Annotated in this window: 60 protein-coding genes (2 of these 60 running past the window's edge); 11 read left to right on the forward strand and 49 right to left on the reverse strand. The window is 59.0% G+C overall.

Translation table 11 applies throughout. The features are described 5' to 3' along the window. The 14 genes from ACFOFO_RS03215 to urtA all read right to left on the reverse strand — a co-directional run. Positions 1-397 carry the 5' portion of a sulfate ABC transporter substrate-binding protein gene (locus ACFOFO_RS03215; protein WP_390326193.1) on the reverse strand. 632 nt of this gene lie to the left of the window's left edge, so only the first 397 of its 1,029 coding nucleotides appear in the window; its start codon is at positions 395-397; its stop codon lies beyond the left edge, outside the window. A gap of 218 nt (positions 398-615) precedes the next feature. Beyond that, complete coding sequence (locus ACFOFO_RS03220; protein ID WP_390330839.1) at positions 616-1,230, reverse strand: HupE/UreJ family protein; 615 nt, start codon at positions 1,228-1,230, stop codon at positions 616-618. A 298-nt stretch (positions 1,231-1,528) separates the two neighbouring features. Then, positions 1,529-2,158, reverse strand: a complete 630-nt coding sequence (ureG, locus tag ACFOFO_RS03225; protein ID WP_390330841.1) for an urease accessory protein UreG — start codon at positions 2,156-2,158, stop codon at positions 1,529-1,531. 103 nt (positions 2,159-2,261) lie between these two features. Beyond that, positions 2,262-2,942 (reverse strand): urease accessory protein UreF, encoded by a 681-nt coding sequence (locus tag ACFOFO_RS03230; protein WP_390326195.1) that lies wholly within the window; start codon positions 2,940-2,942, stop codon positions 2,262-2,264. Between the two features lie 14 nt (positions 2,943-2,956). Continuing rightward, positions 2,957-3,493 (reverse strand): urease accessory protein UreE, encoded by a 537-nt coding sequence (ureE, locus tag ACFOFO_RS03235; RefSeq protein ID WP_390330843.1) that lies wholly within the window; start codon positions 3,491-3,493, stop codon positions 2,957-2,959. A 345-nt stretch (positions 3,494-3,838) separates the two neighbouring features. Beyond that, the gene (gene ureC, locus ACFOFO_RS03240) at positions 3,839-5,572 is read right to left on the reverse strand and encodes an urease subunit alpha (RefSeq protein WP_390326196.1); all 1,734 of its coding nucleotides are present in this window, start codon (positions 5,570-5,572) and stop codon (positions 3,839-3,841) included. Then, positions 5,569-5,901 (reverse strand): urease subunit beta, encoded by a 333-nt coding sequence (locus tag ACFOFO_RS03245; RefSeq protein ID WP_390326198.1) that lies wholly within the window; start codon positions 5,899-5,901, stop codon positions 5,569-5,571. Before ACFOFO_RS03245 ends, ureC begins: the two co-directional genes overlap by 4 nt. 24 nt (positions 5,902-5,925) lie before the next feature. Beyond that, positions 5,926-6,228, reverse strand: a complete 303-nt coding sequence (gene ureA / locus ACFOFO_RS03250; protein WP_390326200.1) for an urease subunit gamma — start codon at positions 6,226-6,228, stop codon at positions 5,926-5,928. Positions 6,229-6,358: 130 nt separating this feature from the next. Further along, the gene (locus ACFOFO_RS03255) at positions 6,359-7,264 is read right to left on the reverse strand and encodes an urease accessory protein UreD (protein ID WP_390326202.1); all 906 of its coding nucleotides are present in this window, start codon (positions 7,262-7,264) and stop codon (positions 6,359-6,361) included. Positions 7,265-7,271: 7 nt separating this feature from the next. Further along, complete coding sequence (urtE, locus tag ACFOFO_RS03260) at positions 7,272-7,970, reverse strand: urea ABC transporter ATP-binding subunit UrtE (protein WP_390326203.1); 699 nt, start codon at positions 7,968-7,970, stop codon at positions 7,272-7,274. A gap of 11 nt (positions 7,971-7,981) precedes the next feature. Beyond that, on the reverse strand, positions 7,982-8,854 hold the full coding sequence (urtD, locus tag ACFOFO_RS03265; protein ID WP_390326206.1) for an urea ABC transporter ATP-binding protein UrtD: 873 nt from the start codon (positions 8,852-8,854) through the stop codon (positions 7,982-7,984). After that, positions 8,851-9,966, reverse strand: a complete 1,116-nt coding sequence (urtC, locus tag ACFOFO_RS03270; RefSeq protein WP_390330953.1) for an urea ABC transporter permease subunit UrtC — start codon at positions 9,964-9,966, stop codon at positions 8,851-8,853. The genes urtD and urtC overlap by 4 nt, the downstream gene beginning before the upstream one ends. Positions 9,967-9,992: 26 nt before the next feature. After that, positions 9,993-11,603, reverse strand: coding sequence for an urea ABC transporter permease subunit UrtB (gene urtB / locus ACFOFO_RS03275; protein ID WP_390326208.1), 1,611 nt, complete (start codon positions 11,601-11,603; stop codon positions 9,993-9,995). Between the two features lie 247 nt (positions 11,604-11,850). Next, a complete protein-coding gene (gene urtA, locus ACFOFO_RS03280; protein ID WP_390330845.1) occupies positions 11,851-13,104 on the reverse strand; it encodes an urea ABC transporter substrate-binding protein in 1,254 nt (417 codons plus the stop codon). On the opposite strand from urtA, the gene ACFOFO_RS03285 reads away from it, so the two are divergent. Further along, the gene (locus ACFOFO_RS03285; protein WP_390330846.1) at positions 13,103-13,336 is read left to right on the forward strand and encodes a hypothetical protein; all 234 of its coding nucleotides are present in this window, start codon (positions 13,103-13,105) and stop codon (positions 13,334-13,336) included. The two genes, urtA and ACFOFO_RS03285, sit on opposite strands and share 2 nt — an antisense overlap. Positions 13,337-13,632: 296 nt before the next feature. On the opposite strand, the gene ACFOFO_RS03290 is transcribed toward ACFOFO_RS03285, so the two are convergent. The 3 genes from ACFOFO_RS03290 to ACFOFO_RS03300 all read right to left on the reverse strand — a co-directional run bounded on the left by ACFOFO_RS03290 (position 13,633) and on the right by ACFOFO_RS03300 (position 16,583). Next, entirely contained in the window at positions 13,633-14,028 is a 396-nt protein-coding gene (locus ACFOFO_RS03290) for a diacylglycerol kinase (RefSeq protein ID WP_390326210.1), read from the reverse strand. Between the two features lie 377 nt (positions 14,029-14,405). Then, on the reverse strand, positions 14,406-15,836 hold the full coding sequence (locus tag ACFOFO_RS03295) for a LutB/LldF family L-lactate oxidation iron-sulfur protein (RefSeq protein ID WP_390326212.1): 1,431 nt from the start codon (positions 15,834-15,836) through the stop codon (positions 14,406-14,408). 9 nt (positions 15,837-15,845) lie between these two features. Further along, complete coding sequence (locus tag ACFOFO_RS03300) at positions 15,846-16,583, reverse strand: (Fe-S)-binding protein (RefSeq protein WP_390326214.1); 738 nt, start codon at positions 16,581-16,583, stop codon at positions 15,846-15,848. Positions 16,584-16,796: 213 nt separating this feature from the next. On the opposite strand from ACFOFO_RS03300, the gene ACFOFO_RS03305 reads away from it, so the two are divergent. Next, positions 16,797-17,588, forward strand: coding sequence for an IclR family transcriptional regulator (locus tag ACFOFO_RS03305; protein ID WP_390326215.1), 792 nt, complete (start codon positions 16,797-16,799; stop codon positions 17,586-17,588). 306 nt (positions 17,589-17,894) lie between these two features. Here ACFOFO_RS03305 and pbpG read toward each other — a convergent pair whose 3' ends face one another. From pbpG to ACFOFO_RS03320, 3 genes are all read right to left on the reverse strand, one after another. Continuing rightward, the gene (gene pbpG / locus ACFOFO_RS03310) at positions 17,895-19,004 is read right to left on the reverse strand and encodes a D-alanyl-D-alanine endopeptidase (RefSeq protein ID WP_390326218.1); all 1,110 of its coding nucleotides are present in this window, start codon (positions 19,002-19,004) and stop codon (positions 17,895-17,897) included. A 243-nt stretch (positions 19,005-19,247) separates the two neighbouring features. Continuing rightward, on the reverse strand, positions 19,248-19,991 hold the full coding sequence (locus ACFOFO_RS03315; protein WP_390326221.1) for a nitroreductase: 744 nt from the start codon (positions 19,989-19,991) through the stop codon (positions 19,248-19,250). Then, a complete protein-coding gene (locus ACFOFO_RS03320) occupies positions 19,975-20,427 on the reverse strand; it encodes an acyl-CoA thioesterase (protein ID WP_390326224.1) in 453 nt (150 codons plus the stop codon). Before ACFOFO_RS03320 ends, ACFOFO_RS03315 begins: the two co-directional genes overlap by 17 nt. A 460-nt stretch (positions 20,428-20,887) precedes the next feature. On the opposite strand from ACFOFO_RS03320, the gene ACFOFO_RS03325 reads away from it, so the two are divergent. Together ACFOFO_RS03325 and ACFOFO_RS03330 are read left to right on the forward strand one after the other, a co-directional pair. Further along, positions 20,888-21,457 (forward strand): phasin family protein, encoded by a 570-nt coding sequence (locus tag ACFOFO_RS03325; protein ID WP_390330847.1) that lies wholly within the window; start codon positions 20,888-20,890, stop codon positions 21,455-21,457. 217 nt (positions 21,458-21,674) lie between these two features. Then, complete coding sequence (locus tag ACFOFO_RS03330; RefSeq protein WP_390326225.1) at positions 21,675-21,986, forward strand: YkvA family protein; 312 nt, start codon at positions 21,675-21,677, stop codon at positions 21,984-21,986. A 127-nt stretch (positions 21,987-22,113) separates the two neighbouring features. On the opposite strand, the gene ACFOFO_RS03335 is transcribed toward ACFOFO_RS03330, so the two are convergent. From ACFOFO_RS03335 to ACFOFO_RS03360, 6 genes are all read right to left on the reverse strand, one after another. Beyond that, entirely contained in the window at positions 22,114-22,836 is a 723-nt protein-coding gene (locus ACFOFO_RS03335; RefSeq protein WP_390326228.1) for an ABC transporter ATP-binding protein, read from the reverse strand. Next, complete coding sequence (locus tag ACFOFO_RS03340) at positions 22,836-23,606, reverse strand: ABC transporter ATP-binding protein (protein WP_390326230.1); 771 nt, start codon at positions 23,604-23,606, stop codon at positions 22,836-22,838. Before ACFOFO_RS03340 ends, ACFOFO_RS03335 begins: the two co-directional genes overlap by 1 nt. Before the next feature lie 9 nt (positions 23,607-23,615). Continuing rightward, complete coding sequence (locus tag ACFOFO_RS03345; RefSeq protein ID WP_390330848.1) at positions 23,616-24,824, reverse strand: ABC transporter permease subunit; 1,209 nt, start codon at positions 24,822-24,824, stop codon at positions 23,616-23,618. Positions 24,825-24,835: 11 nt separating this feature from the next. Continuing rightward, positions 24,836-25,765, reverse strand: a complete 930-nt coding sequence (locus tag ACFOFO_RS03350) for a branched-chain amino acid ABC transporter permease (RefSeq protein WP_390326234.1) — start codon at positions 25,763-25,765, stop codon at positions 24,836-24,838. A 699-nt stretch (positions 25,766-26,464) separates the two neighbouring features. Beyond that, entirely contained in the window at positions 26,465-27,430 is a 966-nt protein-coding gene (ispH, locus tag ACFOFO_RS03355; RefSeq protein WP_390326236.1) for a 4-hydroxy-3-methylbut-2-enyl diphosphate reductase, read from the reverse strand. A gap of 102 nt (positions 27,431-27,532) precedes the next feature. Further along, complete coding sequence (locus ACFOFO_RS03360) at positions 27,533-27,988, reverse strand: FKBP-type peptidyl-prolyl cis-trans isomerase (protein ID WP_390326239.1); 456 nt, start codon at positions 27,986-27,988, stop codon at positions 27,533-27,535. Positions 27,989-28,107: 119 nt separating this feature from the next. Here ACFOFO_RS03360 and radC point away from each other — a divergent pair, with 119 nt between their 5' ends. From radC to ACFOFO_RS03380, 4 genes are all read left to right on the forward strand, one after another. Beyond that, entirely contained in the window at positions 28,108-28,782 is a 675-nt protein-coding gene (radC, locus tag ACFOFO_RS03365) for a RadC family protein (RefSeq protein WP_390330849.1), read from the forward strand. A 280-nt stretch (positions 28,783-29,062) separates the two neighbouring features. Beyond that, complete coding sequence (gene rpmB / locus ACFOFO_RS03370; RefSeq protein WP_390326241.1) at positions 29,063-29,299, forward strand: 50S ribosomal protein L28; 237 nt, start codon at positions 29,063-29,065, stop codon at positions 29,297-29,299. Between the two features lie 30 nt (positions 29,300-29,329). Beyond that, positions 29,330-29,497, forward strand: a complete 168-nt coding sequence (rpmG, locus tag ACFOFO_RS03375) for a 50S ribosomal protein L33 (protein WP_009667251.1) — start codon at positions 29,330-29,332, stop codon at positions 29,495-29,497. A gap of 493 nt (positions 29,498-29,990) precedes the next feature. After that, the gene (locus tag ACFOFO_RS03380) at positions 29,991-30,722 is read left to right on the forward strand and encodes a carbonic anhydrase (RefSeq protein WP_390326243.1); all 732 of its coding nucleotides are present in this window, start codon (positions 29,991-29,993) and stop codon (positions 30,720-30,722) included. Positions 30,723-30,842: 120 nt separating this feature from the next. Here ACFOFO_RS03380 and ACFOFO_RS03385 read toward each other — a convergent pair whose 3' ends face one another. From ACFOFO_RS03385 to ACFOFO_RS03395, 3 genes are all read right to left on the reverse strand, one after another. Then, positions 30,843-31,898 carry a porin gene (locus tag ACFOFO_RS03385; RefSeq protein ID WP_390326245.1) on the reverse strand — a complete coding sequence of 352 codons (1,056 nt, stop codon included), beginning with the start codon at positions 31,896-31,898 and terminating at the stop codon, positions 30,843-30,845. Positions 31,899-32,205: 307 nt separating this feature from the next. Beyond that, the gene (locus ACFOFO_RS03390; RefSeq protein WP_390326246.1) at positions 32,206-33,525 is read right to left on the reverse strand and encodes an MFS transporter; all 1,320 of its coding nucleotides are present in this window, start codon (positions 33,523-33,525) and stop codon (positions 32,206-32,208) included. Between the two features lie 39 nt (positions 33,526-33,564). Continuing rightward, positions 33,565-34,107: a gluconokinase gene (locus ACFOFO_RS03395; protein WP_390330850.1), complete on the reverse strand. Its 543-nt coding sequence runs from the start codon at positions 34,105-34,107 to the stop codon at positions 33,565-33,567. Between the two features lie 260 nt (positions 34,108-34,367). Between ACFOFO_RS03395 and gntR the strand changes: the two genes are divergently transcribed. Further along, positions 34,368-35,390 (forward strand): HTH-type transcriptional regulator GntR, encoded by a 1,023-nt coding sequence (gene gntR, locus ACFOFO_RS03400; protein WP_390326249.1) that lies wholly within the window; start codon positions 34,368-34,370, stop codon positions 35,388-35,390. A gap of 93 nt (positions 35,391-35,483) precedes the next feature. Continuing rightward, the gene (locus tag ACFOFO_RS03405; RefSeq protein WP_390326252.1) at positions 35,484-35,696 is read left to right on the forward strand and encodes a DUF3820 family protein; all 213 of its coding nucleotides are present in this window, start codon (positions 35,484-35,486) and stop codon (positions 35,694-35,696) included. Between the two features lie 94 nt (positions 35,697-35,790). On the opposite strand, the gene ACFOFO_RS03410 is transcribed toward ACFOFO_RS03405, so the two are convergent. From ACFOFO_RS03410 to ACFOFO_RS03460, 11 genes are all read right to left on the reverse strand, one after another. Beyond that, positions 35,791-36,993, reverse strand: coding sequence for a DesA family fatty acid desaturase (locus ACFOFO_RS03410; protein ID WP_390330852.1), 1,203 nt, complete (start codon positions 36,991-36,993; stop codon positions 35,791-35,793). A gap of 135 nt (positions 36,994-37,128) precedes the next feature. Next, the gene (locus ACFOFO_RS03415) at positions 37,129-38,424 is read right to left on the reverse strand and encodes a mechanosensitive ion channel family protein (protein WP_390326253.1); all 1,296 of its coding nucleotides are present in this window, start codon (positions 38,422-38,424) and stop codon (positions 37,129-37,131) included. Positions 38,425-38,609: 185 nt separating this feature from the next. Continuing rightward, complete coding sequence (locus tag ACFOFO_RS03420; RefSeq protein WP_390326255.1) at positions 38,610-39,197, reverse strand: phospholipase D family nuclease; 588 nt, start codon at positions 39,195-39,197, stop codon at positions 38,610-38,612. Beyond that, a complete protein-coding gene (locus tag ACFOFO_RS03425; RefSeq protein WP_390326258.1) occupies positions 39,194-40,549 on the reverse strand; it encodes an RsmB/NOP family class I SAM-dependent RNA methyltransferase in 1,356 nt (451 codons plus the stop codon). Before ACFOFO_RS03425 ends, ACFOFO_RS03420 begins: the two co-directional genes overlap by 4 nt. Continuing rightward, a complete protein-coding gene (gene purN / locus ACFOFO_RS03430; protein ID WP_390326261.1) occupies positions 40,524-41,204 on the reverse strand; it encodes a phosphoribosylglycinamide formyltransferase in 681 nt (226 codons plus the stop codon). The genes ACFOFO_RS03425 and purN overlap by 26 nt, the downstream gene beginning before the upstream one ends. A gap of 114 nt (positions 41,205-41,318) precedes the next feature. Continuing rightward, positions 41,319-41,843: a barstar family protein gene (locus tag ACFOFO_RS03435; RefSeq protein WP_390326263.1), complete on the reverse strand. Its 525-nt coding sequence runs from the start codon at positions 41,841-41,843 to the stop codon at positions 41,319-41,321. Further along, entirely contained in the window at positions 41,782-42,153 is a 372-nt protein-coding gene (locus tag ACFOFO_RS03440) for a guanyl-specific ribonuclease (RefSeq protein WP_390330853.1), read from the reverse strand. The genes ACFOFO_RS03435 and ACFOFO_RS03440 overlap by 62 nt, the downstream gene beginning before the upstream one ends. Positions 42,154-42,243: 90 nt before the next feature. Next, positions 42,244-42,501, reverse strand: a complete 258-nt coding sequence (locus tag ACFOFO_RS03445; protein ID WP_390326267.1) for a hypothetical protein — start codon at positions 42,499-42,501, stop codon at positions 42,244-42,246. After that, on the reverse strand, positions 42,498-43,682 hold the full coding sequence (locus ACFOFO_RS03450) for a patatin-like phospholipase family protein (protein ID WP_390326269.1): 1,185 nt from the start codon (positions 43,680-43,682) through the stop codon (positions 42,498-42,500). Before ACFOFO_RS03450 ends, ACFOFO_RS03445 begins: the two co-directional genes overlap by 4 nt. Before the next feature lie 107 nt (positions 43,683-43,789). Beyond that, positions 43,790-45,598 (reverse strand): gamma-glutamyltransferase, encoded by a 1,809-nt coding sequence (ggt, locus tag ACFOFO_RS03455; protein ID WP_390330854.1) that lies wholly within the window; start codon positions 45,596-45,598, stop codon positions 43,790-43,792. A gap of 222 nt (positions 45,599-45,820) precedes the next feature. Beyond that, a complete protein-coding gene (locus ACFOFO_RS03460) occupies positions 45,821-46,018 on the reverse strand; it encodes a hypothetical protein (RefSeq protein ID WP_390330856.1) in 198 nt (65 codons plus the stop codon). A gap of 133 nt (positions 46,019-46,151) precedes the next feature. Between ACFOFO_RS03460 and ACFOFO_RS03465 the strand changes: the two genes are divergently transcribed. Continuing rightward, entirely contained in the window at positions 46,152-46,400 is a 249-nt protein-coding gene (locus tag ACFOFO_RS03465; protein WP_390326273.1) for a hypothetical protein, read from the forward strand. A 33-nt stretch (positions 46,401-46,433) separates the two neighbouring features. On the opposite strand, the gene ACFOFO_RS03470 is transcribed toward ACFOFO_RS03465, so the two are convergent. The 9 genes from ACFOFO_RS03470 to ACFOFO_RS03510 all read right to left on the reverse strand — a co-directional run. Beyond that, positions 46,434-46,799 carry a hypothetical protein gene (locus ACFOFO_RS03470; RefSeq protein ID WP_390326275.1) on the reverse strand — a complete coding sequence of 122 codons (366 nt, stop codon included), beginning with the start codon at positions 46,797-46,799 and terminating at the stop codon, positions 46,434-46,436. Between the two features lie 527 nt (positions 46,800-47,326). Next, positions 47,327-48,085 carry a 3-hydroxyacyl-CoA dehydrogenase gene (locus ACFOFO_RS03475; RefSeq protein ID WP_390326277.1) on the reverse strand — a complete coding sequence of 253 codons (759 nt, stop codon included), beginning with the start codon at positions 48,083-48,085 and terminating at the stop codon, positions 47,327-47,329. A gap of 196 nt (positions 48,086-48,281) precedes the next feature. Next, the gene (locus ACFOFO_RS03480; protein ID WP_390326278.1) at positions 48,282-50,828 is read right to left on the reverse strand and encodes a sodium-translocating pyrophosphatase; all 2,547 of its coding nucleotides are present in this window, start codon (positions 50,826-50,828) and stop codon (positions 48,282-48,284) included. 244 nt (positions 50,829-51,072) lie between these two features. Beyond that, on the reverse strand, positions 51,073-51,729 hold the full coding sequence (gene adk / locus ACFOFO_RS03485) for an adenylate kinase (RefSeq protein ID WP_390330858.1): 657 nt from the start codon (positions 51,727-51,729) through the stop codon (positions 51,073-51,075). A gap of 228 nt (positions 51,730-51,957) precedes the next feature. Beyond that, complete coding sequence (gene kdsB / locus ACFOFO_RS03490; protein ID WP_390328216.1) at positions 51,958-52,740, reverse strand: 3-deoxy-manno-octulosonate cytidylyltransferase; 783 nt, start codon at positions 52,738-52,740, stop codon at positions 51,958-51,960. Positions 52,741-52,769: 29 nt separating this feature from the next. Beyond that, positions 52,770-52,946 (reverse strand): Trm112 family protein, encoded by a 177-nt coding sequence (locus tag ACFOFO_RS03495; protein WP_390326279.1) that lies wholly within the window; start codon positions 52,944-52,946, stop codon positions 52,770-52,772. Beyond that, a complete protein-coding gene (lpxK, locus tag ACFOFO_RS03500; RefSeq protein ID WP_390326280.1) occupies positions 52,927-53,979 on the reverse strand; it encodes a tetraacyldisaccharide 4'-kinase in 1,053 nt (350 codons plus the stop codon). The genes ACFOFO_RS03495 and lpxK overlap by 20 nt, the downstream gene beginning before the upstream one ends. A 453-nt stretch (positions 53,980-54,432) precedes the next feature. Next, positions 54,433-54,864 (reverse strand): ExbD/TolR family protein, encoded by a 432-nt coding sequence (locus ACFOFO_RS03505; protein ID WP_390326281.1) that lies wholly within the window; start codon positions 54,862-54,864, stop codon positions 54,433-54,435. 8 nt (positions 54,865-54,872) lie between these two features. Continuing rightward, positions 54,873-55,317 carry the 3' portion of a MotA/TolQ/ExbB proton channel family protein gene (locus ACFOFO_RS03510; protein ID WP_390326284.1) on the reverse strand. The gene runs 164 nt beyond the window's last position, so 445 of the gene's 609 nt are visible here — the last part of the coding sequence; its start codon lies off the right edge, out of view; it ends in the stop codon at positions 54,873-54,875.

The raw sequence follows: 55,317 nt of genomic DNA on the forward strand, positions 1-55,317 counted from the left end.
CCTTGCGGACCAGGAACACGATGGTGGACGCATACGGCGTGCTGTTGTGCGGCAACCGCGCCTGCCAGTCCTTCGCCAGCAGCCCGCGCTCAGCGATTGCATCGACGTCATACGCCAGTGCCAGCGTGACCACGTCGGCATCGAGGCCGTCGATCACCGAACGCGCCTGTTTGCCGGAGCCGCCATGCGATTGCTTGACCTTCAGATCGTCGCCGGTTTTCGCCTTCCATTGCTTGGCGAAGGCTTGATTGAAATCCTGATACAACTCGCGGGTCGGATCGTAGGAGACATTCAGCAGCGAGGTGTCGGCCGCCCGCGAACGCGGGGCCGCTAGCAGACCGACTGCAGTCACGGTGGCGGCCAGCACGGCCAATTGGATCAGTTTCTTGGACAGCATCTACATTTCCCCTTGATTCATTGCGAGTTCGGAATATGTAGGGTACGGAGGTGGGAGCCGCAAGAGAACGAATGCTTTCGTGGTTTGATATGCGGAATGTGTATATCGAGGGGGCGAAATCCTATGCGGCATATCCCCGGGCTAAAATGCGCCGGGACCGGCTCTTGGCTGAAAGAAGTTACCGAACACGAAATACCCCACTACGTCGGGTTTCGTTTTCACACCGCGCCGGCCATCAAATAGACGCCACAAGCAGCGATTCCGCCACCGAGCAGACGCAATGCGTTCGATGCCAGTCTGCTGTTACCAAATGCGCTGGCAGACAAACCAATCAAATGCAGCAAAGCGGTCGCCACAATGAATCCGGCACCGTAAAAACCTGCCGCGGCCTGACGCGGCAATTCCGCGCCGTGGGCATAACCATGCACCACTGCGAATGCGGCAACCAGCGCAGCGGCCAGCCGGGTCGGCACACGTACCGCACAGGCGATCAACACGCCGAGCACGGTGACCGATGTGGCGATGCCGATTTCAAAACCCGGCAAGTCGACGCCCATGAAACCCGGCACAGCACCCGCGACCATGATCAGTGGAAATGTTAGCGGCAACACCCATTTGGCATTGCCCTTCATCTGTGCGGCCCAGATACCTACCGCAATCATCGCCAGCAAATGATCGAGGCCGGAAAATGGATGCGCAAATCCAGCACGCAAACCGATTGCGTCATGCGCACCGATGTGGGCAAAGGCCGGGCTGGCGCCAAGACATAGCAGGCCAAACGTGGTCAGACGGACGCCAACTTTGGCAACATTATTTTGTGAACGATGCGACATATTGTTCTCCTTAAAGCGCAATCAAAGATGGTTTTTTGGTAACTGTCCAGCTCGCAACCAGCACTGATTTTAACGATCCCAATATGCCGTTCTTCCTGAGTAGCCGGTCGGGCGTATCGAAGGCTGTGCAGCCTTCGATACGCTCCCTTCGATACGCTTCGCTACTCAGGGCGAACGGACCTACTCAGGGCAAACGGATCTACTCAGGGCGAACGGACTTTGTGTACCAATCATTCACCCCTTCAGCACAGGCTGAATAATTACGTTTTTGTTGATCAAGCAAATACGAATGGGATTTCTACACGCCGTGTGCCTGGTCCAGCAAACCCTGTTTGCGGATGAATTCGATCACTGTTTGGACGCCATCGCCGGTCCGCAAATTGGTGAATACAAACGGCCGCTCACCACGCATGCGTTTCGCGTCAGTCGCCATCACGCCCAGATCCGCGCCGACATAGGGCGCCAGATCGGTCTTGTTGATGATCAGCAGATCGGATCGCGTAATGCCGGGCCCGCCCTTGCGCGGGATCTTCTCGCCACCGGCGACGTCGATCACATAAATGGTCAGGTCCGACAACTCGGGACTGAACGTCGCGGCCAGATTGTCGCCGCCGGATTCGATCAGAATCAAATCGAGGTTGGGAAAATCGGCGCACATGCGGGCAATCGCCTCCAGGTTGATCGACGCGTCTTCACGGATCGCCGTGTGGGGGCAACCACCGGTCTCGACACCCATCAAGCGTTCCGCCGGCAGCGCATCGGCGCGCAGCAGGATTTCCATGTCTTCCTTGGTGTAGATATCGTTGGTGATGACAGCCATATCGTATTGGTCGCGCATCGCTTTGCACAGCATTTCGCACAAAGCGGTCTTGCCGGAACCGACTGGGCCGCCGATGCCGACGCGTAGGGGATTGGATGGGTTGTTCATGGGCCTGTGGATTGAAAATTGAAAAAATAAGAGTGGGCAGCGGCGTACTGGTCCGGGTGATTTATGGGTGAGGACTCATGACCAATGATTCATGACCAACGATTCATGACCGATATAGCCGGCTGTATTGCACTTCATGCTGCATCGACAGCAACGACAGGCCGGGTGACCAGTTCGATAATTCGTCATCGGTCAGTTGTTGCGCCTGCTGCGCGCAAGCTTCCAGTTCTGGCCGCAGCGATAACAATAAGCGCTGGCCGGCTACCTGGCCTAGCGGCACCGATTTGACGCAGACCAGCACCTGATTTTCAGCCAACGAAAAGAGCATCCCGAGCAGCGCCGCATCGTGCGGCACATCGAGCGCAACGGCGGCGCAGGCCAGTGCGGTCGGCAGCGGGATCTCGGCCTGACTTTGTAAAATTCCCAGCAAGCTCGCATCGGCGATCTGCAAATCCGCCACCAGCTTAGCCAGCGAATAACCCATCTGAATCGTTTCTGCGCGAAATTCAAAGGTGTCGCGGGCAGCGACAAAACGTTCGGTCCAGTCGCTCACCGCCTGTTGATCGCGTGCAGCAAAGGCCCGCAACAAGCGCCATAAAATTGGCGCGTCGAAAACCGCGACCACATGCCGCAGTTGATCGACAATCCAGCGCCGCGCCGAACCATCGTTGTTGACCATGCCGTTTTCGATCGCCACTTCCAGACCTTGGGAGTAACTGTACGCACCGATCGGCAGCGATGGGCTGGCGAGTTGAAGCAGATGAATGAGAGCGGCCGATTGCATGCGATTTAGGCTGCTTACTTGGGGTCGGACGGTCGGTGGATTTTTTGCCGCAGCGGGATCGGGGCCAGTGGGTTGTTCGGATGGCCGTCGCCAGCTTCGCCGTGGTGGTGATGGCCGCCGCCCTGATAAGCGCCAGATTCCGGTTCGAAGGCGGCGCTCTCCTCGGTCACGCTTGCGCCCAGTCCTTCCAGCATCTCCTTGAGGACGCTGTCCTTGCGGATGCGCAGAAATCCGCTGGTGGCATCGCCGCCGACTTGCGCTTGGGTGTGTCGATTGCCGAGGTGAAACGCGCAACGCAGCAGGTCGCGTGGCGTCGGGCAGTCGACCCGATATGTAGGCTCGTGGGCAGCGACGATCTGCACCACGCGGCCGTCATCGCCCTTGAGCAGATCGCCATCACGCAATACCGTGCCGCGCACGGTGAACACTGCGACCTCCTCGCCCGAAGTCAAGGTGGCGCGCTGGCGGCTTTTTTCACGCAGATCGTAGGGCAAGACGAGCTGGCCGCTGATGGATTCTGCCTGTTCAATTTTGGTGTGGAGTGTCAGCATTTTGATGTGGTTATTTGCTCGATATAAAACAGTTTATTTTGATAGCTATTCAGGCTGCTATGTATGCGCATTCAATTACGTTTGATTTTCCCTCCTCTCCTTCGACAAGCTCAGGACATGCTTGCAGGGGGAGGGTTAGGTGGGGTACAAAGCTTGATCGAGCGCATCGATATTTCGACCGTTCGACCCCCATCCCAGCCTTCCCCCTGCCAGGGGGAAGGAGCGTTCGTAGCGAGCTGAATAATTACTTATTTTTATAAAAACATGGGAGTATATGCATATTTACTACATTTTCCGCACGTATTTATTGACATAAATAAATATACATACCGTAGTATATTTTCCTCAAAAAAGGAAATAGCGCTGCGCCATCGGCAACACCTGGGCCGGTTCGCACACCAGCAATTCTCCATCGGCACGCACTTCATAGGTTTCCGGATCGACTTCCATCTGCGGCGCCAGATCATTGTGAATCATGTCGCTCTTGCGCAAGTGCCGCGTATTCTTGACCGCGATCAGCGACTTGTTCAGCTTCAATTGCTCGCCGATACCACGGTCGAGGGCGGCTTGCGAGACAAAGGTAAATGATTTTTTCAAGCCGCCGCCAAAGGCACCGAACATCATGCGGTAATGCACCGGCTGCGGTGTCGGGATCGAGGCATTGGGGTCACCCATTTGCGCGGCGGCGATCATGCCACCTTTCAAGATCATCGATGGCTTGACGCCGAAAAATGCCGGTTTCCACAACACGATGTCGGCGATCTTGCCCACTTCGAGCGAACCGACCACGTGCGAAATGCCATGGGTGATCGCCGGGTTGATGGTGTACTTGGCGATGTAACGCTTGGCGCGGAAGTTGTCATTCCTGGAATTTTCCTGCGCAGCAGAACCGGACTTCGCGTGGGAAGGTGGCCTGAGCCAGCCTCTTTGGGTTTTCATCTTGTGCGCGGTTTGCCAGGTGCGCATGATGACTTCGCCGACCCGCCCCATGGCTTGCGAATCGGACGACATCATGCTGATTGCACCGAGGTCATGCAGGATGTCTTCGGCCGCGATGGTTTCGCGCCGGATGCGCGATTCGGCAAAGGCAATGTCTTCCGCAATCGCCGGATCGAGGTGATGACACACCATCAGCATGTCCAGATGTTCGTCCAGCGTGTTAACGGTGTAAGGCCGGGTCGGGTTGGTCGAGGATGGCAGCACATTGCCCTGCCCCACGGCTGCGATGATGTCGGGCGCATGGCCGCCGCCGGCGCCTTCGGTGTGGAAGGTATGAATGGTGCGATCCTTGAACGCGGCCAGCGTGTGTTCCAGGAAGCCGCCTTCGTTGAGCGTGTCGGAATGGATCGCCACTTGCACGTCCATCCGGTCCGCCACCGACAGGCAATTATCAATCGCGGCGGGTGTCGTGCCCCAGTCTTCGTGCAGCTTCAGGCCAATCGCGCCGGCATTGACTTGCTCGACCAAAGGCGTGGGCAGGCTGACATTGCCTTTGCCAAGAAACCCGAGATTCATCGGGAAGGCGTCGGCTGCCATCAGCATCGAATGCAAATGCCACGGCCCCGGCGTGCACGTCGTGGCGGCAGTGCCGACGGCGGGCCCGGTACCGCCGCCCAGCATGGTGGTCACGCCCGACATCAGCGCTTCTTCGATCTGCTGCGGGCAGATGAAGTGGATATGCGAATCGATCCCGCCAGCGGTGACGATCATGCCTTCGCCGGCGATGATTTCGGTCGCGCCGCCGATGGCCATCGTGACGTTGGATTGAATGTCGGGATTGCCTGCCTTGCCGATGGCGGCGAGCAAGCCATTCTTCAGGCCGATATCGGCTTTGACGATGCCCCAATGGTCGAGGATCACGGCGTTGGTAATGACCGTATCCATCACGTCGGCATGGTTGCGCTGCGACTGGCCCATGCCGTCGCGGATCACTTTTCCACCGCCGAATTTGACTTCCTCGCCGTAGGTGGCGAAGTCCTTTTCAATCTCGATGAAGAGTTCGGTATCGGCCAGGCGGATGCGGTCGCCTGTGGTGGGGCCGAACATCTCGGCATAGGCTTGGCGAGAAATTTTGCTCAAGATTTTGCTCCCTTCAGGTCCTTGTCGAGTGCGCCCATCACCTTGGCGTTGAAGCCGTAGACCACGCGATCGCCACCCAGGTCGACCAGTTCGATGGTGCGTTGCTGGCCGGGCTCAAACCTGACTGCCGTACCGGCGGCGATGTTGAGCCGCATGCCGTAAGCAAGCGCGCGCTCAAACTGCAAAGCTGGATTGGTTTCGAAAAAATGGAAGTGCGAGCCCACCTGAATCGGCCGGTCGCCGCTATTGGCCACCGTCACCGTGGTCGTCCGCATTCCGACATTGAGTTCGATGTCGCCGGGTTCAAGCAGCATTTCACCTGGGATCATGGGATGCCTTTTATGGAAGACCGTTCATGGGATCGGATGGTGGACGGTGACGAGCTTGCTGCCGTCAGGGAAAGTCGCTTCGATTTGTATGTCCGGGATCATCTCGGCGATGCCGTCCATCACGTCGGCACGCGTCAGGATTTTGGTGCCGTCCGACATCAGTTCGGCCACCGTCTTGCCGTCGCGTGCGCCTTCCATGATGGCGGCGGAAATCAGCGCGATTGCTTCAGGATAATTGAGTTTCAGGCCACGTGCCTTGCGCCGTTCTGCCAGCAAGCCGGCAGTGAAGATCAGGAGCTTGTCTTTTTCTCTTGGGGTCAGATCCATCTTGTCTCCATCAGCTTTGTAGCCTTGTAGGTTGGGCTAACGCTCTATCAGCCCAACATTGCGCGCAGAATTTTGGGCTTCGCAAGCTCAGCGCCAACCTACGCCTACGTAATCCGGCGCATTAGGTATGTTAGGTATTCCAGATGCGCGGCACCACCGCCGCACAAGCCATCAAGTCCGGTCGAACATGCTGCCACACGCACAGCATCGCACGGCGCGCAATCTCGCTGGAATCGCCCAGATAGCGCGCCACCAGCACGGATTTCAACTGGCTGATGCCGAAAGCACCGTCGTTACCGCTGAGCATGTCGACCTCTTGCCGAATCGTGTTCAGTAAAGATGCCGGCAGCGGCTTGCCGACCGCAATCAGCGTCGCGCACACGGTCTTCCCAGATAAGCCCAATGGGCTGAGCATGGATCCGCTGCCCCCCGCCAGCACTCCCTGCTCCCACCAGATCAGCTTGCTCTCGCGCCGAATGCTGGTGCGTTGTGACACTTTGCCGCTGGTAAACGACTCGCCCGACGCGGTGCGGCCAAAGCACAATATTTCGCAACCGATGTAGCTGGCGTCCTTGCCGAGCGCGACTGACTGCGTCAATTGAACCTGCGCTGCATCAAAAAATATGGTTTCTTGCGGCAGCCATTCCAGCTTGGCGCCTGCAGCAATTTCCAGCCTGATATCCTGACGCGACGTGCGGCCATTCGCCTTGTACCATTTGGCGGCACCGGGCGTGGTGATGAAAGCATGCGCCGCTTGGTCCACCTTCGCAACCAGCGCCAATTCATCGCCGCCGACCACGCCGCCGGGCGGATGCACCACGATCGCGTGGCATACCCGCGCACCTTCCGGGTACAGCGGTTTTTGCACCCGCAGCGGGCCGAAGTGGGTCCGTTCGACCAACCGTGTGGTGCCTGCGTCGTCGGCAAAACCCAATACAAGGCGCGCCTGCCAAGTCGACGCGCGCGGCAAATCAGCCTGCCTATCGGTGCCTGGCAGACCGGTATTTGCAAAATCAGCTGCTTCCTTGAGTTTCATTCCGAAACTATACCGCCAAGTGCCGCTTCACGTCCTCACATTCCATCTGGTCATGCGTGCCACTGGCGACTACCTCGCCGCGCGAGAGCACCACAAATTTATCGGCTAGTGCACGCGCAAAATCGAAGTACTGTTCACACAGCAGAATGCCGATATCGCCGCGTTGTCGCAACAGCCGGATCACGCGCTCGATATCCTTGATGATGGATGGTTGAATCCCTTCGGTCGGCTCGTCGAGAATGATCAGTTGCGGTTCTGCCAGCAATGCCCGGGCAATCGCCAGCTGTTGCTGTTGGCCACCGGACAGATCGCCGCCACGGCGTTGCAGCATTTCTTTCAGTACCGGGAACAGTTCATACACTTCGCCCTTGATGGCCGATGCCTTTTTTCCGGACCTGGTCGCCATGCCCATCAAGAGATTTTCCTCGACCGTCAGGCGGGCAAAAATTTCACGGCCCTGCGGTACGTACGCAATACCCGAGGCAGCGCGTTCGTGTGGTTTGAGTTTGGTGATGTTGCGCCCGTTCAACGTCACGCTGCCTTTGGCAACCGGCAACACGCCCATCAGGCATTTGAGCAAAGTCGTTTTGCCGACGCCATTGCGACCCAGCAGAGTCAGGCATTGGCCTTTTTCGACCGCGAGCGAAACGCCGCGCAGCGTATGCGACGAGCCGTAATACTGGTTTAATTGTTCCACTTGCAGCATGGTAATTTGCCTTAGCGCCCCAGATAGACTTCGATCACGCGTTCGTCCGCTTGCACCTGTTGCATCGTGCCGTGCGCCAGCACCGAACCTTCATGCAGCACGGTAACCTTGCCCTGTTGCGCGATCTCGGTGACGAAGCCCATATCGTGTTCCACCACCATGATCGAATGTTTCCCGCGCAACTCGTTAAGCAACTCGGCAGTGCGCGCGGTCTCGGCGTCGGACATGCCGGCCACCGGCTCATCGAGCAAAATCAGTTGCGGCTCCTGCATCAGCAACATGCCGATTTCCAGCCATTGCTTTTGCCCGTGCGATAGCAGACCGGCCAGGCGAATTTCCTGTCCATTCAGCCGAATCAGTTTCAGTATCTCGTCGATCTTGCCCTTTTGTTCCGACGACAGCCGCGAGAAAAGCGTCGGTTTGACGCGCTTGTCCACCTTCATCGCCAGCTCCAGATTTTCGAACACGGTATGTTGTTCGAATACCGTCGGACGCTGAAACTTGCGACCGATGCCAGCATGCGCGATGTCGTATTCGGTCATCCTGGACAAGTCCATGGTTTGACCGAAATAGGCAGTACCCGCACTGGGCCGCGTCTTGCCGGTGATGACATCCATCATCGTGGTTTTGCCCGCACCATTGGGGCCGATGATGCAGCGCAGTTCGCCGACCGAAATATCCAGACTCAAATTATTGAGCGCCTTAAATCCATCGAACGAAACAGTGATCTCTTCCAGGTACAAAATCGCACCATGGGTGGTATCAACACCTTGACCCTTGATACGGCCATACGATACGCCTTGGTCACCATGCTCGTCAGGTTCGTCGTCACTACGGCATTTCTGGCCGGGCGCCAATACATCCACATTTGCGTGCCGGCTCATACCGTCTCCTCGCTGACGGTGCTGACGTCGCCGATTTGACGTCTGGCATTCAGTTGTTGCACCAGACCCAAAATGCCCTTCTGCATGAACAGTGTCACCAAAATGAATAACAATCCCAATGCGAATAACCACAGGTCCGGGAAGGCTGCGGTGAACCAGCTCTTTAACCCGTTCACCGTAAAAGCGCCAATGATCGGGCCGATCAGGCTACCGCGTCCGCCGACTGCTGCCCAGATCACCATTTCGATCGAATTGGCAGGCGACATTTCGGATGGATTGATGATACCCACCTGCGGCACATACAAGGCGCCGGCGATCCCGCACAGCACTGCCGACAGGGTCCAGACAAACAGCTTGAACCAGAGCGGGTTATAACCGATGAACATCAAACGGGATTCAGAATCGCGTACCGCTTGCAGCACGCGGCCCAGCTTGGACTTGACGATCGAACGGCACAGCACCAATGCACCAATCAGGAACGCCAGCGTAACCAAATACAACACCGCTTTGGTCGATGGCGCGGTCACGCTATAGCCGAGAATGCGCTTGAAATCGGTAAAGCCGTTATTGCCGCCAAAGCCCGTGTTATTGCGGAAAAACAGCAGCATGAACGCAAAGGTCATCGCTTGCGTGATGATCGAAAAGTACACACCCTTGATACGCGAACGGAAGGCGAAGAAGCCGAACACAAATGCCAGCACGCCCGGCACCAAAACGACTAGCGCCATGCAATACCAGAAATTGTCGGTCATCGACCAGTACCACGGATAAGTCTTCCAATCGAGGAAAACCATGAAGTCCGGCAAATTGCTTTGATACACGCCATCCCGGCCAATCGCACGCATCAAGTACATGCCGTGCGCATAACCGCCCAGCGCAAAAAACACGCCGTGGCCGAGCGACAATATCCCGGTGTAACCCCACACCAGATCAAGGGCCAAGGCGGCCAACGCATAACACATGAACTTGCCGACCAGCGAAACGGCGTAGCTCGAAATGTGTAGCACATGACCATCGGGAAAACCCAAATTGAGGATGGGCAGCAGCGCGGCGAGCAGTGCGCATACCGCAATGCCAATCCAGGCAGAACGAGAAAACAAACGGGCTTGCATTGGGGCAGCAGACGGCGAGTTGATCATTATTCGACGCTCCGGCCCTTCAGCGCAAACAGCCCTTGCGGACGGCGCTGGATGAAGATGATGATGAATACCAGGATGCAGATTTTTGCCATCACCGCGCCGGCGACGGGTTCGAGAAATTTATTCACCTCGCCCAAGCCGATTGCAGCGATCACGGTGCCGGCCAATTGCCCGACGCCGCCCAATACCACCACCATGAATGAATCGACGATATAACTTTGTCCGAGGTCGGGACCCACATTGCCGAGTTGCGACAAGGCGACTCCGCCCAAACCTGCGATGCCGGAGCCGAGACCGAACGTCATCATGTCGATCTTGCCGGTCGAGACACCGACGCAATCAGCCATGCGGCGATTCTGCGTCACCGCCCGCACGAACAAGCCGAGCCGGGTTTTGTTGAGGATGAGCCACACCGCGATTACCACAAACAAGGCAAAGAAAATGATGACAATGCGGTTGTAAGACAGCACCAGCGAACCCAATACCGTGATACCGCCCGACATCCAGGATGGATTGGCGACCTCGACGTTTTGCGCACCGAAAATCGTGCGTACCAATTGCATCAGCATCAGGCTGATGCCCCAGGTGGCCAGCAGGGTTTCCAGCGGCCGACCATACAACCAGCGAATCACCGTGCGTTCCAATGCGACACCGACTGCCGCGGCGACGATGAAGGCGGCTGGCAAGGCCACGATCAAATAAGCGTCAACTGCGCCGGGAAGGAATTTCCTGAACAAGAGCTGACACACGTAGGTGGTGTACGCGCCAATCATCAGCAGTTCGCCATGCGCCATATTGATGATGCCCATCAGGCCGAAGGTAATCGCCAAACCGAGCGCCGCCAGCAGCAGCACGCTGCCGAGCGATATGCCGTAAAACAGATTGCCGACAAACTCGGTACGCTGCAAACGACTATCGATTTCGCCCAGCGTGGCCACCACGGCGACCCGCACCGACTCGTCCGGTTCGATATTGCTGCCATCGGGGTTTTTGCCGAGCATTCTTTGCAGCAGCGGCTTCAGGTTAGCGTTGGTACTCCCGGCCAGGCCGATGGCGGCAGCTTTGCGCAACGCAGGGTCCGGCGCCTGCAAGTTGGCGGTCGAGATGAGCAACTGCAAGACCGCTTTAATGCTGGCGTCATTTTCTTTGTCAAATGCCTTGCGGATCAACGGCACTTGCGCCGGATCAATGGTCTTTTGAAGGTCGAGTGCAGCCGCCATGCGCAGCTTGCTGTCGTGCGAGAACAGTTTTAGCCCGGAAAGCGCACCTTCAACCGCACCGCGCAAACGGTTATTGACGGTGATGCCATCGGCACCCTCGGGTACTGCGCCGGTCCGCCCGGTTACGGGATCGAAGGCTTGGTCGCCTTCGACAATAAAAATCTTGCCATCCGGGAGCGCGAACAGCGTGTCATTCTTGAGCGCCTGCAGCACTTTGACGGCATCTTCATTGGCCAGCGCGGCGATCTTGCCGACCGCTTCGATACGCGCATCGGGATCATCGCCGGCCAGTGGTTTTAGCATGGCAGCGTCGATCGCGGCGTGGGCGACGAGCGATTGCACGCATAAACAGCCGACCACGAGCAAGGTTCTTATCAGCCTTATTTTCATTATTTGAATTGGTCTGTCCGACATCTAAATGCAGGCGAAAAGCCGCTACGCGAAAAAACTCCAGCACGTACAATCAGCCCCCTGGAAAACAAATAAGCAGGACTTCCGCAAATAGGTATTTTGTAGGGTGCGCCATGCGCGCAAATACGGTCAATGGCTATATCGGCGCGCATCACGCACCCTACGTTGTGATTTTGTGTAAGTCCTGATAAGGCGTTCTAATCAGACAGATACAAAGTTGAACCAACTACATTTTTTGCTTGCCTTCGTTGCCCTCGATGTATGGGCTCCAAGGTTGGGCGCGGATCGGGCCTTTGGTCTTCCAAACCACGCTGAACTGACCGTCACCCTTGATTTCGCCGATCATGACTGGCTTGTGCAAATGATGGTTGGTCGGGTCCATGGTCAAGGTAAAGCCGGACGGTGCCTTGAAGGTCTGTCCGCCCATTGCGGCGATCACTTTGTCGGTGTCGGTTGATTTTGCTTTCTCAACGGCTTGTTTCCACATATGGATGCCGACGTAGGTCGCCTCCATCGGATCATTGGTCACCACGGTGCTGGCGTTAGGCAATTTTTTGGCAACTGCATAAGCCTTCCACTGCTTAATGAAAGCGCTATTCACTGGCCCCTTGACGGACTCAAAGTAATTCCATGCAGCTAGGTGGCCCAGCAATGGCTTGGTATCCACACCACGCAATTCTTCCTCGCCGACCGAGAACGCCACGACAGGCACATCGGTAGCCTTCAAACCGGCATTACCGAGTTCCTTGTAAAACGGCACGTTGGAATCGCCATTGATGGTCGAGATCACTGCAGTCTTGCCGCCCGCTGAAAACTTCTTGATATTGGCGACAATGGTTTGATAATCGGAGTGACCAAACGGTGTGTAGACTTCGTCGATATCGGTGTCTTTCACGCCTTTGCTATGGAGGAAAGCGCGCAGAATCTTGTTGGTGGTGCGCGGATAGACATAGTCAGTACCGAGCAACACAAAACGCTTGGCGCCACCGCCCTCTTTACTCATCAAATATTCGGTCGCCGGGATCGCTTGCTGATTGGGTGCAGCACCGGTGTAAAACACATTTTTTTCCAGCTCTTCACCTTCGTATTGCACCGGATAGAACAGCAGGCTGTTGAGTTCTTTAAATACTGGCAAAGTCGATTTTCGCGAGACCGAAGTCCAGCAGCCAAATACGACAGCCACCTTGTCTTGTGAAATCAGCTGTCGCGCTTTTTCCGCAAACAGCGGCCAGTTGGAAGCAGGGTCAACGATGACCGCTTCCAGTTGCTTGCCCATCACGCCGCCATGGGCGTTGATGTCTTCGATCGTCATGAGTGCGACGTCTTTCAGCGACGTCTCGGAGATTGCCATCGTGCCCGACAAGGAATGCAAAATGCCGACCTTGATGGTGTCGGCGGAGAATGCCGATGTCACGAAGGACGATGTAGCTAAGGTCAAAGCGCCGACTGCGGTTGCTTTCAGAATAGTACGACGGGACATGGTTGCTCCTGGACTGGTTGAAATGAAAGGGGCTGCAGAAGAAGCAGCTGCAAAAATATTGGGACGCACAGATTCCTTAGCAGAATGCGTGCCAACCGTATTTAGTGCATCGCCAAATTTTGGGCGGCAAGAGGCATCTCATTTTGGTGCGTTGTTTGCTTATTTTGGTGATCTTTCCGCTGCATCGGATGCCCTATACATTGGAACGGCGCGAAAACGGTGCGAGGCATAAAAAAGTCCTGAAACACAATTCCTCTAGCACGATTTCAGGGGATTGAGAATGTCCGCAGAAGATGGGATCAACGCGCATGGCTGCAAGCAATGCATGGGATGGCCGCGGCGGCCTACGACGAACTGCGGTGTGCCCGCGCCCCTAAGCTGAGGGTATAGCTGCGGTTGGGAACAACGCCAGCCGATGCAAGCGAGAGCAAGCGGACGGCCAACACCTGCTTCTGGTCCAGACTGCGATGTTTCAAAAGCCGCTTGGTTGCGCCTGGACCGAGCAATCGTGCCAGATCAAATCTAATTTCATGCGAACAAAGGCCACAAAATTACCACCCAAGCCGCAGCAGCCAACGCAAAGGTCAGGAACACCGCCGCGCTGCCGAAGTCCTTCGCGTTCTTGGACAACGAATGGCGTTCCAGCGATACCCGGTCGACCACTGCCTCGATCGCCGAATTGAGCAGTTCGACGATCAGCACCAGCACCAGAACGCCGATCAGGATCAGTTTTTCGAACGGCGACACATGCAGTAGCAGCGCGACGATGCTGCCGGTGATTACCAGCGCCAGTTCCTGGCGGAATGCGTGTTCGTTCTTCCAGGCCGATTTGAAGCCGTCGATCGAATAGAAAAAGGCGGCGAAGATGCGCTTGAGGCCGCTTTTGCTTTTGAATTCGCTGGTGGGTTGTTCTTGTTCGGTCATGCGGTCTTTGTATTTGGTTGAAATTGTCTACAGCGAAGGCTACGCGGAGCTTGCGGCACTGTTCGATCTACGTCATTTGGGCAGTTGCTGGTTCCTGGAGACGGTGGTGGGTGGCTACGGACGACGCTGGGTCGCCCCCCTGCAGGGCGCATCTGTGCTTGCAAGCGCAGACCGTTACGCAGGCGGACAGCATGCTGTCCGAATTCCCTGCTTCACCGTTCGCAGGGACGACGTTTGTCGGGTTCTGTCGCTGATCGAAAGTACGGCTTCCGGTGCGTTCGCAGGGACGATGTTGTTCGGGTTCTGTCGCTGATCGAACGTACGACTTCCGGCTGCCGACTTCGGCCTGGCTCTTTATCGGCTCATCCTTCGCATCGTCATTTCGCCGATCCGCGCGGCTGTGACCCACGTTCCCGATACAACTCACGGAAGGTCTTGCCGGACGGCGCCGGCATCTCGCGCTGAGCGCTCCAGCCACCGCCGAACGGTATGCTGGAAATCGATTTCTTGCTGCCACCCATGATCCGCAGCGCACGCACGCCGATCCTGGTGGCGACGTGGTACAACGCCGGTCGCTTGGCGAAATAGGCCCATAACCGCAGCCCGAAGCGCTCGTAGCGCGGACGCAGATCGCGCTCGAACTGTTTTTCACGCAGCTTGCGCAACAGGTCGGGCAGCGGAATCTTCACCGGGCAGACTACGTGGCACTCGCCGCACAGGGTCGACGCCTGCGGCAGATCGAGCGTCTGTTCCAAGCCGACATAGGCCGGCGTCAGCACGCTGCCCATCGGTCCCGGATAGACCCAGCCATAGCTGTGGCCGCCGATTTTCTGGTACACCGGACAGTGGTTCATGCAGGCACCGCAGCGGATGCAGCGCAGCATGTCCTGGAACTCGCCGCCGATCAGGCCGGTGCGGCCGCCGTCGACCAGCACGAAATACATGTGTTCCGGTCCGTCCTGCTCGCCCGCGGCACGTGGCCCGGTCAGCAGTGAAAAATAATTCGAGATCGATTGCCCGGTGGCCGAACGCGGCAGCAGGCGCATCACGGTCGCCAGGTCTTCCAGCGTCGGCAGCACTTTCTCGATGCCGGTCACGACCACGTGCACCTTGGGCGGCAGGATGGTGCACATGCCCTCGTTGCCTTCGTTGGTGACGATCGCGACCGAGCCAGTTTCGGCGATGATGAAATTGCCGCCGGTAATGCCCATGTCGGCCGACAGGAACTGTGGTCGCAATACCTCGCGCGCCTCGCGCGTCATCTGGGCGATGTCGGTCAGGCGCGGCTTGTGATGAACCCGCGCGAACAGGTCGGAAATCTCTTCCTTGTCCTTGTGCACCACCGGCGCGATGATGTGCGATGGCGGCTCGTTGTCGTTGATCTGCAGGATATATTCACCGAGATCGGTCTCGATCGGGGTGATGCCGGCCGCTTCCAACGCGTGGTTCAGCGCCATTTCTTCCGACACCATCGACTTCGATTTGATGGCTTTCTTGACATCGTGTTTCTTGGCGATCTCGACCACCAGCTTCGATGCATCTTCCGCGCTTTCGGCATACAGCACGGTAGCGCCGCGGCGCGTCGCTTCGGTTTCAAAGATCGCCAGCCAGACGTCGAGATTCTCGATCGCGCGCATGCGGCGTTCGATGGCGGCGTCGCGCGTGCCTTCGAAGTCGTCCAGCTCCAGAATCGCGGAGGCGCGGCCGGTGACGAATTTCGTCGATAGCTTTTTCAGATTGGTTTGCAGCCGCTGATCGGCCAGGCGTTCGCCGGCGCGGGCCTTGAAGTGCATGCTTTGTACTTGCATTGTTATCCTCTAGCAGTCGCCGGCCAGCACCTGTGCCACATGCAGCACGCGAGTCTTGTCGTCGCCGCTGCGGCGCAGGCGGCCTTCGATATTGAGCATGCAGCCGAGATCGCCGAGCACCACCGCATCGGTGCCGCAGGCGCGAATCTGCGCGCATTTTTCATCGACGATGGCGCTCGAAATAGCGCCGTACTTGATCGCAAACGTGCCGCCGAAACCGCAGCAGGCGCGGCTGTCGGCCATCTCGGTCAGCGTGACGCCAGACCGCTTGGCCAGCAGCGCGCGCGGCTGCGCGGCAACGCCCAGTTCGCGCAGGCCGCAGCAGGAGTCGTGATAGGTGATGCTGCCCTGGAACGCGCTGTCCGCGGCCGGTGGCAACTGCGCGATCTTCAGGACGGTGTGCAGGAAATCGGTCAGTTCAAACACGCGCGGCGCCAGCCTCTGCAGGCGACCGCGCAAGGCCGGGTCGTCGGCGAACAGATCGGCATAATGGGTCTTGATCATGCCGCCGCAGGAACCGGACGGCACCACGACGTAGTCGAAGCCGTCGAATTCGTTCAGAAATTTTTCGGCCAGGTCGCGCGCCGACTGGCGGTCGCCGGAGTTGTAGCCGGGTTGGCCGCAGCAGGTTTGCTGGGTCGGCACCACGACTTCGCAGCCGGCCGCTTCCAGCAGTTTTAAGGCGGAAAATCCGATTTCCGGCCGCATCATATCGATCAGGCAGGTGACAAACAGTCCGACGCGCATCGTGTCCTCGTCTGGTGGGGTTATCGCATAGGCCGAGGATAGTCAGGCAGGCGCCCGTTTTGCCTCGGCAACAGGGCCATTATGCCCGTTCACGGCGCTTTCTAGGCGTGCGCCCAGCGCCATCGCATAATTTGATGCGATTAGAATGAGCGTACAATCACAAACTTTTCACATTGTGGTATAACCTCACTATTGCATTGCACCAACGGTATTATGACAACCGACTACAAGCCAGACTCAAACAAGACTTCGATTCAGGTGATCGAACGCATGGTATCGCTGCTGGACGCGCTCGCGACCTATACCGACCCGGTCAGCCTGAAGGAGCTGTCGAAGGTATCGGGCCTGCATCCGTCGACTGCGCATCGCATCCTGAACGACATGGTCACCACCCGCTTCGTCGACCGGGTGGAACCGGGCACCTACCGGCTCGGCATGCGCCTGCTGGAACTGGGTAACATCGTCAAGAGCCGGCTCAGCGTGCGCGAAGCGGCGATCGATTTCATGCGCGCGCTGCACAAGAAAACCAATCAGACCATCAATCTGTCGGTGCGCCAGGGCGACGAGATCGTCTACATCGACCGCGCGTTTTCCGAGCGCTCCGGCATGCAGGTGGTACGCGCGATCGGCGGCCGCGGCCCGCTGCACCTGACCTCGACCGGCAAACTGTTCCTGTCGGTGGACGACCCCAAAGCGGTACGCGCCTATGCCACCCGCACCGGCCTGGCCGGCCACAACAAGAATTCGATCACCGACCTGGCCAAGCTGGAACGTGACCTCAGCCTGGTCCGATCGCGCGGCTACGCGCGCGACAATGAGGAGCTGGAACTGGGCGTGCGCTGCATGGCCGCCGGCATCCGCGACGACAGCGGCAAACTGATCGCCGGCCTATCGATCTCGGCCCCGGCCGACCGCCTGCAGGATGAGTGGATCGAGGACCTGATCAAGACTGCGAACCAGATTTCCGCCACCATGGGGTATGCGCCCGAGACCGCCGAAGAATAGGTTTTGGTGGGAGTATGGGCGAAATTTATTCTAGCGCCCATGATTTCATTGCGGATTCAAATATACACACCCCAGTATTACATTGCGTTGGGAGGCGCTTGAGGCGTCGGAAACGCTCGCGGGGTGCGCTTGCGCAGCTGGCGGCAACCGACCACAGCGTGCCGGCGATGATTCGTCGGTCGTCACGACGCAGCAATCGACGCGCGCAAAAATCAAGCGATCCAAAAAAAATGGCGAACCGCGGTTCGCCATTTTTTTAATCGTATCGACCGCAATCAGCCGGCCTGATCCGCCGACCTGCACGAATCAGCTCTGCGGCACCTCAGCCACATTGCGCACCACCGCCTGCGGGGTGGCGCCGACCAGCCATTTGCGGATACGACCGGCATCGGCCAGGCGCGATTGCTTGCCCTTCGAATCGAGGAAAATCATCACGATGGCGCGCCCTTCGATCATCGCCTGCATCACCAGGCAGCGCCCGGCTTCGTTGATGTAGCCGGTTTTTTGCAGACCGATCTCCCAGCCCGGACTGGCGACCAGGTGGTTGGTGTTGGCGTATTGCAGCGCGTGGCCACCGGCACCGGTCTCGACCACGTATTTCGGGTCGGTCGAATACTGGCAGATGATCGGATATTTTTGCGCGGCGATGACCAGCTTGGCCAAGTCGCGCGCACTGGCGACGTTGTGGCTCGAGAGGCCGTTGGAATCGACGTAGTGGGTGTCAAGCATGCCGAGCGCCTTGGCTTTCGCATTCATCGCGACCACGAACGCCGGCAGGCCGCCCGGATAGCTGCGGCCGAGCGCAGACGCGGCACGATTTTCGGAACTCATCAGTGCGATATGCAGCATGTTGGCGCGCGTCAGCTGCGAGCCGACACGTAGCCGGGAGCCGCTGTTCTTTTCGTGATCGACGTCTTCTTCCGTGATCTCCAGCAGTTCGTCCATGTTCTGATTCGCCTCGACCACGATCACGCTGGTCATCAGCTTGGTGATCGATGCGATCGGCAGCGCAACGCTGGAATTCTTCTCGAACAGGACCTTGGAGCTGGACTGGTCCAGGACCAGCGCGACGCTCGATTTCAGATCGAGCGGATCGCGCGTCAGATTCAGGCCAGCAATGTCGCCCGCAGTCAATACCGGCGGCACCGCTGGAATGACGGGGCCGAGCGCGACACGTTGATAGATCAGCTTGCGCTTGCCGTGTACGTAGACCACCTTGCGCACGAGTTTCTCATGTGCGTCGAGCGATACCCCGGCGCCTTGCGGCGCAGCGGCGTGATGCCGGCCTTTATGTTTGGCGTGGCCGGAGCTTTTCGCGCTCTCCTGTGTGCTGGTCGCAGCCGCGGCATCGATAGCCGGTATGGTGCCCAAAGCAAACAAAAGCGATAAGGCCACGCCAAAGGCGGATTTGAACATCAGTGACTCCCTGATTCTTGCGGAGGGTTAAAATTGCAGTTTAGCAAAACGCCTAAAAATCGCAAGGGAATTAAGCACTTAGCGCCGATAACTCAACAACTTTCTGCGCGTTGTTAAGCTATTTACACTTTAATTTCCATATAGATAATTTCAATCCATTAATGTATTTTTGCAAGAAAATTACATGGAAATCTTGACGGGGATCAATCTTCGGCAGGGAACCCAGCTGTGGCGCTAATTGCGCTAATCCATGAACTTGACAAAGCCGGGCACCGATTCGCGCTCGGTGATCAGTGAATTTTCGATGCGCTCCAGATCGGCGTAACCCAGCGACATGCCGCACACCACCATCTCGTTGTCGGGCAACTGCAGTACCTGGCCGATGATCTTGTGATACTGGGTGAATGCCGCCTGCGGACAGGTGTCGAGTCCACGGCCGCGTGCGGCGACCATGATGTTTTGCAGGAACATGCCGTAATCGAGCCACGAGCCCTGTTCCATCACACGATCGATGGTAAATATCAGGCCGACCGGCGCATCGAAAAAGCGGTAGTTGCGGCCATGCTGGGCGTGCATGCCGCTCTTGTTGTCGCGCGTCAGTTCGAGCAGCGCGTACAGATCCCAGCCGACTTTGCGGCGGCGGTCAATATATGGCGACGACCATTGCCGCGGATAGTAGTGATAGTGCTCGGTGTGCTGGCTGGCCAGCGCCGGATCATTGTGCGTCTTTATGATCTCGTCGGATAACTGCTGTTTGACCTGGCCAGTCAGCACATAGACTTTCCACGGCTGGGTATTGGTGCCCGATGGCGCGCGCGCGGCGACTTCCAGAATCTTCTCAATTTCTTCACGCGGCACCGGCGTCGGCAGAAAGGCGCGGATCGAGCGGCGCGACGTGATTGCAGCGTCGACGATTTTTTGTTCGGCGGTCGCAATCAGCGTTGGCGCGGCATGTGGGTGCTGCGGATGTTCAGCGCTTGTCGTCATGTGGTTCCCCCTGAATGGATTGCAATAGTTCCCGCATGCTTGCGGGAATCGGTACCGGCCGGCGGCTGGTGCGATCGACATATACGTGCACAAAATGCCCTTGCACCGCTGCCATGTCATCGTTGGCCCGGAAGATGGCGATCTCGTAGCGCACGCTTGAATTGCCAAGCCGGCCGACGCAGATGCCGACGCTGACCGGATCGGGAAATGCGAACGATGAAAAATAATTGCACTGGGTCTCGATCACCAGTCCAATCAGCGCGCCATGTTCGATGTCGAGCGCGTGATTGACGATCAGGAACTGGTTTACGGCCGTGTCGAACCAGCTGTAATACACGACATTGTTGACGTGACCGTAGGCGTCGTTATCGCTCCAGCGCGTCGTGATCGGATGAAAGTGCTTGAATGCACTGCGATTTTTAATCAATGTCCGCATCAATTCATCTCCCTCGATGGCACCGGCAGCGCGCCTTATGGCTGATCAGACCGCCAAGGATATTGTGCAGTAAATCATTACCCTTTGCATCACTCACGGTAGCTCCGATCGCCTTCGGGCCAATTGGTGTGCGCCGGGCACCAGGCGGTTAGCCAGGCGCCCCCGGATAAAAATACTCCCATAACACGACCAGTATTCAGCCTTACTGTTATTTGATGGTGACAATATACCCCATGGCATATCAAAAAAATATGTCATCTGAGAATTGGTTAATGACGATGAAAATTAACCAGCGCCAATCTTGCTTGTTACTCATTTGGTGCAGCGCACAAAAAACCTTGACATTATAAATCGCGCCACTACAATAGGACTTGTTGCAACGCACCAAAACAGTGCTGACCCAGTGCAAGCACATCCAGACCGATTTTGCGGTACTTGTTGACCCTTAAAGGAGAACTCTATGTTTACCATCCCAGAACAATTTTCTGCAGCCACCAAAGCCAATTTTGAAGCCCAGCTCGCGTTGCTGACTTCGTTGACCAACAAGACTTTCGAAAGCGTCGAAAAACTGGTCGATCTGAACATCAACGCTGCCAAGACTTCGCTGGAAGAGTCGACCATTGCCGCCAAGCAGATCCTGGCCGCCAAAGATCCACAAGAATTTTTCTCGCTGACCACTGCGCACGCCCAGCCGAATGCCGAAAAGGCGCTGGCTTACGGCCGCCATCTGGCAAGCATCGCTTCGAGCGCACAAGCCGAGTTCACCAAGGCTGCCGAAGAGCAGATTTCCGAGACCAACCGCAAGGTGCTGTCGCTGATCGAAGACGTGACCAAGAACGCGCCAGCAGGTTCGGAAAATGCCGTCGCCATCCTGAAGTCGACTATCGGCAACGCTAGCGCCGGCTACGAACAACTGACCAAGACCACCAAGCAAGCGGTCGAGGCGCTGGAAGCCAACTTCAACACCGCCGTGAACCAGTTCTCGCAAGCGGCTGAAAAAGCAACGCCACGCGCCGCTGCCAAGAAATAATGCTGTAGCGCAGGGTGCGGTTGCCGAGCGACCGAACCCTGCCAGTCGTCGGTACTGTTGTCATGCCCCGGATGAATCGGGGCATTTTTTTTGCGCGTGGCGAACGTCCGGCCTCAGAATTGGTCCATCAATTTAGGCGATGCATGGATGCTACGCGCCTGCCCTCTTGCGGCAGACCCGATCTTGCATTGTCGTCTGATGCCACCAGGAGCTTGCCATGCTGTCACGCTTGCGTCGTATTTTGAAAGTCGTCGGTCGCGACCTGTTGCTGCTGTGGTATTGCTGTCGCGATCCTGCCACGCCCTGGTTCGTCAAGTTCGGCGCGGTGTTGCTGGCGCTGTATGCGATCAGCCCGATCGATCTGGTGCCGGACACGATCCCGCTGCTGGGCTGGATCGACGATGTGGTGATCCTGAGCTTTGGTATTCCGGCGCTACTGAAGCTGGTGCCACCACCGGTGCTGGCGCATGCCGAGCCAACGGTCGGGCGTTTGCTGTCGAAATGGAAATTCTGGCGCGCCGGCACCTGATACCGGCGGATCATCGCCGGTGTGACTATTCACTGCTTGAATGACAAAACGCCATGCCGGTTGCCCGTGCATGGCGTTTTTTTGAACCAGGCACCGGTCCGTGATCGGAGCGGTGCCTGCTGTCCGCTTACTCTCCCAGATACGCCGCCTTGACGCGTGGATCGTCCAGCATGTCTTTCGCGTTGCCGCTCATGGTTACCAGACCGGAATCCATCACATAGCCGCGATGCGCCGCCTGCAACGCCAGTTTCGCATTCTGTTCGACCAGCAGGACGGTCACGCCCTGGGCCGACACGTTACGCACCACTTCGAAGATTTTCTCGACCATGATCGGTGACAGGCCCATCGACGGCTCGTCCAGCAGCAGCAGCTCCGGATGGCTCATCAGCGCGCGCGCCATCGCCAGCATCTGCTGCTCGCCACCGGACAGGGTACCGGCCATCTGCGCCGCACGCTCTTTCAGACGCGGGAACACGCCGAACCATTTCTCGATATCGGCTTCGACGCCGGCCTTGTCGTCACGGACGTAGGCGCCCATCAGCAGGTTCTCGTAGATGCTCATGCGCGTGAATACGCCACGGCCTTCCGGCACCATCGCAAGGTTCTGCTTGACCAGCTGGAACGAGGTCGTGCCCTTGATCGGCTTCCCCAAATAATGGATGTCGCCGTCGACCTTGCAGTCAGGCAGGGTGCCGGTGATCGCTTTCAGCGTGGTGGTCTTGCCGGCGCCATTGGCGCCGATCAGGGTGACCAGTTCGCCCTTGTTGACTTCGAGGTCGATGCCCTTGACCGCCTGGATGCCGCCGTACGCGACCTTCAGGCCGCTGATTTTCAGTACGCTTTGAGTCATTAGTGCGATCCTCCCAAATATGCCTCGATGACTGCCTGGTTTTTTTGCACGTCTGCCGGTACGCCTTCCGCGATCGGCTTGCCGTAATCGAGTACGGTGATGCGGTCGCACAGGCCCATCACCAGTTTGACGTCGTGTTCAATCAGCAGAATCGTCTTGCCTTCTGCCTTGATCTTGACCAGCAATTCACGCAACGCCATCTTCTCGGTCGCGTTCATGCCGGCGGCCGGCTCATCCAGCGCCAGCAGCTGCGGGTCGGTCGCCAATGCGCGCGCGATTTCGAGACGGCGCTGATCGCCGTACGACAGGTGCCGCGCGGTACGCTCGGCGAATTTTGCGATGCCGACGAAATCGAGCAGCTCCATCGCACGTTGGCGAATCTCCTGCTCTTCCTTGCGCGCGGCCTTGTGGTGGAACACGGCGCCGAACACGCCCTGTTGGGTGCGCACGTGGCGTCCGACCATCACGTTTTCGACCGCGCTCATCTCGCTGAACAGGCGGATGTTCTGGAACGTGCGGGCAATGCCGGCCTTGGCCACCTCGTGCGGTGCCGATGGTGAATACGGCTTGCCGGCCAGCTCGAAGGAGCCGGTGTCAGGCTGGTACAGACCGGTGATCACGTTGAAGAACGTGGTCTTGCCGGCACCGTTCGGGCCGATCAGGCCGTAGATCTGGCCCTTGGTGATCTTGACGCTGACATTGGACAGCGCCTGCAAACCGCCGAACCGCTTGTTGACGCCGGCGATATTAAGAATGATTTGTTCGCTCATGAAGAATCCTTAAATCGAAGCGGTGACAGTAGTCGTGGCCTTGATTGCGGCCTCGGGTCGGTCCTCATGCTTGGGCGCAGGCCACAAGCCAGCCGGGCGATTCAGCATGATCAGCACCATCGCCAGACCGTACAACAGCTGGCGCAGCACTTCGGCGTCGATCAGCACGTGGCCGAAGATCGCCATCTGTACCGGCTCCACCGTGTGACGCAGCACCTCAGGCAACGAGGCCAGAATCAGGCCGCCCAGCACCACGCCAGGGATATGCCCGATACCGCCCAGCACCACCATCGTCAACACCGCGATCGATTCGGTCAGCGCGAACGATTCCGGCGACACGAAGCCTTGGAACGATGCGAACATCGCGCCCGAGATACCGCCAAACGATGCACCCATCGCAAATGCCAGCAGTTTGACGTTGCGGGTATTGATGCCCATCGCCTTGGCGGCGATTTCGTCTTCGCGAATGGCGACCCAGGCGCGGCCGAGTCGCGAATGCTGCAGACGCACCGTCACGAAGATGATCGCGAGACACAACAACAGGAACAGGAAGTAATACGCAGTCACCGACGGCATCGAAAAATTGCCGATCACGACCGTCGCGTGCGAACCCTGCTTGCCGGCCAGCGACACGCCAAAAATACGGATCGGATCGATCAGGTTCACCCCTTGCGGGCCATTGGTGATGTTGACCGGCGCATTCAGATTGTTCATGAAGATACGGATGATCTCGCCGAAGCCGAGGGTCACGATCGCCAGATAATCGCCGCGCAGTTTCAGGGTCGGCGCACCGAGCAGCGCGCCGAACATACCGGCAAACGCGGCCGCGAGGGGCACGATGAACCAGACCGACAGATGGATACCGGTTTGCGCAATTTCAGCACCGAACACCCACAACAGGAAGTTGCCGACGACCGGATATTGATTGACGAACGATTCCAGCACCACCGCAAATTGCGGCGACGCCAGCAACGCCGTCATGTAGGCACCGAGCGCATAGAATGCGATGTAACCGAGATCGAGCAAGCCGCAGAAACCGACCACGACGTTCAGTCCCAGCGCCAGCATGATGTACAGTAGCGCGAAGTCGATGATGCGGACCCATGAGTTACCGAACTGGCCGGCGAAGAACGGGAACACGATCAGCAGGATGCCGAACACGGCCATACTGGCATAGGCCTTGGCGGGATTTTGTTTGGTATCGAATAGTTTAATCATAGTGATTTCCTTTACGCGCGATCAGCTACGCGTTCGCCCATGATGCCGGACGGACGCAGCGTCAAAACGATGATCAGCACGATGAATGCAAAAATATCCTGATAGTTACTGCCGAAGAAACCGCCAGTCAGGTCGCCGATATAACCGGCGCCGAGGCTCTCGATCAGGCCGAGCACAATGCCTCCCAGCATCGCGCCATAGATGTTGCCGATACCGCCCAGCACCGCAGCGGAAAACGCTTTCAGGCCGGGCTGGAAGCCCATCGCAAACTGAGCCGACGCATAGTTGGCACCCCACATCACACCGGCCACGGCAGCCAGCGCGGCGCCGATCGCAAAGGTGGCGACGATCACCTTGTTCGAATCGACGCCCATCAGGCCAGCCACCCGCGGGTTCTCGGCGGTGGCGCGCATGGCGCGGCCCATCTTGGTCTTTTCAACCAGCAACACCAGACCGACCATCGAGACGGTGGCCAGTACCAGCAGCATTACCTGGGTCTGCGAGATCAGCGCACCGCCGATATGCAGCGATTCGGACGGCATCAGTTGCGGGAACGGCAGCGGGCTGCGGCCCCATATCATCATCGCGAAAGTCTGCAGCAAGAGCGAGACACCGATTGCGGTGATCAGCGGCGCCAGCCGCGGCGCATTGCGCAGCGGCCGGTAGGCGACGCGTTCGATGATCACATTGACGATGACGCAGACCGGGATCGCGCCGATGATCGCAATGGCCAGTTTGACGATACCGGGCAAATCGGGCGCTACGTTCTGCACCACTTTCAGTATCGTCAGGCCGGCCATTGCGCCGATCATCAGCACATCGCCGTGCGCAAAGTTAATCAAGTTCAGTACCCCGTACACCATCGTGTAACCGAGCGCGACCAGCGCATACATGCTGCCCAGCACCACTCCGTTAATCATTTGTTGGATAAATGTATCCATATTTTCGCCCTCTGTTTAAGTCATCTCGTGTCGTTGCGCGACGTCACTGCAGCGCAAAAACATTTTTTATACTAAAACGGCACCCTGGCCAGATGGATGGGGGTGCCGTTCGTTTGAAAAGCTGATTATCCGACCAGAACGGTCATGACTAATTGAGTGGCAAAATTGAGTTTGCAGTGCAACATGTTACGTCTCCTGATTAATTTTTTTAAACATTTAGATGTTAGATAAATGTCTTTGTTAGTTGCGCGCACGTAACCATTAAAAACTGCCGGGGATTTTCCCGAAGTTGATTCAGCGCACAAATCTTGTGGACTTGGCGAACCTAGTGGTTCTCAGAGCATAGTACTCTGCTGATTATGATTCGTACAACCACATTCATCGAACGCGGACACCTGTCTTTGCTATGGGTCAAGCCCCGCAAAATTTGGCGCCGCCTATCATAACGAAGAAGTCGAAAAACTATGAATGGAAATTGCCGCAATATTCTGAATATAATTTTTTGCGCACGCAACGCGGCCCCACGAGGGAGTCTGTCGGCGCGATGGCTATTGGCCGGCGGGAAGGCGAACTGCGGCGCATCGGCGCGCACCGCGCGGCCGTGCTGACCGAACGAGCGTGGGAAGCGCGCCCGCCGCACGCCCGGGGGACGGGTCAGCAGCAGCGGCGATGGTGGGTAGAAAGGCGGGCCGCGCCCGATCAGCTGGCGGACGCGCCGTGCAGGCCCTTCGGCATCGGGAAAGTGACGTGTTCTTCGACGCCCTCCAGCGTGCGCACGCTTTTCGCGCCGCATTCCTTGAGGCGGTCGATCACCGCCTGCACCAGGATTTCCGGCGCCGACGCGCCGGCGGTGACGCCGATCCGGGATTTTCCCTGCAGCCAGGCAGGATCAATTTGCGCGGCATTGTCGACCATATAGGCGCTGGTGCCCTTCTTCTCGGCCACTTCACGCAAGCGGTTCGAGTTGGAGCTGTTCGGGCTACCGACCACGATCACCACGTCCACCTGCGGCGCCATGAACTTGACGGCCTCCTGACGGTTGGTGGTGGCATAGCAGATATCGGCCTTCTTGGGTTCGGCGATATTCGGGAACTTGCGCTTTAAGGCCGCGATCACGTCGATGGTATCGTCGACCGACAAGGTGGTCTGCGACACAAAGGCCAGCATCGCGGGATTGCGTACCTGCAGCCGCGCGACATCGTCGACCGTTTCGACCAGATGCATGCCTTCGTCGGTCTGGCCCATCGTGCCTTCGACCTCGGGATGACCGTCATGGCCGATCATGACGATTTCGCGCCCTTCGCGCCGCATCTTGGCCACTTCCATGTGCACCTTGGTCACCAGCGGACAGGTGGCGTCGAACACTTTGAGGCCACGCGCGTCGGCCTCGATCCGCACCGCTTTCGATACGCCGTGCGCCGAAAACACCACGGTATTGCCGGCCGGGACATCGGCCAGTTCTTCGATGAAAATCGCGCCCTTGTTGCGCAGGTCATTGACCACATAGGCGTTATGCACGATTTCGTGGCGCACATAGATCGGCGCGCCGAACTGCGTCAGCGCGCGTTCGACGATCTCGATCGCGCGATCAACGCCGGCGCAAAAGCCGCGCGGTTGCGCCAGCACGATTTCCTTGGCTATGGATTCCTGAGTTGTTTGTTGCATGGTTATTCCTTACATCCTTCCATTGCCGCCCGGCCCGCCGGTGCGCCGGTCGCCGGTGCGGCCCGATTCATACACAGGCGGTCTGTGGCGCGTCGCAGCCGATCAGAGCACGCCGATAATTTTCACTTCGAACGTCAGCGATTGTCCGGCCAATGGATGGTTAAAGTCGAACAAGGCGTCGCCGTCATTGATCTCGCGCAGGATGCCGGCGAAGCGACCGCCGCCTGGCGCCGCAAAGTCGACCAGATCACCGATCTTGTACTCGGCGTCGCGTGCGGAGTTTTCGTCCAGCGTGGCGCGCGTGACGCGCTGCAACAGCTCTGGGTTGCGCGGGCCGAAGGCCTGCTCCGGCGTCAGCACGAAACTCTGGTGGGCGCCTTCCGGCAGGCCGATCAGACAGGTTTCGAGGAATGGCGCCAACTGGCCGTTGCCGAGCTGCAGCGTGGCCGGGCTGGCCTGAAAAGTTGTAATAATATTATCGCCGGCCATCGACGCCAGCCGGTAATGCAAAGTAAGATAGGCGCCTTCGGAGACGACCGGAACAGTGGATGGTGACATGAACGGACTGGATTAATGAGGCCAACCGCTATTGTAAGCCACCTGTGGCCGGGCCATCCGACCTCTGCTTGTCCCGCGCAGCCGCCAGCGGCCCGATTTTCCCTTTCTACGGAATAAACATGGCAATCACCGACTGGCCGCAAGACCAACGTCCGCGCGAACGACTGATCAAGCACGGCGCCCAGGCGCTGTCCGATCCTGAACTATTGGCGGTATTTTTGCGCATTGGCGTCAAGGGCAAATCGGCAGTCGACCTCGGGCGCGACATGGTGGGCCATTTTGGCTCGTTGAATGGTCTGTTCTCGGCTGGCTTGAACGATTTTTCCGCCATCAACGGGCTCGGCCCGGCCAAATATGCACAGATGCAGGCGGTGCTGGAACTGGCGCGCCGCGCGCTGGCCGAACAATTGCAGGCCGGCGTCACGCTCAGTTCGCCACAGGCGGTCAAGCAATATCTACAACTGCTGCTGGCCGGCAAGCAGTACGAATCGTTCGCGGTGCTGTTCCTGGACGTCAAAAACCGCCTGATCGCGAGCGAGGAGTTATTTCGCGGCACTCTGACCCACACCAGCGTCTATCCGCGCGAAGTGGTGAAAGCCGCGCTTGGCCATAATGCGGCCAGCCTCATGCTGGCGCACAACCATCCGTCCGGGACGCCGGAACCGAGCGCCGCCGACCACTCGCTAACGCAGGCATTGAAGCAGGCCTTGAGCCTGGTCGACGTGCGGGTGCTCGACCATTTCATTATCGCCGGGCCAACCGTGTATTCCTTCGCCGAGCATGGACAAATCTGACGCAGATGGTGTTTTCCCGGGAGTATCGATCAAAAACAGTCCGATCCCCTTATTTTATATGCGGCGCCAAAATATACTGGATCCAGTATATTTTTTACGGCGGGACCGCACAGTGTGCGGCGCAGACCGCGTGAAAGCCGAATGTGACGACCGACAATCAAATTGTTAAATTAATTCAGATGCGCAAGACACAATTAATTTTCACAAGTCATTGATAAAGCAAGGTTTTTTGGCTATACTCGCTTCTTTTCCAATTTCGGAAATTTTTAAGGAGTGAGCCATGGCACGTGTTTGCCAAGTCACCGGGAAGAAGCCGATGGTCGGCAACAATGTTTCCCATGCAAATAACAAAACCAAGCGTCGCTTTTTGCCTAACCTGCAAAATCGCCGCATTTTTGTTGAATCCGAAAACCGCTGGGTGTCGCTGCGCCTATCCAACGCCGGTTTGCGCGTGATCGACAAAATCGGCATTGACGCCGTGCTCGTAGACATGCGCGCCCGTGGCGAAAAAGTCTAACCCGCGCTCTAGCGAAATATAGGAGAAATCATGGCGAAATCAGGCCGCGACAAAATCAAGCTGGAATCGACCGCAGGTACCGGTCATTTCTATACCACCACCAAAAACAAGCGTACGACGCCGGAAAAAATGTCGATCATGAAGTTCGACCCGAAAGTCCGCAAGCACGTTGAATACAAGGAAACCAAGATCAAGTAATTGATCCCGGTTCTGCAGATTCTGCTAAAAAGCCCCGCAAGATGATGTCTTGCGGGGCTTTTTGGTGTTTACGTCCGGTTCGCTCACCGTGTGGGTGGACTGCACGGTGGGCGGACCATTGGGCGGCACGGCACTCGCTGCCGCTGGCCTATTCAGGTGATATTTATGCTCCCAAACTATGCTCCCAAACACGCTCGCACCAGTGCCCTCCCGTTCGTATCAATGATGAGTGCATATTCGCATCAAAGTAAGCATCGATTCGCATTCCAAAGCAGCCGCATATTCGCATCTCAAATCAGTCACCCATTCGCACTGAAAGCAGCCATTTCACTGTCATCGGCTTGATATGATCTGGCAAATAACGAAAAGGGCCGAACGGCTGGCGCCGCCGGACTGCTCAAACTGCAGCGGCGGATAAACTCTCTCCGTTAGGCTTAAATGCACCCGAAGCCTGGCACTGTTATCACGGGTGCGCATCAACTAGGAGTGAATTTTGAAAAAGTCTGTTCTGATTGGGGGCATGCTATTGGCTTCCTGTGCTGCATTTGCTGGAAGCGAATCGCACTGGACTTACTCAGGTACTGGCGGGCCGAATGAATGGGCCACGCTGACGCCTGAATACGGTGCCTGTGCCGGTAAGAATCAATCACCGATCAATTTGACTGGCTTCATCGAAGCTGATCTAAAACCAATCAAATTTGCATATCAGACCGGTGGCAATGAAATCCTGAACAATGGCCACACTGTGCAAATAAATTATGCTGCAGGAAGCAGCGTCACAGTCGATAGCATCCGATTCGAGCTCAAACAATTTCATTTCCATGCGCCCAGTGAGAACCTGATCAATGGCAAGTCATATCCAATGGAAGCGCACTTGGTACATGCAGATAAAGATGGAAACCTTGCAGTTATTGCAGTCATGTTCAAAGAAGGGGCCGAAAACAAAGCCCTTTCCAAGATATGGCCGCTGATGCCTAAAGACGCAGGCGAGACGAACGCATTATCATCACCTGTTGCAGCAGCAGCGCTACTCCCTGCCAAACGTGACTACTACCGTTTCAACGGCTCACTGACAACTCCTCCCTGTTCGGAAGGTGTGCGGTGGCTGGTGATGAAACAGCCGATCACCGTCTCCAAGGCGCAAGTAGAAGCCTTCTCTCATGTAATGCACCATCCAAACAATCGTCCGGTGCAAGCAGTGAATTCACGCACAGTATTAAAATAATTGGCCTGACTCGCTCAAACGGGGCGCGCCGCCAGCAGCGTGCCCCGTAGCCTGAACTGCCTGAGCCTTGAACGACCGCTTGCGGGAAAGACGAGCGGCAGGTTTAATGCGAATACGCCATCAGAACGTGTGACGCATACCGAAATTGAATGCACTATTGCCGCTGCCGCCGTCAATCGCATTGCCCACGGTGTAGAACTTCGCCGCTTGCGTGTTCTGCACCGTATTGTTGATGCGGGCATAAGACGAGTACAGGTTGGTACGCCTGGACAGTGCGTACAGATAGCCGACGGCTAGCTGACGTGCGTCGTTGCCGGCGCCGCTCTTGTCGGTCTTCTTGATGAAGGACGCCAGCAACGTGCCGGCGCCGCATGGCACGGTGACACCGGCGAGGACATCTCTCGAGTCCGGATTGGCGATGTTGGTGTTGCTGGAAAAAGCGTCCCTGTTGAGTGCCAGCCCCAGGCTCAATGCCACTGGACCAAAATCGTATTTACCGCCCAGGAAGGTGACTTTGGCGCGGCTGGTATCGGTCGCATTCGCGACATTATTGTGGGCCAGCTTGATATTGAACGGACCGTTTCCATAGCCGATGGCTCCGCCCATCGTGCGGCCGGCAGTGTTGTTGCCAGCCACTTCACCTGGTGCATAGGTCGCTTCGGCATTGAAACCGGCCGTGACCGGCGCCGTATATTTGATCGCGTTATTGGTACGGGAACCGTTGCCGTCATTGGTCGGCGTACCGCCATCGGAAAACAGATTGCCGGCGGTGCCTGCCAGGCCGCAACCGAAAGGATCGGTGCCACCGCACAATGCGCCGTCGATCGCGGTGTACTGCCGGCCCAGGGTGACGGCACCGAAATCGCCTTTCAAGCCGGTGTAGGCCTGGCGGCCGAACGGGCGCCCACTCTGATTGCTGTTCCCGGTATCCATCGCAATGCCCATTTCCAGCACGAACAGCGCAGACACCCCGCCGCCCAAATCTTCGGTGCCTTTGAAGCCGAGCCGCGAACCATTTTGAATGCCACTCGATACCTTGGTAACGCTGCCGGCGGTGCCGCCGCTTTGCCGGTCTAGTCCGAGGTCCGCCAGGCCGTACATCGTGACCTTGCTTTGTGCGGCGGCGGTACCTGCGAGTGCGGCCAGTGCCAGTGTGGCGAGAATTTGTTTTTTCATTGGGTGTCTCCTGAGTTTATGAATCCAGAATGGATATTTGTTTTATATGGTCATGTAATGCGCCAAAGCGTGATGGCGCAGCGCGCCAGCCGTCCGCTCCCGACCTGAAGAGCAGCTTCACGGATGACGGTGACTGGGCGCGCAGAGTGCATGCATCTTCCCGCTCCGCGAACGGGGAATCGACACGCAGCACGGGGTGACGGTCACCGGCTGTGCTGGCGAACGACGATGATGGTTGCGCGTGAAAGCCGACCGCCGACACCCGATGCCGCCCTGCCGGCACCGGCCGCTGCACAACAATTACGTGTCACACCGCTGCAGGGCGTGGCACTGACGGCTCGATGATGTCCGGGATCGGTTCAATTTTTCCGAGCACGAAGACGAAGGAAATAATGCCGATGACCAGTATCACCCCCGCGACGAAGAATGCATTGGCAAAGGAATTGGTCGCGCCGACGATGATTCCGGTGACGATCGGGGCAGCGGCACCCATCAGGTTGTTCACGAAATTCATGATGCCGCCGATGGTGCCGACACCGCCCTTCGGTGCGATCAACGAGGGCAGCGACCAGCCGACCGGTGCGGCCGAGGCCAATCCGCCGAGTGCGACTGAAATCCAGAAAATGGCCCATGCGGGATCCGTGGTCTGGGTGGCGCCAAACACAGCGAGGCCGAACAACATGCCGACGATCAGCACCGCTTTTCTGACCTTCGATTCGTCCCGTCCGTTCGAAATAAGATGATCGATCAGCCAGCCGCCGACAAACAGATCGGTCGCGGTGGCCACGGCCCATGGGATGGCGGCATAGCCGGCCGATTTCAGGATACTCATGTGCATGGTCTGGACCAGATAACCAGGCAACCAGGTGAGGAACAGATAGAAGGAGTAACCGTAGGCGGCAAAACCGATGGTCAAGCCCCAGACCTTGGCATTGCGCAGCAGGTGACTCAACATCCCCATCGGGCTCACGCCGGAGGGGCCTTCCAGGGTCGCGCCGCCCTCCTTGATGTAGGCATACTCCAGTTGGCTGAGCTTGGTGTCCTGGCTCGGGTCGCGATAAAAAATGAAAAAGGCGATGAAATACAGGAAGCTCAACATCGCCGTCATGCCAAAGCCCCAGCGCCAGCCCAACGCGACCACCGAAAATGCCACCAACGGCACGCCGATCACATTGGAGAATTTTGCCGCAGCGTCAAAAATCGCGGTCGCCAGACCGCGCTCTTTGCGCGGAAACCAGTAGCCGGTCGCTTTCGAGCTGACCGGGAATCCGGGCGCCTCGGCAATGCCAAGCATCACCCGCGCCGCAAATATGCCGCCGAAGCCGCTGGCAAAGGCGGTGATGGTGGCGGCTGTTCCCCATAAGAACGCGCCCCAGCGCCCTACTTTGGTGACGCCAAAACGGTCGAGTATCACGCCGGCCGGTATTTGCAGCAATGCATAAGACCAAAAGAATGCGCTAAATAACAACCCCAGTTCCACCGGGCCCAGGTTGAATGCTTCCTTGATCTGCGGCGCCGCGACCGACAGACTGATGCGGTCGATGTAGTTGATCAGCACCCCGATGCCGAGCAGGCTGCCGATGCCCCAACGCCGATTTGGAATGCGCTTGCCTAAAAATATTGCCATCTGTGTCTCCTCGTGGTTTTCTGAAACTGCTTTTGGAATTTATATTTCTACGTCTTTGCTAAATCGCTGTAGCACCTGATCCACGATCTGCTCGGGACCGCATTCGATATTCAGACGGATCCCCAATTCGTCATCCATCAAGGGCTCCAAATCGAGAAACTGGCTGTCGAGCAGCGTGACCGGCATAAAATGGCCCGGCCTTTGCCGCATGCGAGATGCGATCAGATCGCGGTCGCCTTCCAAATGGATAAACACCAGGGCCGGATCGCCTGCCCGCAACAGATCCCGATAGCGCCGCTTCAATGCCGAACAGGACAGCACCAAAGCTTCGCCGCGCTGCTGCGCAGCCCGAATTCGGGCTTGCAGACCCAGCAGCCACTCATTGCGGTCGGTATCGTCGAGCGGCGTGCCGGTCGCCATCTTCGCAATATTGGCCGCGGGATGGTCGTTGTCACCTTCCACATAGGCAATACCGAGGCGGTCCGCCAGCCGCTGTCCGATTTCGCTTTTGCCGCAGCCGCTGACCCCCATCACCACCCACCGTTTGGGGGAGCCTGCCGTGTTGCCCACTGTTTTGTTCATACTGAATCCAAGAGTTTCATTCGCTAGGCACGACCGCATTTCATGTCGTCTTGAGTCAATGTTAGCGCTAACATTGACATGCATTTTAATGATGTTGGACAGTTTGTAAAGTACTTTCGATGTCGCGCCGCAGCAAATTATTGTCTAATTTTCTACAATGACGGTCGTCCGCCCACTGCCTGCGCCGGCGGCAGACATTGCGTTGCAAAAAGAAACTATAGTCATTGCCTTTGCCACCTGATTCCCGTAAAAAGTCCTTTATGTCAATCCGAAAACCGCGCCCTACCCAGTCCGAGCGGGCCACTCTCGCCGACATCGCCGCGCGTGTCGGTGTCAGCAGCATCACCGTGTCGCGCGCGATCAACACCCCGCAACTGGTCTCCGAAGAGCTGCGCACACAGATTGCATCGGTCATTGCCGACATCGGCTACATACCAAACCGCGCGGCAAGAGCACTGGCGCGGGCGCGCTCCGACAGCGTCGCGGTCCTGATTCCGTCGCTGTCGAATACGGTATTTACGGATGTGTTGGCAGGGGCGCGCGACGTGCTGCACGCGCACGGCTACCGTACCTTGATCGGCGACACCCGCTATTCGCCCGCCGAGGAAGAGAATCTGTTTCGTGCCTATCTGGAGCATTCACCGGACGGCGTACTACTGACGGGTTTCGACCAGACCCCATTAATCCGGCAATTGCTGGAAAAAAGCCGGATGCCGGTGGTCCACATGATGGAGCTGGCGGGACCGGACTCTTATTGCGTCGGTCTCAACCAATTTGATGCCGGGCACGCAATGGCATCCCATTTGCTGAGCCGCGGTTATCGGCGCATCGGCTTTCTCGGCGCGCAACTGGATCCGCGCGTGATGCAACGCCTATATGGCTATCGCAGCGCCTTGCAGGAGGCCGGATTGCCTTTCGCTGCAGGAGAAATTCTGGATGCCACACCCTCTTCCATCGGCCTGGGGGTAGACATGCTGGGTCGGCTGTTACGGCAAGCGCCGGACTGTGATGCCCTGTTTTGCTGTAATGATGACCTGGCGCTGGGCGTGCTGTTTGAATCCCGGCGGCGCGACATTCGCGTGCCGGAGCAGCTCGCGGTCGCCGGCTTCAATGATCTTGCCGCCTCGGCCTGGGTGAGCCCATCACTCACCACGATTGCGACGCCGCGCTACAACATCGGCCATGCCGCCGCGACCATGCTGCTGCAACGAATGAGGGGCGAAACGCCGGCCGCATCCAACATCGATCTGGGGTTTTCCCTGCGGGTGCGAGAAAGTACATGATGAAGGTCTGGCGTGCGCGCAGACACGCGCGCACGTGGCGAACAAGGCTAAGCTGCGAAGTGCCTATCAGCTGGACGCGGGTCTGACACCACAATGAATCCGGAACTGCTACGACTGTTAGTCACCCGTGAAATGCCTTACGGGAAATACAAGGGGCGTCTGATCGCCGATTTGCCGGGGCATTACCTTGGCTGGTTCGCCCGCGCGGGCTTTCCGTCAGGCGAACTGGGCGGCTTGATTGCGCTGATGTACGAGCTGGACCACAACGCGTTGCGGCATTTGCTTGATCCGTTACGCAAACCATAATGCAGGTGTGATGTGTGTGATGACAGTGTCGGACCCATCAGGCGCAAAAAAAAACGGCACCCGCAGGTGCCGTTTTCATTTGATCAGGAATCAATCACGCATAGCTACGCAAGCGGCGCGAGAAATCCTGCAGCGCATGGATGCCGGACGCTTCGGCCCGCGCGCACCAGTCCTGCAATTGTTGCAGCAGCTGATCACGGGTGAAATGTGAACGTTCCCAGATCGCGCCCAGTTCGACCCGCATTTCATGCATGGTCTGCAGTGCTTTACTGTGCAGGAACAGCTCGGTCAGTTGCTGCTTTTGCGGTGTTTCGAGTTTGGCCGGTTCGCGTTGTAGCAGCTTTTTCGAGGACTTCAGGAAGCCCGGTTCGAGCTTGGCCGTTTCCTTCAGCGGCTCGATCTCGGCCTGCCAGGTACGCTTCAGCGACTTCGCGTATTTGGCCATCACGTCATAACGATTCGCGATCACCGCCTGCAAGGTATCGAGGTCGGCCACCAATTTGGCGGTCGCAAATTTCGGTGTCGGCGCGACTTTCTTGACCTTGGCCAGGCCGACCATTTCCATCAGGCGGATATACATCCAGCCGATGTCGAATTCATACCACTTCGACGACAGCTTGGCCGAGGTGCCGAACGTGTGGTGGTTGTTGTGCAGCTCCTCGCCGCCGATCAGGATGCCGATCGGAAATACGTTGGTGGCAGCGTCGGCGCAGTCGTAATTGCGATAGCCCCAATAGTGGCCGATGCCGTTGATGATCGCGGTCGCCGTGACCGGAATCCACGCCATCTGCACCGCCCAAACGGTAATGCCGATCACGCCGAACAGGGCCAGGTCGATGATCATCATCAGCACCACGCCCCAGGCGCTGTGCTTGGTATACAGATTGCGTTCGATCCAGTCGTCGGGCGTGCCGGTGCCGTATTTCTCGATTGTTTCAAGATTTTTGGATTCGGCGCGATATAGTTCGGTGCCTTCCAGCAACACTTTCTTGATGCCACGAGTGACCGGGCTGTGCGGGTCTTCTTCGGTTTCGCATTTGGCGTGATGCTTGCGATGGATCGCAGCAAATTCCTTGGTCACCATACCGGTGGTCAGCCACAGCCAGAAGCGGAAAAAATGGCTCGGGATGGCGTGCAGATCGAGTGCCCGATGGGATTGGCAGCGGTGCAGGAAAATCGTGACGGCGACGATCGTGATATGAGTGACCACCATGGTATAGGCGACCACCTGCCAGCCGCTGGCGCGCGTTACGCCATTCGACAAAAAATCCAGCACAGCATCAAAAACTGTATTCAAAATAGTTTTGCTCCGGTGATAAAAATTTCCAGCTCGAATTTCTTGCGCGAGCGCAACCCGACCCAAGCATCATGCAATTGTACGTGAGTCTCACTGGCTTTGACAGAATATTTCTCCATCGTCTTTTTTCTACGCTTATTTAGTTGTCAACTCCTCGCTAAGTATCCTGATCTCGCGTTGTGGATATGAGACAGAAATCTGGTGCTGCTGGAACGATCGCCATATTGCCAGATTGATATCGGGTGCCACACTGCCCCGGCCATTCTCGGGGTCGCGGATGGCAAAACTGACTTCCAGGTCCAGCCCGTTGGCGCCAAAATTGGCCAGCCGCGCACTCGGCGCCGGCTCTTTCGCCACCCGCTCGACGCTGGCGGCGGCATCTTTCAATAATTGCAATACCAATTCAATGTCAGTATGATAACTTACCGAGACCGCGGTTTTCAACCACAGCGACGCATGGGCGGACTCGTTTTGCACCGGGCCCGATACCAGCATCTCGTTCGGAATCACGTGTTCGACGCCATCCGGCCCATGTAGCACCGTGTAGCGTGCATTGATCTGCGTAATCTTGCCATAATATTTATCGACGGTGATCATGTCGCCGATCGCCAGCCTGCGCTCGATCAGCACCACAAAGCCGGATACATAATTGCTGGCGATCTTTTGCAAGCCCAGGCCGAGACCGACGCCGAGCGCGCCGCCGAATACCGACAGCACGGTCGGATCGATACCGACCATCGACAGGCTGGCCAGCACCGCCAGCACGATCAGCAGTGCGCGCCCCATCCGTGTGATGACCGCCCGCGTCGAGCTGTGCAAGGTGTCGACCCGCATCAGCCGGTCTTCCAGCGCGGTGCCGGCCCACAACGCCAGGGTCAGCGTCACGATCACCGACACCACCGCCTGCAGCACGGTTTGCAACGATACTTTATGGCGCCCGACCGGGATCAGGGTCTCGTCCAGGTATTGCAGCAGCTCGGCCCACAGGCCGGTGATATACAGCGCGACGCCGACCCAGATCAGCGCGGCAAACAGCTTTTCGAATATCAGCAGAAAATTGCCGACCTGCCCCTGGCGCCCGAACGCGCGCCGCAGAATGTGAAAACCGAGCCGTATTAACACCAGCGACGCCGCCAGCGGGATCGCCACCCGCAGCAGGTTGTTGTGATGCGCGGGTGCCAGCAGCGGTTTGGCGGCGAGCAGCAACAGGAGAATCAGCAGCGGCGACAAGACCCGCGTAAAACTCTCTACCCCGAGCCGGACGATGCGCTGCTGCTCGCCGCGCGCCGCAATCCAGCGCCGCAGCAGTCGTGCCAGTCCCCAGCCGACGGCGACACACAGCAAAATGGCGCCGACTTGCCACACCACATCGGCGTTCCGCATGTCGCCCCACAGATCGGACAGCAGGTTGGAAAACAGGGTTGGTATCATCGTGGTGGGTTCAGGTTGCGCAGCAAGGACGAGAATTTACTTGATTCATAAGATACTCCTTAGTACATATCCTTGATTCCGCAGGAAATGATTGCGCAAATCATGCATACAAGGGGATAGTATTTATCGGCATCATCGCTGCGGGGGGGGGCTGAAATACCGGCCACAAGCGCGGCGCCCGCGCTTTATTTCCAGGGCGTCGCTTGCTGCCGCTGACGCTCCCAGTTTTGCGCATATTGCGCCGCCAGCGCCGGATTCTTTCGCACGATCAGCACGTTTTCGGCATTCTTGTGCTGCGCGCTCCAGGTGAAATTATAGCTACCGGTAATCACCGTCGCGCCCGCCGTGGCGGGGTCGATCACGACTACCTTGTTGTGCGCGTTCTGGTAGCGGGTTTCTTGCCAGACCGGGATGCCGGCGGCGACCAGATCGAGCACTTTCGAGGCCGGCACCTTGGCATACTGTTCGGCATCGACCATCACGCGCACATCGACGCCGCGCCGTTTGGCGGCGATCAGGCTGGCCGCGATCTCCTTGCTGGTCAGCAGATAGGCCTGCACCAGCACTTGCTGACGGGCGCCGGCGATGGTGGCGACCAGCAGTCCCTCGACATCGTCCCACGGCGCGAATGCAGCCTGCAAGGTACCCTGCGCCGCGATCGGCGGTGCCGGCTGGGCCGCCTCGAAACCATAGGCGCGCGCGGCCAACAAGGCTAGCGCCAGCAGGCTCCAGCGCGTCGCCTGCCAGGCACGACCGGCGGCGCTATCGCTCATTCCGCTGCCGACTGCGCCAGGTCGGTATCGCTGTCGCTGGGTTCAATCGCGTCTGCTGCAGCGGCGTCTGCGCGCACCTGCGCTGGCTTGGCCGGCAGTTTTTTTCGCTCCAGGACGGCGGCGAAGAACCCGTCGGTCTGATGCTTGTGTGGCAGCAATTTCAGGTAATCGTCCATCTCGAGCGCGATCTTTTGCTCGGCCAGCACGTCCCGCATCGGCACCAGCGCAAAGTCGTCGTGCGTCGCCAGGAATTGCGCCACCACCGCCTCGTTTTCCTCATCCAGCAGGCTGCAGGTCGCATACACCAGGCGGCCGCCCGATTTGACCAGCCGTGCGGCGCCGGCCATGATGGCATTCTGCTTCTCGTTCAGTTCGACAATCGCACGCTCCGACTGCCGCCATTTAACGTCCGGGTTGCGGCGCAGTGTACCCAGGCCGCTGCACGGCGCGTCGACCAGCACGCGGTCGATCTTGCCGGCCAGACGCTTGATCTTGGCGTCCCGTTCATGCGCGATCAGCACCGGATGCACGTTCGACAAGCCGCTGCGGGCGAGCCGCGGCTTGAGCTTGGTGAGGCGCTTGTCGGACACGTCGAACGCGTACAGGCGCCCGGTGTTGCGCATCAGTGCGCCCAGCGCCAGCGTCTTGCCGCCGGCGCCGGCACAGAAATCGACCACCATCTCGCCGCGCTTGGCGCCGACGATCTGCGCCAGAATCTGGCTGCCTTCATCCTGCACCTCGATCGCGCCGTTCTTGAACAGCGGCAGATTCTGCAGCGACGGCTTCTTCAGCACACGCAGACACAGCGGCGCATAAGGCGTCGGCTCGCACAGGATCGGTGCGGTGGCCAGCGCCGCCACCACTTCATCCTTGCTGGCCTTGATGGTATTGACCCGCAAATCGAGCGGTGCCGGCTGGTTCAGCGCATCGGCCAGTTGCAAGGTGTCCGCCTCGCCATTCTGGGCCACCAGTTTGTCGTACAACCACTTCGGCAGATTGGCGCGCATCATGGGCGGCAGCAGCGTGCGGTCGATCTGCTCGATACGCGTCAGCCATTCGCTCTCTTCTTCGCTCAGTCCACCCAGCGAATCGATGCCGACCGCGGCCGCCAGACCGAGCAGGCTGAGGCGGCGCATGGTCGGCGTGCTGCCGGCCTCGGCAAAATCGGTATAGAAGGATTTGTTGCGCAGTACCGCGTAGATGCCTTCCGCGATCGCGCCGCGCTCGCGCGAGCCGAGCCGCGGATGGTCGCGGAAATAGCGCGACAGCGTGCTGTCGGCGGGCGCGGTAAAGCGCAGGATTTCGCGCAGCACTTCTTCGGTATTGTTAATAATCGCCGGTGGCAATCTCATGTGAATCCTCTACAAAATGGGGCGGTGTGTTCTGTGCCTGGGCACTACGCCCGGCATCCAGCCGGACGCGGCCATCGGCCAGCGTCAGCCGACCTTCGACAAAGCTGCGTACCGCGGCTGGATAAATAAGATGTTCCTGCGTCAGCACGCGCGCCGCCAGGCTGTCCTCGCTATCGTCAGCCAGCACCGGCACCGCGCTCTGCGCCACGATCGGTCCGTGATCGAGGTCGGCAGTGACAAAATGGACCGTCGCGCCATGCAGCTTGACGCCGGCCACGAGCGCCTGGCGATGCGTCGCCAGACCGGGAAAACTCGGCAGCAGCGATGGATGAATATTAAGCATACGGCCTGCATAATGCGCGACCAACGGCGCCGTCAGGATCCGCAGGAAACCCGCGAGCACCACCAGGTCAGGCGAAAAACGCTCGATGGTCGCCTGCAATGCGGCGTCGAATGCGTCGCGCGTCGGATAGTCCCGGTTCGGCACCACCGCGGTCTCGATGCCGTGTGCGGCGGCAAACTGCAGACCCGCGGCATCGGCGCGGTTGCTGACGACGGCGGCGATGTTGGCCGGCCACTGCTCCGCCCGGGCCGCACGCACGATGGCTTCCATATTGCTGCCGCGGCCGGAAATCAAAATGACGATATTTCTCATAGCGCGCATTGTACCCGTTGCGGCCTGCCGGCCCCAAACAAAAAGCCGGCTGTCGGGCCGGCTCCTTAGTGACTCTGCGGTGCCAATGTCAGCACGCCGGGCGGCAGTAGCGGCTCACTCAAACGAGTAAAACACCCGGAACGCGACCTTCTTGTCGGCCCAGAAATCGGCTGCATCGCGGAACACGTCGAGCAGCGTCTCGCGCCCTTCCTTATCGAACTTCGGGGTGTTCGGCAGCTGTTCCAGCACCACCAGGAAACCGGGCTGGGGGCCAGCCTTGTATACCAGATCGGTCAGGCAGTCACCCAGCGCGTCGAAATTCTTGCCGAAATGCTTGGGGAATTGAAAGGCTTCGGCGATGGTCGCCAGCACCTGTTGTTTGGTCGTTGCATGGGCGCAATGTGCGTACAGGAAATGCTGCCCGAGACGAGCGGCCTCAGCCTGCAAGTCATCGACGCGAAAGGCGCGAATGGACTGCACCACATTTGGCGGCACGGTTTTAAACAAACTCATTTCTCCCTCGCTCGGTGCGATTGTTCTTTGCATAGATGGTCTTTGGTTGCGCTCGTTGCTCTCGTTACTCTTGGACGCGGGAAAAAGTCGCGTAATGATCGTCGGTGTAATAATATTCGCCGGCATTGGCCGCGCCGCCAGCGATCAGGCGGCGCGCGCCGCGGCTGCGCACACCCGGCGTCTTGACGGTGTATTCACGGTAATAACCGCGCCCTCGTTTCGGCAATGCCTTCTCGTAATTGCCAAATACGACACCGTCCTTGGCATACGGGAAAGGCCCGCCCTGCTTGATCCGCACCAGCGTTTGCTGCGCCTCGCGCGGCAATTGGGCGACCGCGATGCTTCCCGGCGGCAGCGCGCCCCTGGCGAACACGGTCAGCGACAGCAAGGCGCCGACCAGGAAAAACATCCAATTCTTCAAGCACTTGAAATTCACGGTCGCTTCCTGATGGTCCCAGTTACTTAACGGCAATCTAATGAGGATTCCCGATAGGGTAACGTGTTGTACAAAACGAATCAACCCGAATTAGCGGCTTAAGTCGCTTAGTTGCGCCGAATCGGCGCGAAAACCGCTTTTATTCTTCAAAATCGGCCACTTCGCATGCCGGCGCGCGGTTGCCGGTCCGTGCGGCGCAGTGACCTGATCGACGGAGGTCATGATGCACGTCGATATACTCATGGCAACATCATCATTATACGCAATAGAATAGTGGGCCAAACAGACATACTCACCAATCGCTTGAAAAACAACGCGGGCGATCCAGGCATGCGGCAACGCCGTCATTGATTGAAAAACGTCAGCACATCGTGGCTGCGGGCATAGGTGTCGTGCTGGCCCAATGCGATCAGCTCCTGGGTATAGCTCGATTCGAACAATAGATAAGAGGCCAGCGCCGCGCCGCGCGCCTCGGTGGCACCAATGCCGCTGAGCAGGGTGCGGATCGGTCGCGGCAGGCTGCCGATATGGCGGCTGGCGATTTCATCGAGCCGTTGCGACGGCGCGATCACCAGGATCTCGATCGGTCGCAGCGGCGTGCGCTGCCGTTGCTCTTCCGTCAGGAACGATAGCGTCAGGTTGATCCGGTTCAGCCGCTCGATATCCACGGCCAGGCTGTCGAGAAAAATGCTCGACATCGCGTGCCCGGCGATCTGGGCCACGCTCGGGTAGCGGGCGAATTCAACCGTTTGTTGCGCCGGCTCGCTCAGGCGGCCGGCGCCGATCACCAGCACCTTGTCGGCGCCGAGATGGATCGCCGGCGAAATCGGCGCCAACTGCCGCATCGAACCGTCGCCGCAATATTCGCGACGGCCGCCGCAATACAGCGGAATCGCCGGAAAGATGAATGGCAGCGCTGACGATGCCAGCAGATGCTCGACCCCGATCTGGTCGGCTTGCGCAATGCGCTGCATCCGTACCCATGGGTCGATCTGCGCCGCGCTCTGGTAAAACGTGATGTGCTGACCGGCAGTGTATGACGACGCGGTGACGGCCAGCGCGTGCAGATGACCGTTAGCCAGCGCAGCATCGAGGCGCGGCAGATCCAGCATCCGGTGCAGCAAGGTCGCCAGCGGGGTATTGTCGAGCAGCGAATTGGGCGGCGACACGCGCCAGCTACGCAACAACCAGCCGAACGACAGCAGCGACAGCCAGCGCGCGCCGGAACGCAGCACACCGAGCGAGTCGGAGCGGTACACCTGCTCGGCGCGGAAGTGGGCCCAGACGTCGGCGATCTTCTTGACGCCTTCGCCGAAGTCGTCGCTGTGGCAGGCCAGCGCAGTGGCGTTGATGGCGCCGGCCGAGGTGCCGCAAATGATATCGAACGGGTTGCGCCGGGTCGGCAAGCCGGCCATCGCCAGAATGCCGGCGACTGCTTGCAGTACCCCGACCTGATACGCGGCCCGCGCGCCGCCGCCGCTCAGGATCAAGCCGGTTTTTTCCGATTTGGTGATTGCGTCGGTACCCATGCTGGGAGACTAGCAGGCTATTTGCAGCTTGAGGAGAGGCAAGCTTGCCGCACGGATAAAAAAATGCCGGATGGCTCCGGCATTTTGTTTCAACACTGGCGGCGACATCAATCGCCCATCGCGATGCCTTCCTTGCGCGGGTCGGCGCCGCCGAACCAGATTTCTTCACCGTGCACCTGGATCCGCATCAGGCCATGCAGGCCGGAGGGCAGCTCCATCACACGCACGTTGTGGCCCTTCGCTTTGAGCGCGTCGATCAGCGCCGGCGACACGCGGCCCTGCTCCAGTTCGGTCGGGCCGTTGCGGCTGCCGATGTTGGGCAGGCTGATCGCCTGCTGCAGGTTCAGGCCCCAATCCATGGTGCCGACCAGCACCTTGGCGACATAGTTGATGATGGCCGAACCGCCGGGCGAGCCGATCACCATCACCAGGTTCTTGGTGCCCTTGTCGAACACCAGGGTCGGCGCCATCGAGCTGCGCGGGCGCTTGTTGGGCTGGACCCGGTTCGCGATCGGACCGTTGGCATCGACCGAATCAAAAGAGAAGTCGGTCAGCTCGTTGTTCAGGATGAAACCATCGACCATCAGGCGCGAACCGAAGATGTCCTCGACCGTGGTCGTCATCGACACCGCATGACCGTCGCCGTCCACGATCGCCATGTGGGAGGTCGATGGCAGTTCCGGCGAGGTGTCCTTGCCCCACGCCAGCTTCATCGCCGGCGGTTGGCCGGCCTGGGCCACACCCATCGACGTGTCGGTAATCAGCGCGGCGCGCGCGGCCAGGTATTGTTTGTCGAGCAGTGGCTGCGCGCTATTGCCCGGCAGCGGCACGAAATCGGTATCGGCCACGTAGCGGCCGCGATCGGCATAGGCCAGCCGCCCTACTTCCGAAAACAGATGCACGCCGCCGGCGCTCAACGCGCCGTTCTGCGGTGCGTAGGCACGGATGTCCTTGGTTTCCAGCATGCCCAGCATCTGCGCGATCGCGATGCCGCCGGACGATGGCGGCGGCATACCGCACACGGTCCACGCTTTATAGTCGCTGCAAATCGGCGCGCGCTGCTTGGCCTGGTAACCTGCAATATCCTGCGCGGTCAGGCCGCCCGGATTGGTCGGATGGCTCTTGACCTTGGTCTCGATATCCTTTGCGATGCGGCCCTTGTAAAACGCATCGGCGCCGCCGGCGGCGATCTCGCGCAGCGCCTTGGCGTAGTCAGGGTTTTTCAGGATGGTGCCGACCGCTTTCGGTTGGCCGTCCGGCTGGTAGAAATACGCCGCCGCGCCGGCATCGGTCTTCAGGTATTTTTCATCCTGCAAGGTCTTGTACAGGATCGGACTCAATGCAAAGCCGTCTTCGGCCAGTTTGATCGCCGGCGCAAACAGCGAGGCCCAGTTCAGCTTGCCGTACTGCTGGTGCGCCAGTTCCAGCATCCGCAGCACGCCCGGCGCACCCACCGAGCGGCCGCCGACCACGCCCTCATAGAACGGCATGGCCTTGCCGTTGGCGGTCTGGAACAGCTTGTCGGTCGCGCTGGCCGGTGCGGTTTCGCGGCCGTCGAACGCTTTGACGGTGCTGCCATCGAAATGCATCATGAAGGCGCCACCGCCGATGCCCGACGATTGCGGCTCGACCAGGGTCAGCACCAACTGCGTCGCAATCGCCGCATCGACCGCCGAGCCACCGGCCTTCAGGACCTGATAACCGGCATCGACTGCCAGCGGGTTGGCGGCCGCAACCATGAATTTTTTCGCGGTCCAGCCAGCCTTTTCTGTATAGCCGGCCGGCACGTTGGACGCCTTGTAAGCGCTCCCTGGCACTTGATACTGGAAACCCGGCGCGGCAGTCGGCGGATTGGTCGCACAGCCGGCTACAAGGACGGCGGCAAAAGCCAGTGCGGTCAGTTTGGTGCTGGTCATCGGATTCTCCCAAGAGTCTGTACTGTTGTCTTTATAGACCGGGACTTACCAAAAAGGCAAGCACGCGGCTTGCCTGGATCTGCTACGCGCAGTACGAATAACGTGGAATTGCTGCAAAATCCCTGAACACCATTTTAAATATACTACACCATGTATTTTTCAAGGCGTAATGAATACAAGCGGGAAAGCGCATATTCGATGCCATACTCCCAAATATTCGCTTTATTTAGCATCTGTTCTGGGGCCAACGGTCTGCTGTCTGCAACCAATACGGCGTACCATAGCGAGCTGAACAGTTACTTGTTTAATTACTTTCAAAGCAGCGCGGCCCAGAAAAAAATGCGCCCCGGCCAGCAGGGCCGGAGCGCTTTCACGCGACTGCTTGTACTTTGCACATCGCGGTTGAATTTCTTCTGCCATTGCACATCGACCGCGCACTTTATCGGCTTCACGATCGATGTAGAAACGGCGTTACGGACCAATTTCACATTTTCGCCGGGATAGCTATCGTTATCCTGTCTCCAATTTACATTTCACAGTAATACAGCTCACCATGACTGAAATCGACCAGCGTTACCTCGTCCAGCAACGCAAAATCAACGCAACCGAGAAAGATGTACCGGTGTTTGCGAAAGCGATGAGAAGCAAGACCGGCGTGTTTGAAGGTGTGTCTTTCATCCGCAACAAGGAAAAAGCGTCGGTGATGACGCTCGAGCAGGCGCAAGAGGTGATTGATTGGGCCAATGCTAAAAAGGCCCAGGCAAGCCTGTATGTGACGACGATCATCTGCAAGGGGCAATGAGCCGGCGCGCCATTTGCCGGTAGTGCAGGCTGATCAAAACCGGTATTCGGCAATCACATGCTTGCTGAAGTTGTGCTTGGTGCCGCCGGTCAGCACGTCGGCCAGTTTTCTGGTGTTGGCAGCAGAGATGAAGACATCGGCTACCTGATCCTTGCAGCGGAACTTCATTGCCGGGCTCAGGATTTCACTGGCCCTGATTTTCAGATGGCGAAACACCTTGGCCTTCTCGCTGCTGAGCAAGATGTGAATGTCCTGCTTGAATTGCGACAGGGGGATATTGATCCACCAGCCCTCATCGCCTGCGTAGGGCACCACACTGGCCCAGTGCGTATTGCGCTCGTTGAGTACGCCGGACCCAAGCGCGGTATTAACACGCTTGATGGCTTCATTTTTAGTCATGATCTTCTCTTGAGTATTGGATGCCGGTTGGGCTCAGCCCTTCACCTCTCGCATACAGATTTCTCAACCGTGTTGCGCTGCGTCGGGTGCACCGTGCCAAGGATGCGACAGGTAAGCCGGAGCCGATGCGCGCTGTTAAACATGCCCTCCCAGGTAATACCGTTCAGTTAACAACATTTGCGGTTCAGAGCGCTTCCTTCGATACGGAACTGCGTTCCTACTCAGGACGAACGGGTGTTTGTGAAATTTAAAGGAACCCGTTCGTCCTGAGTAAGGGCAACGCCCCGTATCGAAGGAAGCGCACAAGCATAATAGTTGCTTCAACTGAATGACATTAGCCCTCCCAGGCATATTTTTTTGCCCAAAGAAAATGTGCGCAAAACCGGGGGCCAATTCCCAGCCTATCGCGCAATGACTGAAAGGCAAGGAAATGGCTTCCAGCGTGGCCTCAGGCCAGTTTATCCTGAGCTCGCCGAAGGACTGGGACGGCCCTTTCGGATCGCAGTCGCGCCGCGATCCTGACTAGCTTATTTCGGCTGCATCCGGATCGCGCCGTCGAGGCGGATCGTTTCGCCGTTCAGCATCACGTTTTCGATGATCGCCTTGACCAGGTGTGCGTATTCGGACGGTTTGCCCAGACGGGGCGGGAACGGCACCATCTTGCCGAGCGCGTCCTGTACTTCCTGTGGCATGCCGAGCAGCATCGGCGTCTCGAAAATGCCCGGCGCAATCGTCATCACGCGGATGCCGCTGCGCGACAGGTCGCGCGCCATCGGCAGGGTCAGGCCGACCACGGCTGCCTTGGACGAGCCATATGCCGCCTGGCCGATCTGGCCGTCGTAGGCCGCGACCGATGCGGTATTGATCACGATGCCGCGCTCGCCCCATTCGCTCGCCTCGGTCTTGCCCATCGCGTCGGCCGCCAGTCGCGCCATGTTGAAGGTGCCGACCAGGTTGATATTGACCGCGCGCTGGAACGCGTCGAGCGGGTGCGGGCCGTCCTTGCCGACGGTCTTGATGGCGGGGGCGACGCCGGCGCAATTGACCAGTCCGCGCAGCGTGCCCAGCGCCTGCGCCGCCGCGACCGCGGCCTTGCCATCGGCTTCCGAGGTGACGTCGCATTTGATGAACTTGCCTCCGAGTTCGGCCGCCAGTTTTTCACCGGCCTCAACCTGCACGTCGGCCAGCACCACCTTGCCGCCCTGCTCGGTGATCATGCGCGCGGTCGCCGCGCCCAGACCCGACGCGCCGCCGGTGATCAGGAATACATTGTCTTTGATTTGCATAATTTTCTGCCTTTGTGGTGGAGTATTGATAAATTTTCGATATTGCACTGACGCGTTATTTGCTGACGTTGACGTAAACGTCACATCCACGAATTGTAACGAAATTTGCGGCAAGAATGAAAAAAGCGGCCGCAGCCGCTTCTTTCCGTTCCCGCTTCAGTGACCACTTCAGTGACCACTTCAGTTGCCGCCGCCGTCAGCGCAGGCTGACCTCGACCCGCCGTGCTTGTGCATTGTCGCCGGTGCCGGTGGTGACTTGCGGCTTCTCCATCACGATCGCATCCTCGGTGATGCCGTTCAGGATCAGCATCGCTTTCACGTTCAGCGCCCGCGTCTTGGCAATTTCGGCATTCGCCGCAGCGTCGCCACTGGGGTCATGAAAACCGCTGAGCACCAGTTTCGTACCGGGCGTCGCTTTGGCCGCAGCGATCAGCGGCTTGAGCTGATCGGCCGCACCGGGCGGCGCCTCGCTCGTGGCGAGATCGAAATACAGCTTGACCGGCGCGGTCGCCGTCGCTGCCGCTGCACTCGCCGGCGCGGCTGGCGGCGTGATCGGCGTGATCGGCGTGGCCGGCGTGGCCGGTGCCAGGACCGTGGCCGGCGTGCCGCCGGTCGCGTCCATGCCTGCTAGCGCACCCCCTGCATCTGCCACGATCGCCGCGCCGCCATGACTGTCTGCGATACCGGGATTGATGCCAACACCCGGCAGCAGCGGCACCAGCAGCAGCGCCACGATATTGATGATCTTGATCAACGGGTTGATGGCCGGACCGGCGGTGTCCTTGTAGGGGTCGCCGACCGTGTCGCCGGTGACGGCCGCCTTGTGCGCTTCGGAACCCTTGCCACCGTGATTGCCGTCCTCGATGTATTTCTTGGCGTTGTCCCAGGCGCCGCCGCCGGTGGTCATCGAGATCGCGACGAACAAGCCGGTCACGATGGTGCCCATCAGCACGCCACCCAAGGCCGCGGGTCCGAGCAGCATGCCGACCAGGATCGGCACCAGCACCGGCAACAGCGACGGGATGATCATTTCCTTGATGGCGGACGCGGTCAGCATGTCGACCGCCTTGTCGTATTCGGGTTTGCCGCTGCCATCCATGATGCCCTTGATGTCGCGGAACTGGCGCCGCACTTCGACCACCACCGCACCGGCCGCACGGCCCACCGCTTCCATCGCCATCGCGCCGAACAGGTAGGGAATCAGGCCGCCGATGAAGAGGCCGACGATCACTCGCGGGTTGGACAGGTCGAAAGTAATGCTGTGGCCGACCGACTCCAGCGCGTGGGTATAGTCGGCAAACAGCACCAGCGCGGCCAAGCCGGCCGATCCGATCGCATAGCCCTTGGTCACCGCCTTGGTGGTGTTGCCGACCGCATCGAGCGGGTCGGTGATGGCGCGCACCGAATCGGGCAGATGCGCCATCTCGGCAATGCCGCCGGCGTTGTCGGTGATCGGACCGTAGGCGTCGAGCGCAACGATGATGCCGGCCATCGACAGCATCGAGGTGGCGGCAATCGCGATGCCGTACAGGCCAGCCAGCCAGTAGGAGGTCAGGATCGCGGCGCAGACTGCCAGCACCGGGTAGGCGGTGGCCTTCATCGACACGCCCAGACCGGCGATGATGTTGGTGCCGTGGCCGGTGGTCGACGCTGAAGCGATGTGACGCACCGGCGCAAAATCGGTGCCGGTGTAGTACTCGGTGATGTAGACCATCAGGCCGGTCAGCACGATGCCGACCACGGTCGCGCCCATCAGGTGCAGACGCATGGTTGGGTCGGTCCAGACCAGCCAGGTCACGATGCCGAAGCCGATCAGCGACAGGATCGCGGCCCACCACAGGCCGGTGTATAAGGCCGACATGATCTTCTTGCCCGGCTTGGCTTTTACCATCGAGCAGCCGACGATCGAGCCGAGTATCGATACCGCACCGAGCAGCAGCGGATAGACGATCGCTTCGGTGGTGGCATTGGCGAACAGCAGCGCGCCCAGCAGCATGGTCGCGATCAGCGTCACGACATAGGTTTCGAACAGGTCGGCAGCCATGCCGGCGCAATCGCCGACGTTGTCGCCGACGTTGTCCGCGATCACGGCCGGATTGCGCGGATCGTCTTCCGGGATACCGGCCTCGACCTTGCCGACCAGATCGGCGCCGACGTCGGCGCCCTTGGTGAAGATGCCGCCGCCCAGACGCGCGAAGATCGAGATCAATGACGCGCCGAAGGCCAAGCCGATCAGCGGCCGGATCACGTCATGCTGCGACACCGTATGACCCACACCCAGCGGCGCGGAGGCCGTCAGGATCCAGTAAAAAATCGTCACGCCCATCAGCCCCAGGCCGACCACCAGCATGCCGGTAATCGCGCCACCCTTGAAGGCGACGTCGAGCGCGTCGTTCATGCCGCGCGTGGCGGCCTGCGCGGTGCGCACATTGGCGCGCACCGACACGTTCATGCCGATGAAGCCGCAGGCGCCCGACAATACCGCGCCGACCAGAAAGCCCATCGCGGTGATCAAGCCCAGCCCCGGTAGCAGCGCGATGGCGATGAACAGCACCACGCCGACGATGGCGATGGTGCGGTACTGGCGCGCCAGATAGGCGCTCGCGCCCTGCTGGATCGCGGCGGCGATTTCCTGCATCCGCACATTGCCGGCGTCCTGCTTCAAAATCCAGCGGCGTGATATCAGCCCGTACAAAACCGCAATCACGCCGCACACTACGGCAAACCATAAACCTGCTGCCATGTTGACCCCTCCCTGTTGTGACGACCAAGTAAGACAAAACCAAATCCGGTGAAGCGCGACCGTGCAACCGGTCGCGGTCCGACGAAACCTGCCTGCAAAACTTTACGTGCCCATTTATTCTGTGCTGCCTGCCTGGGCTGGCTGAGTCTGGTGCTGCGTCTGGAATTGTTGCCGTGCCGTTTGTTTTTAGCGTTTTTCGAGCGCTGCGGCGAAAAAAAAAGCGGACACCAAGGTCCGCTTTCATTTAGTCCGACAGTGCCGCGAAGGCACTATCGCGGATTTGATCGACCGGACCGACGCCGGCTATCTTGCGATATTTTGGCGCGCCGGGTTGGCCCGATTCGGCCCACTTGCCATAGTAGCTGACCAGCACTTCGGTCTGTTCGTGGTAGACCGCCAGGCGCTTCTTGACGGTTTCTTCCTTGTCGTCGTCGCGCTGGATCAGGTCCTCACCGGTCAGGTCGTCCTTGCCTTCGACTTTCGGCGGGTTGAACGTGACGTGGTAGGTGCGGCCCGACGCCGGATGCACGCGGCGCCCGCTCATGCGCTCGATGATGGCCTCGTCCGGGACGTCGATTTCGAGTACGTAGTCGATCGCGACGCCGGCGTCCTTCATCGCATCGGCTTGCGGGATGGTGCGCGGAAAGCCGTCGAACAGGTAGCCGTTGGCGCAATCGCCCTGCGTCAGGCGGTCCCTGACCAGGCCGATGATGATGTCGTCCGACACCAGTCCGCCCGCATCCATCACTTTTTTCGCGGCCAGGCCGAGCTCGGTGCCGGCCTTGACCGCGGCGCGCAGCATGTCGCCGGTCGAGATTTGCGGAATATTGTATTTTTCCTTGATGAAATTCGCTTGCGTGCCCTTACCGGCACCAGGCGCTCCTAACAGGATGAGGCGCATGATATTTCCTAAGATGGTTTTGAATTCTTTTGCAGTGATGGTTTTGCATCGGCAGACGCACATATTGCATCGGCACATGCAGTTTTATCACACTAACTTTGCACGAAACTTACCACACAATTTCACACAATCGGCGTTTTACGCCCCATTTATGCCATCGACAGCCCGGTTGCGCCGCCCTGTCGCACCGTCATTGCGCATGCCGCCCGGCTACCGAACCATGCCGGCTCAACGCGATTGAAAAATTTTCTGCACCCGCAACAGGTCGTCAACGGTATCGACGCCCGCCTCCGGCGCGATCGACGTCAGATGCACCGCGATCGGATAACCATGCCACAGCACCCGCAGTTGTTCCAGCGCCTCGATCTGCTCCAGCGGCGATGGTGCCAGCGCCGGATAGGCCTGCAAAAACGCGTTGCGGTAGGCATACAGGCCGATATGGCGCAACGGCTGATAGCTGGCCGGCAGCGCCGTCATTTGTCCGTCCGATGCCAGGCCACCCGCCATCGCTGCAAAACCGTCGCGATGCCACGGGATCGCGGCGCGCGAGAAATACAGCGCGCGCCCGGCCTTGTCCAGCACCACCTTGACCACATTCGGGTTAAACAGGTCAGCGCGGTGGACGATCGGATGGGCCGCGGTGGCCATCGGCGCGCCGTCGGCAATCGCGGCGGCGGTGGCGGCGATCAGTTCGGGATCGATCAGCGGCTCGTCACCCTGCACATTGACCACCACTGCATCCGGCGCCAATCCCATGCTGGCCGCAACTTCGGCGATACGGTCGGTGCCGGACGGGTGATCGGCGCGCGTCATGCACACCGGCACGCCGTGTTGGCGGCAGGCGGCCGCAATGTCGGCGTGATCGGTCGCGACCATTATCTGGGTGGCGCCCGACAGTGCGGCGCGCTCGGCGACCCGCACCACCATCGGCTTGCCGCCCAGATCGGCCAGCGGCTTGTTCGGCAGGCGGGTCGACGCCAGGCGAGCCGGGATGATGACGGTAAAGTTGATGGATGCGGACATCGGGTCGGCGCGCCGGATCAGGGCGACGGCACGTCGACCACGCGCGCCTCGTCGGCCCACATGATCGGAATGCCGTCACGGATCGGATAGGCCAGCCGGTCGGCGCGGCAAATCAGTTCCTGGGCCTTTTTATCGTATTCTAGCGGTCCCTTGCATAAGGGACAGACCAGGATATCAAGCAGTCTTGCGTCCACGGCATTTCTCCACAATTTTTTCGGCCAGCGCGGGGTCGATCTGCGCGGCCACAGGCACGACCCACAGGCGCGGATCGTTGTTAAGCGTATCGATTTGCCTACATTTTACTGCATCCTTTTCGGTGATCAGGATGATCTCGGCACGCAGGCCGGTAAAAGGATTGCGCGAAAAATCGTAATGATCGGGCAACGGCAGCGGCGCGAAATCCAGACCGGCCGCGCGCAGCATCGTGAAAAAGCGTGCCGGGTTGCCGATCCCGGCGGCAGCCAAGATGGTCGCGCCGGCGCGGCCCAGCTGCGCCAGCTCTGCCAGCGCGACGCGTTGCGTCGGGTCCGACAAGCGCTCGGCACTGGTGCCGGCCAATTGCATCGTGAACATCGGGCCCCCAGCGGCGGCGACCGCGCCGGACGCCGCCGGCCCGCCGTTGAGCACCGTAAAGTCGCGTCCACGTCCGGCCGGCTCGCGCAACGGCCCGGCCGGCAGCAGCCAGCCGTTGCCGTCGCCGCGCGCGTCCGACAGCACGATCTCGACGTCGCGCTGCAACGCGTAATGCTGCAGGCCGTCGTCCGACACGATGATGTCGACTTGCGGCTGCGCCGCCAGCAACGCGCGGCCGGCGGCCACCCGGTCGCGCCCGACCATCACCGGACAGTTGGCCCGCGTCGCGATCAGGACCGGCTCGTCGCCGACCTGCTGCGGCGCCGAATCGGCCATTACCGGCTGCGGCAGCGCGTTTTCGACGCCGTAACCGCGCGAAATCACGCCCGGCGTGTAGCCGTGCCGGCGCAGCGCGTCGACCAGCCAGATCGTCAGCGGCGTCTTGCCGGTACCGCCGACGAACACATTGCCGACCACCACCACCGGCACCGGCAAGCGCGACGATGTCAGCACGCCGCGCGCATACAGGGCGCGCCGCAGCGCGACGATCGCCGCGAACAGCAGCGACAACGGCCACAGCAGCCGCGCCAGCCAGCCGCGTCGGTTCCAGTGCTCGGTCAGGGTTGCTTCCAGTGTGGGGCGCGGGTCGGCCAAGCGAATAATCCTAGGAACAGCAGTGGGCGGCGCCTGCTTGATGATCGGTATAAAAATATACTGGGCGCAGTATATTTTTATACCGCTTTAAAACCAAGCGGGAGGACCATGGTTTTTACCGATACTCCCCCATCAATAGGGTGGAAAGCTTGCTGCCAGCGGGTGCCACCGACGCCGGCGATTTATCGGGACCTACGCAATAACCACGAAAATCGCAAACTGCGTTGTCGTTCCTGCGAAGGGTGAAGCAGGGAATTCGGACAGCATGCTGTCCACCTGCGAAACGATCTGCGCTTGCAAGCGCAGATGCGCCCTGCAACGGGGAAACCCAGCGTCGTCGGTTGATCAACGAAAGACACTGGATTCCCGCTTGGCCGCAGGCCAGTTTATCCTGAGCTTGCCGAAGGGCGGGAATGACACGGTAAGTTTTAGTATCGCGCTGCGTAAATCCATTTATTTACCGCTCACCTGCGCCGCAAACGTCACCTTGGCAAAACCGGCGAGGCGCGCCGCTTCCAGCACATTGATCACTTTCTGGTGTGGCGCGTCGCCGTCGGCGGCGATGATCACCACCGGTTCCTGCTTGCTCGGCCCCTTGGCGTCGGCCGCCTTTTTCAGGTCGTCGGCCAGACCGGCCGGATCCTGAAACGACACGCGGCTATTGTCGATCGCGTACTGGCCCTGGGAGCTGACGGTCACGCTGATTTCGACCGGCCGCTCCATCGCCTTCTCGGCGTCGGCGGTCGGCAAGGTGATCTGCAACTCGGTGAACTTGCTGTAAGTCGTGGTGACCATCAGGAAGATCAGGATCACCAGCAACACGTCGATGAACGGGATCAGGTTGATCTCGGGGTCTTCGCGGCCCTTGCCTTTTCGAAAATTCATCGCGCCGCTCAGGATTTGCGTGCGCCATGCACGATATCGACGAACTTGACCGCCTGCTGCTCCATATCGACGATGAAGCTGTCGACCAGCGCGCGGAAATGGCGGTAAAACACCAGCGTCGGCATCGCGATCGCCAAGCCGAATCCGGTGTTGTACAGCGCCACCGAGATACCGTGCGCCAGCTGGGCCGGATTGGTGCCGGTCGCGTTCTGGGCGCCAAAAATCTCGATCATGCCGACCACGGTGCCGAACAGGCCCATCAGCGGCGCCAGCGTCGCGATGGTGCCGAGCGTGGTCAGGAAGCGTTCCAGTTCGTGCGCGGCGCCGCGACCAGATTCCTCGATCGACTCCTTCATCACCTCGCGCGGCGCGTCGACATTGCGCAGGCCGGCGGCCAGCACCCGGCCCAGCGGCGAATTCTGTTCCAGCTTCTCGACCACTTCATTATTGATT

The sequence above is a fragment of the Pseudundibacterium arcticum genome, assembly GCF_042646465.1.
Lineage (GTDB): Bacteria > Pseudomonadota > Gammaproteobacteria > Burkholderiales > Burkholderiaceae_D > Undibacterium_A > Undibacterium_A arcticum.

What these genes read in the sequence shown, in the direction of transcription:
- ACFOFO_RS03220 (WP_390330839.1), bottom strand. Translation starts at nt 1,230, where the DNA reads ATGTCGCATCGTTCACAAAATAATGTTGCCAAAGTTGGCGTCCGTCTG.
- ureG (WP_390330841.1), bottom strand. Translation starts at nt 2,158, where the DNA reads ATGAACAACCCATCCAATCCCCTACGCGTCGGCATCGGCGGCCCAGTC.
- ACFOFO_RS03230 (WP_390326195.1), bottom strand. Translation starts at nt 2,942, where the DNA reads ATGCAATCGGCCGCTCTCATTCATCTGCTTCAACTCGCCAGCCCATCG.
- ureE (WP_390330843.1), bottom strand. Translation starts at nt 3,493, where the DNA reads ATGCTGACACTCCACACCAAAATTGAACAGGCAGAATCCATCAGCGGC.
- ACFOFO_RS03245 (WP_390326198.1), bottom strand. Translation starts at nt 5,901, where the DNA reads ATGATCCCAGGTGAAATGCTGCTTGAACCCGGCGACATCGAACTCAAT.
- ureA (WP_390326200.1), bottom strand. Translation starts at nt 6,228, where the DNA reads ATGGATCTGACCCCAAGAGAAAAAGACAAGCTCCTGATCTTCACTGCC.
- ACFOFO_RS03255 (WP_390326202.1), bottom strand. Translation starts at nt 7,264, where the DNA reads ATGAAACTCAAGGAAGCAGCTGATTTTGCAAATACCGGTCTGCCAGGC.
- urtE (WP_390326203.1), bottom strand. Translation starts at nt 7,970, where the DNA reads ATGCTGCAAGTGGAACAATTAAACCAGTATTACGGCTCGTCGCATACG.
- urtD (WP_390326206.1), bottom strand. Translation starts at nt 8,854, where the DNA reads ATGAGCCGGCACGCAAATGTGGATGTATTGGCGCCCGGCCAGAAATGC.
- urtC (WP_390330953.1), bottom strand. Translation starts at nt 9,966, where the DNA reads ATGCAAGCCCGTTTGTTTTCTCGTTCTGCCTGGATTGGCATTGCGGTA.
- urtB (WP_390326208.1), bottom strand. Translation starts at nt 11,603, where the DNA reads ATGAAAATAAGGCTGATAAGAACCTTGCTCGTGGTCGGCTGTTTATGC.
- ACFOFO_RS03285 (WP_390330846.1), top strand. Translation starts at nt 13,103, where the DNA reads ATGGTTGCTCCTGGACTGGTTGAAATGAAAGGGGCTGCAGAAGAAGCA.
- urtA (WP_390330845.1), bottom strand. Translation starts at nt 13,104, where the DNA reads ATGTCCCGTCGTACTATTCTGAAAGCAACCGCAGTCGGCGCTTTGACC.
- ACFOFO_RS03290 (WP_390326210.1), bottom strand. Translation starts at nt 14,028, where the DNA reads ATGACCGAACAAGAACAACCCACCAGCGAATTCAAAAGCAAAAGCGGC.
- ACFOFO_RS03295 (WP_390326212.1), bottom strand. Translation starts at nt 15,836, where the DNA reads ATGCAAGTACAAAGCATGCACTTCAAGGCCCGCGCCGGCGAACGCCTG.
- ACFOFO_RS03300 (WP_390326214.1), bottom strand. Translation starts at nt 16,583, where the DNA reads ATGCGCGTCGGACTGTTTGTCACCTGCCTGATCGATATGATGCGGCCG.
- ACFOFO_RS03305 (WP_390326215.1), top strand. Translation starts at nt 16,797, where the DNA reads ATGACAACCGACTACAAGCCAGACTCAAACAAGACTTCGATTCAGGTG.
- pbpG (WP_390326218.1), bottom strand. Translation starts at nt 19,004, where the DNA reads ATGTTCAAATCCGCCTTTGGCGTGGCCTTATCGCTTTTGTTTGCTTTG.
- ACFOFO_RS03315 (WP_390326221.1), bottom strand. Translation starts at nt 19,991, where the DNA reads ATGACGACAAGCGCTGAACATCCGCAGCACCCACATGCCGCGCCAACG.
- ACFOFO_RS03320 (WP_390326224.1), bottom strand. Translation starts at nt 20,427, where the DNA reads ATGCGGACATTGATTAAAAATCGCAGTGCATTCAAGCACTTTCATCCG.
- ACFOFO_RS03325 (WP_390330847.1), top strand. Translation starts at nt 20,888, where the DNA reads ATGTTTACCATCCCAGAACAATTTTCTGCAGCCACCAAAGCCAATTTT.
- ACFOFO_RS03330 (WP_390326225.1), top strand. Translation starts at nt 21,675, where the DNA reads ATGCTGTCACGCTTGCGTCGTATTTTGAAAGTCGTCGGTCGCGACCTG.
- ACFOFO_RS03335 (WP_390326228.1), bottom strand. Translation starts at nt 22,836, where the DNA reads ATGACTCAAAGCGTACTGAAAATCAGCGGCCTGAAGGTCGCGTACGGC.
- ACFOFO_RS03340 (WP_390326230.1), bottom strand. Translation starts at nt 23,606, where the DNA reads ATGAGCGAACAAATCATTCTTAATATCGCCGGCGTCAACAAGCGGTTC.
- ACFOFO_RS03345 (WP_390330848.1), bottom strand. Translation starts at nt 24,824, where the DNA reads ATGATTAAACTATTCGATACCAAACAAAATCCCGCCAAGGCCTATGCC.
- ACFOFO_RS03350 (WP_390326234.1), bottom strand. Translation starts at nt 25,765, where the DNA reads ATGGATACATTTATCCAACAAATGATTAACGGAGTGGTGCTGGGCAGC.
- ispH (WP_390326236.1), bottom strand. Translation starts at nt 27,430, where the DNA reads ATGCAACAAACAACTCAGGAATCCATAGCCAAGGAAATCGTGCTGGCG.
- ACFOFO_RS03360 (WP_390326239.1), bottom strand. Translation starts at nt 27,988, where the DNA reads ATGTCACCATCCACTGTTCCGGTCGTCTCCGAAGGCGCCTATCTTACT.
- radC (WP_390330849.1), top strand. Translation starts at nt 28,108, where the DNA reads ATGGCAATCACCGACTGGCCGCAAGACCAACGTCCGCGCGAACGACTG.
- rpmB (WP_390326241.1), top strand. Translation starts at nt 29,063, where the DNA reads ATGGCACGTGTTTGCCAAGTCACCGGGAAGAAGCCGATGGTCGGCAAC.
- rpmG (WP_009667251.1), top strand. Translation starts at nt 29,330, where the DNA reads ATGGCGAAATCAGGCCGCGACAAAATCAAGCTGGAATCGACCGCAGGT.
- ACFOFO_RS03385 (WP_390326245.1), bottom strand. Translation starts at nt 31,898, where the DNA reads ATGAAAAAACAAATTCTCGCCACACTGGCACTGGCCGCACTCGCAGGT.
- ACFOFO_RS03390 (WP_390326246.1), bottom strand. Translation starts at nt 33,525, where the DNA reads ATGGCAATATTTTTAGGCAAGCGCATTCCAAATCGGCGTTGGGGCATC.
- ACFOFO_RS03395 (WP_390330850.1), bottom strand. Translation starts at nt 34,107, where the DNA reads ATGAACAAAACAGTGGGCAACACGGCAGGCTCCCCCAAACGGTGGGTG.
- gntR (WP_390326249.1), top strand. Translation starts at nt 34,368, where the DNA reads ATGTCAATCCGAAAACCGCGCCCTACCCAGTCCGAGCGGGCCACTCTC.
- ACFOFO_RS03405 (WP_390326252.1), top strand. Translation starts at nt 35,484, where the DNA reads ATGAATCCGGAACTGCTACGACTGTTAGTCACCCGTGAAATGCCTTAC.
- ACFOFO_RS03415 (WP_390326253.1), bottom strand. Translation starts at nt 38,424, where the DNA reads ATGATACCAACCCTGTTTTCCAACCTGCTGTCCGATCTGTGGGGCGAC.
- ACFOFO_RS03420 (WP_390326255.1), bottom strand. Translation starts at nt 39,197, where the DNA reads ATGAGCGATAGCGCCGCCGGTCGTGCCTGGCAGGCGACGCGCTGGAGC.
- ACFOFO_RS03425 (WP_390326258.1), bottom strand. Translation starts at nt 40,549, where the DNA reads ATGAGATTGCCACCGGCGATTATTAACAATACCGAAGAAGTGCTGCGC.
- purN (WP_390326261.1), bottom strand. Translation starts at nt 41,204, where the DNA reads ATGAGAAATATCGTCATTTTGATTTCCGGCCGCGGCAGCAATATGGAA.
- ACFOFO_RS03435 (WP_390326263.1), bottom strand. Translation starts at nt 41,843, where the DNA reads ATGCCGGCGAATATTATTACACCGACGATCATTACGCGACTTTTTCCC.
- ACFOFO_RS03445 (WP_390326267.1), bottom strand. Translation starts at nt 42,501, where the DNA reads ATGACGGCGTTGCCGCATGCCTGGATCGCCCGCGTTGTTTTTCAAGCG.
- ACFOFO_RS03450 (WP_390326269.1), bottom strand. Translation starts at nt 43,682, where the DNA reads ATGGGTACCGACGCAATCACCAAATCGGAAAAAACCGGCTTGATCCTG.
- ggt (WP_390330854.1), bottom strand. Translation starts at nt 45,598, where the DNA reads ATGACCAGCACCAAACTGACCGCACTGGCTTTTGCCGCCGTCCTTGTA.
- ACFOFO_RS03460 (WP_390330856.1), bottom strand. Translation starts at nt 46,018, where the DNA reads ATGGCAGAAGAAATTCAACCGCGATGTGCAAAGTACAAGCAGTCGCGT.
- ACFOFO_RS03465 (WP_390326273.1), top strand. Translation starts at nt 46,152, where the DNA reads ATGACTGAAATCGACCAGCGTTACCTCGTCCAGCAACGCAAAATCAAC.
- ACFOFO_RS03470 (WP_390326275.1), bottom strand. Translation starts at nt 46,799, where the DNA reads ATGACTAAAAATGAAGCCATCAAGCGTGTTAATACCGCGCTTGGGTCC.
- ACFOFO_RS03475 (WP_390326277.1), bottom strand. Translation starts at nt 48,085, where the DNA reads ATGCAAATCAAAGACAATGTATTCCTGATCACCGGCGGCGCGTCGGGT.
- ACFOFO_RS03480 (WP_390326278.1), bottom strand. Translation starts at nt 50,828, where the DNA reads ATGGCAGCAGGTTTATGGTTTGCCGTAGTGTGCGGCGTGATTGCGGTT.
- adk (WP_390330858.1), bottom strand. Translation starts at nt 51,729, where the DNA reads ATGCGCCTCATCCTGTTAGGAGCGCCTGGTGCCGGTAAGGGCACGCAA.
- ACFOFO_RS03505 (WP_390326281.1), bottom strand. Translation starts at nt 54,864, where the DNA reads ATGAATTTTCGAAAAGGCAAGGGCCGCGAAGACCCCGAGATCAACCTG.